The sequence below is a fragment of the Streptomyces sp. NPDC000151 genome, from assembly GCF_040301705.1.
In the GTDB taxonomy this organism is placed as follows: domain Bacteria; phylum Actinomycetota; class Actinomycetes; order Streptomycetales; family Streptomycetaceae; genus Streptomyces.
In genome coordinates, this window is record NZ_JBEPFC010000057.1 from 1 (window position 1) to 41,299 (window position 41,299).

The 41,299-nt window shown below is 72.7% G+C and carries 34 protein-coding genes; 10 read left to right on the top strand and 24 right to left on the bottom strand.

Annotated features, from left to right (window positions below):
* A partial coding sequence (locus ABT381_RS17845) for a PAS domain-containing protein (RefSeq protein WP_502965710.1) occupies positions 1-1,152 on the bottom strand: 1,152 nt, incomplete at its 3' end.
* A 392-nt stretch (positions 1,153-1,544) separates the two neighbouring features.
* Entirely contained in the window at positions 1,545-2,222 is a 678-nt protein-coding gene (gene pdxH, locus ABT381_RS17850; protein WP_351594675.1) for a pyridoxamine 5'-phosphate oxidase, read from the bottom strand.
* 409 nt (positions 2,223-2,631) lie between these two features.
* Here pdxH and ABT381_RS17855 point away from each other — a divergent pair, with 409 nt between their 5' ends.
* Positions 2,632-3,735, top strand: coding sequence for a citrate synthase 2 (locus tag ABT381_RS17855; protein ID WP_351594677.1), 1,104 nt, complete (start codon positions 2,632-2,634; stop codon positions 3,733-3,735).
* Positions 3,736-3,747: 12 nt separating this feature from the next.
* Here ABT381_RS17855 and ABT381_RS17860 read toward each other — a convergent pair whose 3' ends face one another.
* The 11 genes from ABT381_RS17860 to ABT381_RS17910 form a co-directional block, all read right to left on the bottom strand.
* Positions 3,748-4,350 carry a TetR/AcrR family transcriptional regulator gene (locus tag ABT381_RS17860; protein ID WP_351594680.1) on the bottom strand — a complete coding sequence of 201 codons (603 nt, stop codon included), beginning with the start codon at positions 4,348-4,350 and terminating at the stop codon, positions 3,748-3,750.
* The gene (locus tag ABT381_RS17865) at positions 4,338-5,090 is read right to left on the bottom strand and encodes an enoyl-CoA hydratase family protein (RefSeq protein WP_351594682.1); all 753 of its coding nucleotides are present in this window, start codon (positions 5,088-5,090) and stop codon (positions 4,338-4,340) included. Before ABT381_RS17865 ends, ABT381_RS17860 begins: the two co-directional genes overlap by 13 nt.
* Positions 5,087-6,664, bottom strand: coding sequence for an AMP-binding protein (locus ABT381_RS17870; protein WP_351594760.1), 1,578 nt, complete (start codon positions 6,662-6,664; stop codon positions 5,087-5,089). Before ABT381_RS17870 ends, ABT381_RS17865 begins: the two co-directional genes overlap by 4 nt.
* Before the next feature lie 82 nt (positions 6,665-6,746).
* Positions 6,747-7,925 carry an acyl-CoA dehydrogenase family protein gene (locus tag ABT381_RS17875; protein ID WP_351594763.1) on the bottom strand — a complete coding sequence of 393 codons (1,179 nt, stop codon included), beginning with the start codon at positions 7,923-7,925 and terminating at the stop codon, positions 6,747-6,749.
* 39 nt (positions 7,926-7,964) lie between these two features.
* Positions 7,965-9,806 carry an ATP-binding protein gene (locus tag ABT381_RS17880; protein WP_351594685.1) on the bottom strand — a complete coding sequence of 614 codons (1,842 nt, stop codon included), beginning with the start codon at positions 9,804-9,806 and terminating at the stop codon, positions 7,965-7,967.
* A gap of 8 nt (positions 9,807-9,814) precedes the next feature.
* Complete coding sequence (locus tag ABT381_RS17885) at positions 9,815-11,413, bottom strand: acyl-CoA carboxylase subunit beta (RefSeq protein ID WP_351594688.1); 1,599 nt, start codon at positions 11,411-11,413, stop codon at positions 9,815-9,817.
* Positions 11,410-13,122, bottom strand: a complete 1,713-nt coding sequence (locus ABT381_RS17890; protein ID WP_351594691.1) for an acyclic terpene utilization AtuA family protein — start codon at positions 13,120-13,122, stop codon at positions 11,410-11,412. The genes ABT381_RS17885 and ABT381_RS17890 overlap by 4 nt, the downstream gene beginning before the upstream one ends.
* Positions 13,119-13,931, bottom strand: a complete 813-nt coding sequence (locus ABT381_RS17895) for a TIGR03084 family metal-binding protein (protein ID WP_351594694.1) — start codon at positions 13,929-13,931, stop codon at positions 13,119-13,121. Before ABT381_RS17895 ends, ABT381_RS17890 begins: the two co-directional genes overlap by 4 nt.
* 167 nt (positions 13,932-14,098) lie before the next feature.
* Complete coding sequence (locus ABT381_RS17900; RefSeq protein WP_351594697.1) at positions 14,099-15,271, bottom strand: phage baseplate protein; 1,173 nt, start codon at positions 15,269-15,271, stop codon at positions 14,099-14,101.
* 224 nt (positions 15,272-15,495) lie between these two features.
* Positions 15,496-16,521 carry an EamA family transporter gene (locus tag ABT381_RS17905; protein ID WP_467754463.1) on the bottom strand — a complete coding sequence of 342 codons (1,026 nt, stop codon included), beginning with the start codon at positions 16,519-16,521 and terminating at the stop codon, positions 15,496-15,498.
* An 85-nt stretch (positions 16,522-16,606) separates the two neighbouring features.
* Positions 16,607-19,483 carry an FAD-binding and (Fe-S)-binding domain-containing protein gene (locus ABT381_RS17910; RefSeq protein WP_351594699.1) on the bottom strand — a complete coding sequence of 959 codons (2,877 nt, stop codon included), beginning with the start codon at positions 19,481-19,483 and terminating at the stop codon, positions 16,607-16,609.
* A gap of 146 nt (positions 19,484-19,629) precedes the next feature.
* On the opposite strand from ABT381_RS17910, the gene serC reads away from it, so the two are divergent.
* Positions 19,630-20,748 (top strand): phosphoserine transaminase, encoded by a 1,119-nt coding sequence (gene serC, locus ABT381_RS17915; RefSeq protein WP_351594702.1) that lies wholly within the window; start codon positions 19,630-19,632, stop codon positions 20,746-20,748.
* Between the two features lie 107 nt (positions 20,749-20,855).
* Here serC and ABT381_RS17920 read toward each other — a convergent pair whose 3' ends face one another.
* A complete protein-coding gene (locus ABT381_RS17920; RefSeq protein WP_351594705.1) occupies positions 20,856-21,689 on the bottom strand; it encodes an ABC transporter permease in 834 nt (277 codons plus the stop codon).
* On the bottom strand, positions 21,686-22,654 hold the full coding sequence (locus ABT381_RS17925; protein ID WP_351594708.1) for an ATP-binding cassette domain-containing protein: 969 nt from the start codon (positions 22,652-22,654) through the stop codon (positions 21,686-21,688). Before ABT381_RS17925 ends, ABT381_RS17920 begins: the two co-directional genes overlap by 4 nt.
* A gap of 137 nt (positions 22,655-22,791) precedes the next feature.
* On the opposite strand from ABT381_RS17925, the gene ABT381_RS17930 reads away from it, so the two are divergent.
* On the top strand, positions 22,792-23,553 hold the full coding sequence (locus tag ABT381_RS17930; protein ID WP_351594711.1) for a TetR/AcrR family transcriptional regulator: 762 nt from the start codon (positions 22,792-22,794) through the stop codon (positions 23,551-23,553).
* A gap of 63 nt (positions 23,554-23,616) precedes the next feature.
* Here ABT381_RS17930 and ABT381_RS17935 read toward each other — a convergent pair whose 3' ends face one another.
* Complete coding sequence (locus ABT381_RS17935) at positions 23,617-24,666, bottom strand: hypothetical protein (RefSeq protein ID WP_351594714.1); 1,050 nt, start codon at positions 24,664-24,666, stop codon at positions 23,617-23,619.
* 75 nt (positions 24,667-24,741) lie between these two features.
* Here ABT381_RS17935 and ABT381_RS17940 point away from each other — a divergent pair, with 75 nt between their 5' ends.
* The gene (locus tag ABT381_RS17940) at positions 24,742-25,428 is read left to right on the top strand and encodes a GDSL-type esterase/lipase family protein (protein ID WP_351594717.1); all 687 of its coding nucleotides are present in this window, start codon (positions 24,742-24,744) and stop codon (positions 25,426-25,428) included.
* 5 nt (positions 25,429-25,433) lie between these two features.
* Here ABT381_RS17940 and ABT381_RS17945 read toward each other — a convergent pair whose 3' ends face one another.
* The gene (locus tag ABT381_RS17945; protein WP_351594720.1) at positions 25,434-25,895 is read right to left on the bottom strand and encodes a VOC family protein; all 462 of its coding nucleotides are present in this window, start codon (positions 25,893-25,895) and stop codon (positions 25,434-25,436) included.
* Positions 25,896-25,929: 34 nt separating this feature from the next.
* The gene (locus ABT381_RS17950; protein WP_351594723.1) at positions 25,930-26,343 is read right to left on the bottom strand and encodes a hypothetical protein; all 414 of its coding nucleotides are present in this window, start codon (positions 26,341-26,343) and stop codon (positions 25,930-25,932) included.
* Between the two features lie 120 nt (positions 26,344-26,463).
* Between ABT381_RS17950 and ABT381_RS17955 the strand changes: the two genes are divergently transcribed.
* The 3 genes from ABT381_RS17955 to ABT381_RS17965 are packed head-to-tail and all read left to right on the top strand — an operon-like array spanning position 26,464 to position 28,423.
* Complete coding sequence (locus tag ABT381_RS17955) at positions 26,464-27,240, top strand: helix-turn-helix domain-containing protein (protein WP_351594726.1); 777 nt, start codon at positions 26,464-26,466, stop codon at positions 27,238-27,240.
* Positions 27,237-27,443, top strand: coding sequence for a DUF397 domain-containing protein (locus tag ABT381_RS17960; protein WP_351594729.1), 207 nt, complete (start codon positions 27,237-27,239; stop codon positions 27,441-27,443). Before ABT381_RS17955 ends, ABT381_RS17960 begins: the two co-directional genes overlap by 4 nt.
* On the top strand, positions 27,425-28,423 hold the full coding sequence (locus ABT381_RS17965; protein WP_351594732.1) for an aldo/keto reductase: 999 nt from the start codon (positions 27,425-27,427) through the stop codon (positions 28,421-28,423). Before ABT381_RS17960 ends, ABT381_RS17965 begins: the two co-directional genes overlap by 19 nt.
* A 181-nt stretch (positions 28,424-28,604) precedes the next feature.
* Here ABT381_RS17965 and thpR read toward each other — a convergent pair whose 3' ends face one another.
* From thpR to ABT381_RS17980, 3 genes are all read right to left on the bottom strand, one after another.
* Positions 28,605-29,177, bottom strand: coding sequence for an RNA 2',3'-cyclic phosphodiesterase (gene thpR, locus ABT381_RS17970; protein ID WP_351594735.1), 573 nt, complete (start codon positions 29,175-29,177; stop codon positions 28,605-28,607).
* Between the two features lie 114 nt (positions 29,178-29,291).
* A complete protein-coding gene (locus tag ABT381_RS17975) occupies positions 29,292-30,833 on the bottom strand; it encodes an MFS transporter (RefSeq protein WP_351594738.1) in 1,542 nt (513 codons plus the stop codon).
* A gap of 135 nt (positions 30,834-30,968) precedes the next feature.
* A complete protein-coding gene (locus tag ABT381_RS17980) occupies positions 30,969-31,406 on the bottom strand; it encodes a MarR family winged helix-turn-helix transcriptional regulator (protein ID WP_351594741.1) in 438 nt (145 codons plus the stop codon).
* Positions 31,407-31,548: 142 nt separating this feature from the next.
* Between ABT381_RS17980 and ABT381_RS17985 the strand changes: the two genes are divergently transcribed.
* A complete protein-coding gene (locus ABT381_RS17985; protein WP_351594744.1) occupies positions 31,549-31,737 on the top strand; it encodes a ribbon-helix-helix protein, CopG family in 189 nt (62 codons plus the stop codon).
* A 27-nt stretch (positions 31,738-31,764) separates the two neighbouring features.
* On the opposite strand, the gene ABT381_RS17990 is transcribed toward ABT381_RS17985, so the two are convergent.
* Positions 31,765-33,237: an NCS2 family permease gene (locus tag ABT381_RS17990; RefSeq protein WP_351594747.1), complete on the bottom strand. Its 1,473-nt coding sequence runs from the start codon at positions 33,235-33,237 to the stop codon at positions 31,765-31,767.
* A gap of 253 nt (positions 33,238-33,490) precedes the next feature.
* On the opposite strand from ABT381_RS17990, the gene ABT381_RS17995 reads away from it, so the two are divergent.
* Entirely contained in the window at positions 33,491-33,772 is a 282-nt protein-coding gene (locus ABT381_RS17995) for a DUF2530 domain-containing protein (protein WP_351594750.1), read from the top strand.
* A 41-nt stretch (positions 33,773-33,813) separates the two neighbouring features.
* Positions 33,814-36,225, top strand: coding sequence for an HAD-IC family P-type ATPase (locus tag ABT381_RS18000; RefSeq protein ID WP_351594753.1), 2,412 nt, complete (start codon positions 33,814-33,816; stop codon positions 36,223-36,225).
* A 25-nt stretch (positions 36,226-36,250) separates the two neighbouring features.
* On the opposite strand, the gene ABT381_RS18005 is transcribed toward ABT381_RS18000, so the two are convergent.
* Positions 36,251-39,508: a sacsin N-terminal ATP-binding-like domain-containing protein gene (locus tag ABT381_RS18005; protein ID WP_467754464.1), complete on the bottom strand. Its 3,258-nt coding sequence runs from the start codon at positions 39,506-39,508 to the stop codon at positions 36,251-36,253.
* A gap of 236 nt (positions 39,509-39,744) precedes the next feature.
* Positions 39,745-40,791, bottom strand: coding sequence for a DUF3027 domain-containing protein (locus ABT381_RS18010; protein WP_351594756.1), 1,047 nt, complete (start codon positions 40,789-40,791; stop codon positions 39,745-39,747).
* Positions 40,792-41,299 lie beyond the last annotated feature (508 nt).

Sequence of the window (41,299 nt, forward strand, 5' to 3'; positions counted from 1 at the left end):
CGAGGCGAGGGCGCGGATCAGCCGGGGCGCGGGCTCGGCCGCGTCGTCGGGCGGTGCCGCCAGGTCCGCGTCCTCGATGGGCGTGGTCGCGTCCATGTCGGACAGCGGCGGGCCGGCGGGCGACGGGGTGGCGGCCAGGTCGACCAGGCCGTGGTCGGCGAAGCCGGCCAGCGCGAAGTCGAGGTGGACGGCGGCCGACTCCATGGGGTCCTCGCACTCGGCCGCCGCGCGGCCCGCGCGGTGCAGCTGGTTGGCGCGGAAACGCTGCAGCGAACTGTCCTGTTCGGTGCGCTTGATGTCGGTGATGTCCTGGAAGAGCCAGCCGACGCCGAGGGGGACGGGCTCCTCGGCGAGCGGGGACGCCAGCCGCAGGAAGCCGCTGCGCCAGCACCGGCGCGGCTCCTCGGCCTCCTCGGAGCGGAGCGTCACCCACAGCTCGGTGGCGGTCGGGGGCGCGCCCTCCGCCAGTACGTGCTGGAGCGCGGCCTCCAGCTCCTCGACACCCTGCGCGAGGAGGTCCCCCAGCGGGCGCCCGAGGACCTGCGTGCGCCCCAGGCCGAGGGCGCGCGCGGCGTGGGCGTTGACCACGGCGGGGCGCAGGTCGGCGTCGACGAGCACCACGCCCCAGGACGCGTCGTCGAAGAGGGCTTCGCTGAGCGCGATGGAGCGTTCGAGGTCGATCTGGGTGTGGACCTCGCTGAAGGCGCAGTACACGCCGGCGGGCGCGCCGTCGGCGCCGGTGACGGCGGAGGACTGGGTCCGTACGAGGACCCGGCCGCCGTCCTTGGTGAGCAGCGCGAACTCGTGTACCTGGCGGCCCGGGGAGGTCATCGCGGCCATCAGGGCCGCGTGCACCTCGTCGGCGTCCTCGGCGCGCACCGCCCAGCCGGCCAGGCCGTCGCGGCCGACCGCCTCGTCGGCGGTCCAGCCGAGGATGCGCTCGGCCTCGCGGTTCCAGTGGGTGACGGTGCCGTCGGCGTCGAGGGCGCAGAGGGCGGCGTCCATGCCGTCCAGGAGGGCCGCGAGCAGGCCGGAGTCCTCGCTGTCGGGCGGAGGCGGCGGGTCCGTGTCCGCTCCCTGGTCGTGGCTCTGGTCCGGGCGGCCCGGTTCCCCGGGCAGCGCGGCATTGAAGTGGCGGGACGAAGCAGTCACTGGCACCCCCTGCTGGACGCGGCTGCACGTGCTGCACGTCGGATCATTCAACTGGAACGTGACACAGCCCACACCCCATTCCGGAAAATCGGTGCCCGCCGGAAATTCGGTTGTGGGGAGCCGGAGCGGTTCCTAGTGTGTGGTGCACACGAGAAGGGAGGTGGTTCCGGAGTGATTTCCTACCGGACGCGTGAGGTGGCTGCGGGCTAGCGGCCCGTCGCTTCACTCAGTGCAGCGCCGGACCAGCGCACGAGAGCTGTGCGCAGCCGGCCAATCCCCAGCAGTCACCCGACCCGCGGTGCCGCCGGTTCGTCCGACCGGCCCCCGACGCCTCACGGCGCCGGGGAGATGGCCCGCGGGTCGTCTGCGTTCCCGGCTCGCGCGGGGCCCCGTCAGGGCGCCAGCCGCTCCACCGTCCAGCCCGTCTCCGTACTCACGTACCGCAGGCGGTCGTGCAGGCGGTTCTCGCGCCCCTGCCAGAACTCCACGGACTCGACGGCGACCCGGTAGCCGCCCCAGTGCGGCGGCGCCGGCACCTGCTCGCCCTCGGGGTAGCGGGCCGTGAGGTCGGCGTAGGCCCGCTCCAGCTCCTCGCGGGAGCCGACCACCGAGGACTGCTCGCTGGCCCAGGCGCCCAGCTGCGAGCCGTGCGGGCGGGTGCGGAAGTACGCGGCGGTCTCGTCGCGGCCGATGCGTTCGGCGGTGCCGCCGACGATCACCTGGCGGGCGAGCGGGTGCCAGGGGAAGAGCAGGGAGACCGCCGGGTTCCCGGCGAGGTCGCGGCCCTTCCTGCTGGTGTAGTTGGTGAAGAAGACGAAGCCGCGGTCGTCGAACGCCTTGAGCAGGACGGTGCGGGAGCTGGGCCGCCCGGCCGCGTCCGCCGTGGAGACGACCATGGCGTTGGGTTCGTGTATGCCGCTCGCGGCCGCTTCTTTGAACCAGCGCGCGAACTGTTCGTACGGAGTGCCGGCGAGGTCTTCCTCGGCGAGGCCGTGCGCGCGGTACTGGGCGCGCATCGAGGCGGGGTCGGGGTGGGCTGCGGATGCGGCGTCGGCAGAGTGCACGGGCATATCTTGCAGCATCGGCCGGGTCGCGCGGGCGGTCGGCGGGCTGCTCATGAGCCACTTGTGGCCTGGCAGTCTGCCCGTCTTCGGTGGCGGGTAACCCTCCCGTCAGGAAATCGCACAGTGTGCCGGATGTCACGCTTCCCCGCACGTGCGGAACCCACCAAAATCATCTGCTGGGACGCTGTGGACTCCGGACATCCGGAGATATGGTGTCCGCCCCGAAACGCCGGAACGAATCGGTGACGTGCCGTCACCGCCCGCGGTCCGACACGGAATGCGGGGACCGCCGGGCGAGCGCGAGCAGTCCAGGCAAGGAGCACCGACGACCGCATCACACGTGACCGCACGGCCCCGACCGAACGGCAGCGTGGCCACGAGCCGCCGCGCCGTCCCTAGCTTGAGGAGCAGCCTGATGTCCGACTTCGTACCCGGGCTCGAAGGAGTCGTCGCGTTCGAGACGGAGATCGCCGAACCGGATAAGGAAGGCGGCTCGCTGCGCTACCGCGGCGTCGACATCGAAGACCTGGTCGGCCAGGTGTCGTTCGGGAACGTGTGGGGCCTGCTGGTCGACGGGGCGTTCAACCCCGGCCTGCCGCCGGCCGAGCCGTTCCCGATCCCGGTGCACTCCGGCGACATCCGCGTCGACGTGCAGTCCGCGCTGGCGATGCTCGCCCCGGTATGGGGCCTGAAACCGCTGCTGGACATCGACGAGGCCGAGGCGCGCGACAATCTCGCGCGCGCCGCCGTCATGGCCCTGTCCTACGTCGCCCAGTCGGCGCGCGGCCAGGGCCTGCCGATGGTCCCGCAGAAGGAGATCGACAAGGCGGACACGATCGTCGAGCGGTTCATGAAGCGCTGGCGCGGCGAGCCCGACCCCAAGCACGTGAAGGCCGTCGACGCGTACTGGACGTCGGCCGCCGAGCACGGCATGAACGCCTCGACTTTCACCGCCCGCGTCATCGCCTCCACGGGTGCCGACGTGGCCGCCGCGCTCTCGGGCGCCGTGGGCGCGATGTCAGGCCCGCTGCACGGCGGCGCGCCGTCCCGCGTGCTGGGCATGATCGAGGAGATCGAGCGCACCGGTGACGCGACCGCATACGTGAAGCAGGCGCTGGACCGCGGCGAGCGGCTGATGGGCTTCGGGCACCGGGTCTACCGCGCGGAGGACCCGCGCGCCCGCGTGCTGCGCCGGACGGCCAAGGAGCTGGGCGCGCCGCGCTACGAGGTCGCCGAGGCGCTGGAGAAGGCGGCGCTGGAGGAGCTGCACAACCGCCGGCCCGACCGGATCCTCGCGACCAACGTGGAGTTCTGGGCGGCGATCACGCTGGACTTCGCCGAGGTCCCGGCGCACATGTTCACGTCGATGTTCACCTGTGCCCGTACGGCCGGGTGGAGCGCGCACATCCTGGAGCAGAAGCGGACCGGCCGGCTGGTGCGCCCCTCCGCCAAGTACGTGGGCCCGGCGGCCCGCAGCCCGCGCGACATCACCGGTTACGAGGACATCTCGGCCCGCTGACGGCCGGCGCCCTCAGTGGCCCAGTGCCCCGTCCAGGAGGCGGGACCACTGGGCCACTACGCGTGCGCGGCGGGGGGTGTCGTCGCTGAGGAGGGTGGCCAGCCCCAGGCCGCGCGCCATGTCGAGGAGGCCCTGGATGGTCTCCCGTACGCCCGGGACCGATTCGTCCGCGGCCAGGAGTTCGACCGCGATGCGGTGGGACTCGCGGCCCACCCGCGCCTCCAGTTCGGTGACGCGCTCGTGGAGCTGGTCCTCGTGGGAGGCAGCCACCCAGAGGTGCAGGGCGGCGCGGAAGAGGGGGCCCGTGTAGAGATCGACGATGGCCGCGACGACGGAGGTGCGGTCGGCCCTGTGGTCCGGGAAGAGGGTGCGGAGGGCCTGGGAGCGTTCCTCGGCCACGTATTCGACCGCCGCCGTGAAGAGGTCCTCGCGGGTGGGGAAGTGGTGCTGCGCCGCGCCCCGGGAGACGCCGGCGCGTTCGGCCACGACGGAGACCGTGGAGCCCGCCCAGCCGTGTTCGGCCAGGCAGGAGACGGCGGCCTCGAGGAGCTTGCGGCGGGTGGCGCGGCTGCGCTCCTGCTGGGGTTCTCGGCGTGCTGAGGTCATCGTGACCATGATGGCTCCCGGCGTTCGAGGAAGGCCGTCATGCCCTCCCGTGCTTCGTCCGAGGAGAATAGGCGGGCCGATCGGCGGGCCAGGGCGGCGGTGTCGCGGTCGAAGGCGCGGAGCGTTTCGGCCGTGGTGAGTTCCTTGGATTCGGCCAGTCCCTGGGGGGACGCCTTGCGGAGCCCGGCGAGGAGGGGAACGAGCGCCTCGTCCACGTCCTCCGCGGCCAGGGTGATCAGGCCCGTACGGGCCGCCTCCGCGGCGTGGAAACGTTCGCCGGTGAGGTAGTAGCGGGCGGCGGCCCGGGAGTCCATGCGGGGCAGTACCGGCATGGAGATCACCGCGGGGGCGAGGCCCAGCCGCGCCTCGGTGAAGGCGAAGGTCGCGGCGGGCCCTGCCACGGAGATGTCGCAGGCGGCGAGCAGGCCGAGGCCGCCGGCCCGGACGTGCCCGGTGACCCGGGCGACGACGGGCACCGGCAGCTCGACGATCGCGCGGAGCAGCCGGGCCAGCTCCAGCGGGCCGTCCTCTGCCGAGCCCGACGCCGCCTCGGAGAGGTCGGCCCCGGCACAGAAGGTGGTGCCGGTGTGGGTGAGGACCACGGCGCGGGTGCCGGGGTCCTCGGCGGCGCCGGCGAGTGCCTGGTGGAGCTCGGCGACCAGGGCGGTGGAGAGGGCGTTGCGGTTGCCTGGCGAGTCGAGGGTGAGGCTGGTGATGCCGCGCTCGTGAGAGCGGTGAACGAGCGTCATGCGGTCCTCCTTTCCCCGGCGCGGAGTTCGCGCCGCAGGATCTTGCCGGTGGCGGCGCGCGGCACGGCGTCCGTGAACTCCACCCGCCGGATCTTCTTGTAGGGGGCCACCCGCGCCGCGACGTAGGCGATGATCTCCCGTTCGGTGAGCAGGGCCCCCGGCTGCCGTACGACGTACGCCTTGGGGATCTCGTTGCCGTCGGCGTCGGTCACGCCGATGACGGCCGCGTCGGCGATGTCCTCGTGCTGGAGGAGCAGCGCCTCCAGGTCGGCGGGGGCGACCTGGTAACCCTTGTACTTGATCAGCTCCTTGACCCGGTCGACGACGTGCAGCCAGCCGTCCGCGTCGCAGTAACCGATGTCGCCGGTGTGCAGCCAGCCGGCCGCGTCGATCATCGCGTCGGTGGCCTCGGGGCGGCCCAGGTAGCCCTTCATGACCTGCGGGCCGCGGATGAGGATCTCGCCGGTGGCGCCCGGGCCGAGGTCGGCGTCCTCCTCCAGCGCGCGGATGCGCATCTCGGTACCGGGCAGCAGCTTGCCGACCGTGCCGGGCGGCACGTCGCGGGCGTCCCGCGGCACGACGTGGGTGCCGGGCGAGAGTTCGGTCATGCCGTACGCCTGGAGGAGCGGCGGCAGTTTCAGACGGGCGGCGCACGCGGCCGCCAGGTCGGCGTCCAGCGGCGCCGCCGCGCTGAGCACGTACTCCAGCGAGGAGAGGTCTCGGTCCGCGACGGCCGGGTGCTTGGCGAGCGCCAGGACGATGGGCGGGGCGACATAGACCGCGTTGACGCGGTGGGTCTCGATGGCGGTCAGGAAGGTGCCGAGGTCGAAGCGGGGCAGGACGACGACGGTGGCGCCCTGCCGCAGCGGCGCGTTCATCAGCGCGGTCATGCCGTAGATGTGGAAAAAGGGCAGGACAGCGAGGATGCGGTCGCCGGGGCCGCCGCTGAGGACGCCGTCGAGCTGGACGAGGTTGGTGGCGATGTTGCGGTGGGTGAGCATTACGCCCTTGGGCGCGCCGGTGGTGCCGGAGGAGTACGGCAGGCAGGCCACGTCCTCGGCCGGGTCGATGGTGACCTGCGGCTCGGGCGCCTGCGTGGCCAGCAGGTCGGCGAGGGACCGGTGTCCTTCGGCCCCGTCGCAGACGAAGATCTCCGTCACGCCGCCGCACTTCTCGGCCGCGGTACGGGCGGTGGCCAGCAGCACGGAGACCGTCACCAGCCAGCGGGCGCCGGAGTCGCGCAGCTGCTTCGCCACCTCCTCCGCGGTGGCGAGCGGATGGACGGGCGTGACGACGGCGCCGCAGCGGGAGGCGGCGTAGCAGACGACCGGGTACGCGAGGGAGTTCGGGCTGTGCAGGGCCAGCACGTCGCCCTTGCGCACGCCCGCGTCGGCGAGGGCCGCGGCGAGCCGGCGGGTGCGGGCGTCGAGCTCGGCGTAGCTGAGGGTGGCGCCGCTCAGGCCGTCGACCAGGGCCGGCCGGTCGGCGTGCGCGACGGCCGAGTGGCCCAGTACGGCTTCGTGGATGGGCAGGTCGAGCGGTGCGACGTCGGGGTACTCGCTGCGGAACACCATGGACTCACGGCCCTTCGCTCGATGGTCGGTCGGCTGCCGGCTGCGGCGTGGGGGGCGGACGATGTCCCGCAGCATGACGGCATCAGTACGACTTGGGGAGCCCCAGGGACTGGTGGGACACGAAGTTGAGGATCATCTCGCGGCTGACCGGGGCGATTCTGGCCACCCGGGCCGCGGTGATCATCGAGGCGAGTCCGTACTCCGTGGTGAGGCCGTTGCCGCCGAGCGTGTGCACGGCCTGGTCGACGGTCTTCACCGCGGCCTCCCCCGCCGCGTACTTCGCCATGTTGGCGGCCTCGCCCGCGCCCATGTCGTCGCCGATGTCGTAGAGATGGGCGGCCTTGTGCATCATCAGCCGGGCCAGCTCGATGTCGATGTGGCACTGGGCGAGCGGGTGGGCGATGGCCTGGTGGGCACCGACCGGCACCTTCCACACCTGGCGTTCGCGGGCGTACTCCACGGCCCGCTCCAGCGCGTAACGGGCCATGCCGAGGGCGAAGGCGGCGGTCATGACGCGCTCGGGGTTGAGCCCGGCGAAGAGCTGGAGGAGCCCGGCGTCCTCGTCGCCGACCAGCGCGTCGGCCGGCAGCCGTACATCGTCCAGCACCAGCTCGAACTGCTTCTCGGGCGCGGCCAGTTCCATGGGGATCGAACTGCGGGAGAAGCCGGGAGTGTCACGGGGGACGATGAAGAGGCAGGGCTTGAGCTTGCCGGTCCTCACGCCTCTATCAGACACAGCCTCCGTACGGCCGACGATCAGCGTGGCCTCGGCGATGTCGACGCCGGAGACGAAGACCTTGCGGCCGTTGAGTATCCAGCCGCCGGTCTCCGCGTCGCGGCGCGCGGTGGTGGTGATGCGGTGCGAGTTGGACCCGGCGTCGGGCTCGGTGATGCCGAACGCCATCTTGCGCGAGCCGTCGGCGAGGCCGGGCAGCCACTGCCGCTTCTGCTCGTCGGTACCGAAGCGGGCGATGACGGTGCCGCAGATGGCGGGCGAGACGACGAGCATCAGGAGGGGGCAGCCGGCCGCGCCCAGCTCCTCCAGGACGATGGCGAGTTCGGTGATGCCGCCGCCCCCGCCGCCGTACTCCTCCGGCAGGTTGACGCCGAGGTAACCGAGCTTGGCGGCCTCCGCCCAGAGGTCGTCGGTGTGCTTGCCGTCGGCGACGACGCGGGTGAAGTACTCGCGGCCGTAGCGCTTGCCGAGGGCGGCGACGGCTGCGCGCAGGGCCTGGTGTTCTTCGGTTTCGATCACGGAGATCCTCCAGAAATCAAGCCTGTCCGGCGATTGAGGACAACATCAGTTGGTGACTACGGCGAGCAGGGCGCCGACCTCGACCTGTCGGCCTGCCTCGGCGTGCAGCGCCGACAACGTGCCGGTGACCGGCGCGGTGATCTTGTGTTCCATCTTCATCGCCTCCAGCCAGAGGATCGGCTGGCCGGCCTCGACGGCGGCCCCCTCGGCGAGCCCGTCCGCCACGCGGACGACCGTGCCGGGCATGGGCGCGAGGAGAGATCCCGGCGCCTGCTGGGCCGTGGGGTCGGGGAAGCGGGGCAGGGCGGTGAGGGTGGTGGCGCCGACGTACACCCGGTCGCCGTGCGCGGTGACCTCGTACGTACGCCGTACGCCGTCGGCCTCCAGCACGACCCGGTCGGGGCCCGCGTGCACGACCAGTACACCGTCGGCGGCCAGGCCGTCCCTGGTGTGCCGGTACCGAACCTCGTGTTCGGTACCGTCCGGCTCGGTGCGGTAACGCTTGACCTGCGGCTGCGACGGCACGTTGCGCCAGCCGCCGAAGCGCGAGCGGCCGTGCGCGTCGGCGAGGGCCGCGGCCAGCGGGGCGTACGGGTCGGGGGCCGCGGCCGTGAGGCCTGGCAGGTGCCGGTCGTAGAAGCCGGTGTCCATTCGCCCCGCCACGAACTCCTCGTGGCGCAGCGAGCGCACCAGCAGCTCGCGGTTGGTGACCGGGCCGTGGGCGCGGGCCCGCTCCAGCGCGCCCGCCAGCTTGCGGACGGCGGCGGCGCGGGTGGGCGCCCAGGCGACGGCCTTGGCGAGCATCGGGTCGTAGTGGATGCCGATGGTGTCGCCGTCGGTATACCCGGAGTCCAGGCGTACGCCCGGTACGGAGAGGCCGTGCAGGGTGCCGGTCTGCGGGGCCCAGCCGCGTGCCGGGTCCTCGGCGTAGAGGCGGGCCTCGACGGCGTGGCCGCGCGGCTCCGGGGGCGCGGCGGGCAGCGCCTCGCCCTCGGCGACGCTCAGCTGCAGCGCGACCAGGTCGATGCCGAAGATCTCCTCGGTGACGGGGTGTTCGACCTGGAGGCGGGTGTTCATCTCCAGGAAGTGCGCGGTGCCGTCGACGACGAGGAATTCGACGGTGCCGGCGCCGCGGTACTCGGTCGCGCGGGCGGCCCGTACGGCCATCTCGTACAGCGTCGCCGTCAGTTCGGGCGTGAGGCCGGGGGCCGGGGCCTCCTCGACGACCTTCTGGTGGCGGCGCTGGAGTGAGCAGTCGCGGGTGCCCAGCGGCCAGACCGTGCCGTGCGCGTCGGCGAGGATCTGCACCTCGACGTGGCGGCCGCCCTCGACGTACGGCTCGACGAAGACCTCGCCGTCGCCGAAGGCACTCAGCGCCTCGGCCCGCGCGGCCTCCAACTCCCCTTTCAGCTCGTCCAGTTCGCGTACGACCCGCATGCCGCGGCCGCCGCCGCCCGCCGCCGCCTTCACCAGTACCGGCAGATCGTCCTCGGTGACCTCGGTGAGCGGGGCGATGCCCATGAGCTCCTTGGCCCGGGTCTTGGACGCCATCGCCGCGATGGCGGCGGGCGGCGGCCCGACCCAGGTCAGTCCGGCATCGGTGACGGCCGCCGCGAACTCCGGGTTCTCGGACAGGAAGCCGTAGCCGGGGTGGACCGCGTCGGCTCCGGCGTCCAGGGCGGCCTTCACGATGAGGTCGCCGCGCAGGTACGTGTCGGCGGGTGCGGCGCCGGGAAGGGCGACGGCGGCGTCGGCGCTGCGGGTGTGCAACGCGTCCGCGTCCGGGTCCGAGTGCACGGCGACCGTGGATATGCCCAGGTCACGGCAGGTACGGAAGATGCGGCAGGCGATCTCGCCGCGGTTGGCGACAAGGAGGGTGTGGATCACTGCTTTCCTCACATCCGGAAGACGCCGAAACCACCTCGCGCGCCCTCCACGGGCGCCGAGTGGATCGCGGACAGGCACAGGCCGAGGACGGTGCGGGTGTCGCGCGGATCGATGACGCCGTCGTCGTAGAGCCGCCCGGACAGGAACATCGGCAGCGACTCGGACTCGATCTGCTGCTCGACCATCGCGCGCAGCCCGGCGTCGGCCTCGTCGTCGTACGGCTGCCCCTTGGCGGCGGCGGAGGCGCGCGCCACGATCGACAGCACGCCCGCGAGCTGCTGCGGCCCCATGACGGCCGACTTGGCAGAAGGCCAGGCGAAGAGGAAGCGCGGATCGTAGGCGCGACCGCACATGCCGTAGTGCCCGGCCCCGTACGAGGCTCCCATCAGCACGGACAGATGCGGTACGCGCGAGTTCGACACCGCGTTGATCATCATCGCGCCGTGCTTGATGATGCCGCCCTGCTCGTACTCCTTGCCGACCATGTAGCCGGTGGTGTTGTGCAGGAAGAGCAGCGGGATGTCGCGCTGGTTCGCCAACTGGATGAACTGGGCGGCCTTCTGCGACTCCGCGCTGAAGAGGACACCCTGCGCGTTGGCGAGGATGCCGACCGGGTAGCCGTGCAGCCGCGCCCACCCGGTGGTCAGGCTGGGCCCGTACAGCGGCTTGAACTCGTCGAAGTCCGAGCCGTCCACGAGGCGGGCGATGACCTCGCGCGGGTCGAAGGGGATCTTGAGGTCGCCGGGGACGATGCCCAGCAGCTCGTCCTCGTCGTACTTGGGGGGCTCCGCGAACGCCGGATCGGCGTGTGCCTTGCGCCAGTTGAGGCGGGCGACCACCCGGCGGGCCTGGCGCAGCGCGTCCGGCTCGTCCACCGCGAAGTAGTCCGCGAGGCCCGAGGTCCGGGCGTGCATCTCGGCGCCGCCGAGCGACTCGTCGTCGCTCTCCTCGCCGGTGGCCATCTTCACCAGCGGCGGCCCGCCGAGGAAGACCTTGGCCCGCTCCTTGACCATGATCACGTGGTCGGACATGCCGGGGACGTACGCGCCGCCGGCCGTCGAATTCCCGAAGACGACGGCGACGGTGGGAATCCCGGCAGCGGAGAGCCGGGTGAGGTCCTTGAAGAGCGCCCCGCCCGGGATGAAGATCTCCTTCTGGCTGGGCAGGTCCGCGCCCCCGGACTCCACCAGTGACACGACCGGCAGCCGGTTGGCGTACGCGATCTCGTTCGCGCGCAGCGCCTTCTTCAGCGTCCAGGGGTTGGAGGCGCCGCCGCGTACGGTCGGGTCGTTGGCGGTGATCAGGCACTCCACGCCTTCGATCACGCCGATCCCGGTGACCAGCGAGGCGCCCACCTGGTAGTCGCTGCCCCACGCGGCGAGCGGCGACAGCTCCAGGAAGGGGGTGTCGGGGTCGAGCAGCAGCTCGACGCGTTCGCGGGCGAGCAGCTTGCCGCGCTTGCGGTGCCGGTCGACGTACTTCTCGCCGCCCCCGGCGACCGCCCTGTCCTGCTCGGCGGTCAGCTCGTCCAGCTTGGCGAGCAGCGCCGCGCGGTTCTCCGCGTACTCGGGGCTCGCGGTGTCCAGCCCTGTGCCGAGCACGGTCACAGCAGTACCTCCGGTATGTCCAGGTGGCGGGCGCGCAGCCACTCGCCCACGGCCTTGGCCTGCGGGTCGAAGCGGGCCTGCGAGGCCACGCCCGCGCCCAGCAGTCCGTCGATCACGAAGTTCAGCGCCCGCAGGTTCGGCAGCACGTGCCGCTCGACGGGCAGCCCGGCGGCCTCCGGGAGGAGCGCGCGGAGCCGGTCGGTGGTCAGCTCGTGTGCCAGCCACCGCCACGCCTCCTCCGTGCGCGCCCACACCCCGACGTTGGCCGCGCCGCCCTTGTCGCCGCTGCGGGCCCCGGCGACGAGGCCGAGCGGGGCGCGGCGGGTGGGGCCGTCGTGGTGCAGCGGCTCGGGGAGCGGCGGATCGGGTGCCCGCTCCAATTCCCTTGTCAGCGACGGCGGTTCGATGGTTACGCGGCGGCCGTCCGACAGTACGGCCGCGTGTGCCACCTCGTCCGCCGGTACGTACGCGGCCTCGAAGACGCCGTACGGTGCGCCCTTGCCGGGCGGGGCCGTGACGTGGAAGCCCGGGTAGCTGCCGAGGGCCAGCTCGACCGCGGCGCCGCTGATGACCCGGCCGACCGTGTCCTGGTCCGGGTCCCGGACGACCAGCCGCAGCAGCGCGCTGGCCTCCTCCTCGGCCGCCGCGTCCTCGTGGTCGGTGCGGGCGAGGCGCCAGTCCACCTCGGCGGGCCGGCGCCCGGCCGCCGCGAAGGCCGCCTCCATCTGCTCGCGTACGAGCTGGGCCTTGAGGTCCACGTCCAGCCCGGTGAGCACGAACGTGACCTCGTTGCGCCAGCCGCCGAGCCGGGTCAGACCGGTCTTGAGGGTGGACGGCGGCGCCTCGCCGCGCACGCCGTCCAGGCGCACCCGGTCGGGGCCGTCCTCCGTGAGCCGGGCGGTGTCCAGCCGGGCGGTCACGTCGGGCCCGGCGTACCGCGCGCCCGTCGTCTCGTACAGCAGCTGGGCGGTGACCGTGCCGAGGGTGACGGCGCCGCCGGTGCCCGGGTGCTTGGTGATCACCGAGGAGCCGTCTTCGGCGATCTCGGCGAGCGGGAAGCCGGGGCGGTGCACGTCGAGGGCGCCGAAGAAGGAGTAGTTGCCGCCGGTGGCCTGGGTGCCGCACTCCAGGACGTGCCCGGCGAGCACCGCGCCCGCCAGCCGGTCGAAGTCGTCGGGCCGCCACCCGAAGTGCGCGGCCGCCGCCCCGCTGACCAGCGCGGCGTCGGTGACCCTGCCGGTGACGACCACCTCGGCGCCGGAACGCAGGCACTCCGCGATGCCGCCACCGCCGAGGTAGGCGTTGGCGGTCAGCGTGCCCGCGGGCCAGCCCGGGCGGGCGAGCAAGTCGTCGCCCTCGACGTGGGCGACGCGGACGGGTACGCCGACCTTGTCCGCCAACTCCCGTACCGCGTCGGCGAGTCCGGCCGGGTTCAGGCCGCCCGCGTTGGTGACGATCCGTACGCCGCGCTCGGCGGCCAGCCCGAGGCCGGTCTCCAGCTGCCGCAGGAAGGTCTTCGCGTAGCCGCGCCCCGGGTCCTTCAGGCGGTCTCGGCCCAGGATGAGCATGGTGAGTTCGGCGAGGTAGTCGCCGGTGAGGATGTCGAGGGGGCCGCCGGTGAGCATCTCCTCCAGCGCGTCGAAGCGGTCGCCGTAGAAGCCGGAGGCGTTGCCTATGCGCAGGGGTGCGGTGGGTGCCGGGTGGGTCACGCCTGGGGCTCCTTCGGGGCGGCGGTCCGGGGCTCGCGGCCCGGCCCCGGGGGTCCGGCGAACGCCTGGGCGATGCCCAGCCACCGTCCGGCCTCCGCGCCCTCGGCCCGTACGTCCACGTCGTCGCGGTGCGCCCGCTGCGTGACCAGCAGGCAGAAGCCGAGCGCGTCACCGGTCACCCGCTGCGCCGCGTCCTCGGGGCCGTACGTCCACACCCCGCCCTCCGGGCCCGGCGCCCGCAGCTCGACGCGGAACTCCTCCTCCGGGGGCGTGAGTCCGTGCGCCAGGTAGGCGAAATTCCGTGCCCGTACGCCGATGTGGGCGACGTGCCGCAGCCGGGCGGTCGGCTCCCGTACGGCGCCCAGCGCGTCGGCGACGTCCTGGCCGTGCGCCCAGGTCTCCATCAGCCGCGCGGTCGCCATCGAGGTGATGCTCATCGGCGGGCCGAACCAGGGCAGCCGGCCGCCGGTGTACGCGGCGAGCGCGTCGTGCAGCGCGTCGCGGCCCGCCCGCCAGTGGGCCAGCAGTTCGGCGGGTGGCCGGCGGGCCCCTTCCTCTGCGCCCTCGTCGACGAAGGTGTCCGGAGAGGCGAGCGCCGCCTCGGCGGCGCGCCGGAAGCCGTCCGGGTCGGTGGCCGCAAGCAGCGCCTGCTGATCGGTCCAGGCCAGATGGGCTATCTGGTGGGCGATCGTCCAGCCGGCGGCCGGGGTCGGCGTCGCCCAGCGGTCCGCGGCGAGCGGCCCCACGAGGGCGTCCAGCGCCTGGCCCTCCGCGCGCAGGTCGGCGAGCACCGGGCTCGGGTCGGACACGCTGCACTCCCCTCGTCCACCCCTGTACGCGTGCGTGCAGGGGGAGTTGGTGTGTGGGTGGTGATGCGTGTCAGAGCGTGGCAGCGCGCCGGGAATCAATCAAGCATGCGTGCATGATTTTTTTGAGCAGCGAGCACACCGGCCGCCCCGGCGGGGCCCGCGGTGGCTCAGCCGCCGTGTGCGTACAGCGAGAAGCGGCGGCGGTTGACCTTGCCCGAGGTGAAGCCCGCGACCAGCCGTTCGCCGCCGCGGTGCAGCACGGCCAGGCCCTCCGGCTCGCGCGGGCTCAGCTTCAGCCCCGCCTTCGTACGTACCTCCTGCACGATCGCGCCGCTGCGCAGGTCGATGCAGGTCAGGCGGGCGTTGCCGGGTCCGGACGGCGGATTGCCGGGGCCGAACGGGCTGCCGGTGAGCTGGTACGCGTAGTTCCCCGACAGCGCCAGCCCCTGGTGGAAGACGCCCTTGCGCAGGAGCGGCTGCGGGACGTCGGCGAGCGGCTTCGCGGTGCCCGCGCCGAAGTCGTCCAGGTCGTAGAGCGCGTAACGGTAGACGCCGCTCGCGCGGCGGTAGCGGAGCAGCAGGCGGCGGGTGGTCATGTCGACCGCCGGCTGGTTCTTCGTGGTGCCCGGCTTCGGCCGGTACGTGAGCAGCGCGCGGTCGCCGGCCCGCAGCACCCTGTTCGGGGTGTAGGGGAAGCGGGCGATGCCGCGGCCGTAGCCGGAGGCGGGGTTGACGTCCCACTCCGTCCAGAGCAGCGGCCCCTTGCCGGGCCGGTGCTGCACGCCGAGGGAGCCGCCGTGCCCGAAGCCGGTGAGGAACATCCGGTCCTTCAGCTTCCCGGACATGGTGAGGCGGTTCAGGCACAGGTCGCCGCGGGTGACCCGCTGCGCGTGGCTGTACGTCCGCGCCTCGCCCTTGAGGCGGACGCCGCCCTGGATGACCTGGAGGGCGTAGATGTACCCGGCCGCCTCGTCGAACGCGAAGGACTGCAGGACGGAGAAGTGCGTGAGCCGCTTCTTCACCAGCAGCGCCTCGGCCGGCCCGGTCAGGTCGATCCAGTCGCCCGGGGCCCGCGCGGGGAAGGCGGGGACGGGCTTCACGGTGGGCACGTCGGCCACCGGCTTCTTGGTGGGCACGTCGGCCGCCGGATTGTTGACGGGCACGTCGGCCACCGGCTTCTTGGTGACCAGGTCGGCCGCCGGATTCTCACCGGGCAGTGGCGCGCCGTGCGGGACGTCCGGGCCCGGGTCCGCCGCGGCCCGGCCGGTGAGCAGCACCGGGCCGCCGAGGACCGCGGCGCCTCCGAACCTGAGCAGTTCCCTGCGCCCGATCCCCGTCATACCGCGTCGCCCCTCCGTCGTCGTCCGTGCTCGTACTCGTACGCGTCGTGGAGCATGGCTGTCCCGGACCGTTTCTGTCCGGACATGTCCATATCCGCGGCTCGTGAGAACGTTCATGACCGGCGAGGGCCGGGTGCCACACGTGCCCGGGAGCGGCTTCATCCATCCGCCCCCGGTTCCTCACACCAACGGCCCCAAGGACCGGGGTCCGGGGCGGGCGGGAGTCAGTGGCCGGAGCCCGCCGAGCGGACCGCGCCGACGCTCGCGAGGACGACCATGGCGATGGCGGCGATCTCCGCCCAGCCGAGCGCCTGGTGCAGGACCAGGAAGCCCGCCGTCGCCGCCGCGGCCGGCTCCAGGCTCATCATCACGGCGAACCCGGACGCCGGGAGCCTGCGCAGGGCCAGCAGCTCCAGGGTGTACGGCAGCACCGAGGACATCAGCGCGACGGCCGCGCCGAGGCCGATCGTCACGGGGTCGATCAGCGCCGAACCGGCGGACGCGACGCCCAGCGGCAGGCTGAGGACGGCCGCGACGGTCATCGCCAGCGCCAGCCCGTCCGCCTGCGGGAAGCGCTGTCCCGCGCGTGCGGAGAGCAGGATGTACGCGGCCCACAGCGCACCGGCGGCCAGGGCGAAGCCGGCGCCGGCCGCGTTCAGCCCGTCGAAGCCCTCGCGGCCCAGCAGTACGACACCGCCCAGCGCGAGCGCCGCCCACACCAGGCTCAGCGCGCGCCGCGAGGTCACGATCGACAGCACCAGCGGGCCGAGGAACTCCAGGGTGACCGCCGCGCCCAGCGGGATGCGGTCGATCGCCTGGTAGAAGAGCGAGTTCATGCCGGCCAGCGCGATGCCGAAGCCGACGACGGTGGCCCAGTCGCCGCGCGAGTAGCCGCGCAGCTTCGGGCGGCAGGCCACGAGCAGCACCAGCGCCGCGACGACCAGCCGCAGCGTGACCACGCCGAGCGCACCGGCCCGCGGGAAGAGCAGTACCGCAACCGACGAGCCGAACTGCAGCGAGATGATGCCGCCGATGACCAGCCCGACGGAGGTCATGCGCGCGCGGGAGCCGCCGGCCCGGCCCGCCCGCTCGGCCCGCCGCACCTCCTCCGACGCCGGTACCGCGACCGGCACCGCGCCCGCGTCGGACGGCGCGAGCTGCGGGGACTCGGCGGCGGCCGGGGCGCCGGAGGACGAGCTGGAGCGAGAGCCGGCCTGCTGCGGGCCGGACTGGGGAGACGAGTGGTTCACGCATCCCAAGCTAAGGCCCATGCCGCGATGGATGAAATGCGCTATGGCTGGTTTCGGTACTGACAGGCCTTTCCGGTCGCGGCCGTCACAGGTGCTCGGCCAGCACCTCCGCCAGGTGGCGCCCGGGCCGCGCGCCCAGCTGCGCCAGCTGCGTACGGCAGGAGAAGCCGTCGGCGATGATCTCCGCGTCCGGGGCCGCGTCCCGAACGGCCGGCAGCAGCTGCTCCTCCGCGCACGCCACCGACACGTCGTAATGGCCGCGCTCGAAGCCGAAATTGCCCGCGAGGCCGCAGCAGCCGCCGCTCAGCTCGCCGGTCAGCCCCGCGCGCTCGCGCAGCCGCCGCTCGGCCGCGTCACCGAGCACGGCGTGCTGGTGGCAGTGCGTCTGCCCGGCCACCGGGCGGTCGACGCGCGGCGGCCGCCAGTCCGGCGCGTACTCCTCCAGGTACTGCGCGAAGGTGCGGACCGAGCGGGCCAGCTCGGCGGCGCGCGGATCGTCCGGCAGCAGTTCGGGCAGGTCGGTGCGGAGGGTGGCGGCGCAGCTCGGCTCCAGGACGACGACCGGTGAGCCCAGCGTCGGCTCGACGCGGTCCAGGGTGCGCCGCATGACCTTGCGTGCCTGGTCGAGCTGGCCGGTGGAGACATAGGTCAGGCCGCAGCAGACGGCCTTGCCAGGTCGGCCGCCCGGGAGCAGAACCTCCTTGCCGGCCGCCTCCAAAACCTTGACGGCGGCCTGCCCGGCGGACGGGGCGAGGTGGTTGGTGAAGGTGTCCGGCCAGAGGAAGGCGACCCGGTCGCTGGAGAAGAGGTGCGTACCGTCGCCGAGGCGCGCCCGGGAGCGGCGGGCCAGCCAGCGCGTGAACGGCTCCGGCGCGATCTCGGGGATCGTGCGCTCCGGCGCGATGCCGCCGGCCCGCTTGGCCAGCGACGCGAGCGGTCCCACCCGGGCCGCGGCATTGATCACCGGCGCCAGCCGGGAGATCGCGGCGGCCCGCAGCCACAGCGGCAGCCGCCCCATGGCGTAGTGCGCGGCGGGCCGCAGCCGCCCTTCGTAGTGGTGGTGCAGGAACTCGGCCTTGTACGTCGCCATGTCCACGCCCACCGGGCAGTCGCTGCGACACCCCTTGCAGGACAGGCACAGGTCGAGCGCGTCGCGTACTTCGGTGGAGCGCCAGCCGTCCGTGACCACCTCGCCCGCCAGCATCTCGTGCAGCAACCGGGCGCGGCCGCGCGTGGAGTGCTGCTCCTCGCCGGTCGCGCGGAAGGAGGGGCACATCACGCCCGCGCCGGAGACGGAGGTGTTACGGCACTTGGCGACGCCGACGCAGCGCCGCACGGCAGCGGAGAAGTCACCCTTGTCGTGCGGATACCCGAACTCCACATCGACCGGCTTCCTCGGCAGCACGGCGAAGCGCAGATTCTCGTCCATGCGGTGCGGGCGGACGAGCATGCCGGGGTTGAGCCCGCCCGCCGGGTCCCACACATCCTTGAAACGCCCGAAGAGGCCGACGAGTTCCGGCCCGTACATCTTCGGCAGCAGTTCGGCGCGCGCCTGCCCGTCGCCGTGCTCGCCGGACAGCGACCCGCCGTGCGCGACGACCAGGTCCCCCAGGTCGTACGAGAAGTCCCGGAAGCGGCGGATACCCGCCTCGCTCAGCAGGTCGAAGTCGATGCGTACGTGAATGCAGCCGTCCCCGAAGTGGCCGTACGGGGTGCCGCGCAGGCCGTGCTGCCCGAGCAGCCCCCGGAAGTCGCGCAGATAGCCGCCGAGCCGCGCCGGGGGCACCGCGCAGTCCTCCCACCCCGGCCACGCCTCGCTCCCGTCCGGCATCCGGGTCGCCGTCCCCGACGCGTCCTCGCGGACCCGCCACAGGGCGCGCTGCCCCGCCGGGTCGGACACGAGCAGATGGTCCGTGGCGCCCGCGGCCGCCGCCCGGCACAGCTCCTCGGCACGCGCCCGCGCCTCCTCCGGGGAGCCGCCGCCCAGCTCCACGAAGAGCCACGCGCCGCCCTTCGGCAGCCCGCTCGCGTCGGGCACCAGGTCGGAGGCCATGCCCTCCACGGTCAGCGGCCCGTACGGCAGCAGGGTGTGCGCGGCCTCTGCGGCGGCGCTCTCGTCCGGGTACCCCAGTACGGCGAGGACCCGGGCTGCCGGCGCCTCGACCAGCTTCACCGTCGCCTCGGTCAGCACGCCGAGGGTGCCCTCGCTCCCGGTGAGCGTCCGGGCGAGATCGACGCCGTTCTCCGGCAGCAGCGCGTCCAGCGCGTACCCGGAGATCCGGCGCGGCAGCTCGGGAAAGCCGGTGCGCAGCAGCGCGAGGTCCCCGTCGACCAGGGCGCGCACGCCGTCCGCGAGGGCGCCCGGCACGCCGTCGAGCCCCTGACCGGCGCGGACCCGCTCGCCCCCGTACGTCAGCACGTCCAGCGCGTGCACGTTGTCCGCCGTCGTCCCCCAGGCCACCGAGTGCGAGCCGCAGGAGTTGTTGCCGATCATGCCGCCGATCGTGCAGCGGCTGTGCGTGGAGGGGTCGGGGCCGAAGGTCAGGCCGTGCGCGGCGGCCGCGGTGCGCAGCTCGTCGCAGATCACGCCGGGCTGGACCACGGCCGTCCGCGCCTCCGGGTCCAGCGACACGATCCGCCGCATGTGGCGGGTGAAGTCCAGCACCACGCCCGTGCCGGTGGCCTGCCCCGCGATGGACGTGCCGCCGCCGCGCGGCACCACCGGCACGCCGTGCTCCCGGCAGACCCGCAGCGCGGCCGCGACGTCCGCGTCGTCCCGGGGCGCGACGACCGCCCGCGGCACCCGCCGGTAGTTCGACGCGTCCATGGTCACCAGCGCCCGGTCGGCGGCGGTGACCGACACCTCGCCCCGCACGGCCGCCCTCAGGGCCCGCGCCAGCTCCGCCTCCGCCGTCCCGTCCGCCGTCCCCGCCTCTGCATCCTTCTGCGCACGCTCAGCCATGCCCCCAGCCTGCCCCGCCGAGCGCCGGTAGATGACCTCCGAAGCGCGTCCATCCCGAACACAGAACCGCGTCCATCCCGGACACATGCGTCTCAACGACTGGACTCCGGTCAGATCCGGGCGGCCCGACGGATTAGGCTTCGTCCGTGGCTGAGATCCAGATTCCCGCTGACATCAAGCCCGCCGACGGACGTTTCGGCGCTGGCCCCTCCAAGGTGCGTACGGAGGCGCTCGACGCCCTGGCCGCCACCGGCACGTCCCTGCTCGGCACCTCCCACCGCCAGGCCCCGGTGAAGAACCTGGTCGGCAAGGTGCGCGAGGGCGTTCGCGACCTCTTCCAGCTCCCCGAGGGCTACGAGGTCATCCTGGGCAACGGCGGCTCGACCGCCTTCTGGGACATCGCGACGCACGGCCTGATCGAGCGCAAGTCCCAGCACCTCTCCTTCGGCGAGTTCTCCTCGAAGTTCGCCAAGGCCGCGAAGCTGGCGCCGTGGCTCGACGAGCCCACCGTCATCTCCGCCGACCCCGGCACGCACCCGGAGCCGCAGGCCGAGGCAGGCGTGGACGTCTACGCCTTCACGCACAACGAGACCTCCACCGGTGTCGCGGCCCCGATCAAGCGGGTCGCGGGCGCCGACGAGGGCTCCCTCGTCCTGGTCGACGCCACCTCCGGCGCCGGCGGCCTCCCGGTCGACATCTCCGAGACGGACGTCTACTACTTCGCCCCGCAGAAGTCCTTCGCCTCCGACGGCGGCCTGTGGATCGGCGTCTTCTCCCCCGCGGCCCTGGAGCGCGCCCGCGCGGTCCACGCCTCCGGCCGCCACGTCCCCGAGTTCTTCTCGCTCCCCACGGCGATCGACAACAGCCTGAAGAACCAGACGTACAACACCCCGGCCCTCTCCACCCTCTTCCTGCTCGGCGAGCAGCTGGACTGGATCAACGGCCAGGGCGGCCTGGACTGGGCGGTCGGACGCACCGCGGCCTCCTCGCGCACGCTGTACGGCTGGGCCGAGGACTCCAAGTACGCCACCCCGTTCGTCACCGACCCGGCGAAGCGCTCGCAGGTCATCGGCACGATCGACTTCAACGAGGACGTGGACGCGGCGGCCGTGGCCAAGGTCCTGCGCGCCAACGGCATCGTCGACACCGACCCGTACCGCAAGCTCGGCCGCAACCAGCTGCGCGTCGCGATGTTCCCGGCGATCGACCCGTCCGACGTCGAGTCCCTCACCGCCTGCATCGACTACGTGATCGACAAGCTGTAAGCGGGTCGGCGACACGACTCAACGGACGGGCCCCGGCGACGCGATCGCCGGGGCCCGTCCGTCGCTGCGCCGGCCCCCGGATCATGGCAGTGGGGCGCGGCGGGCGCTCACCGGCTCAACCGCTGGAAGCGGCGCACCGCCAGCGGCAGGAAGACGACGGTGAGGACCACCGGCCAGAGTCCGGCCATCAGCAGGGCGTGCTGCTCCACCCAGGAATCGCCGCTGCCCACCGGCGTACCGAACAGCTCCCGAGTGGCCGCGGCCGTCGACGAGATCGGGTTCCACGCCGCCACGAAACCCAGCCAGTCCGGCATCAGCCGGGGCGCGACGAAGACGCTGGAGATCATGGTCAGCGGGAAGGCGACCGCGAACAAGCCGCCCGCCGCCTCCGGGTTGGGTACCAGCAGACCGAGCCACACCCCCAGCCAGATCAGCGCGCACCGCAGCCACAGCAGCAGTGCGAAGGCCCCGATGAAGGCAAGGCCGCCGTCGGGCCGCCAGCCCATGGCGAACGCGGTGAGCATCAGGATCGTCAGCTCGGCGCAGGCGACGACGAGGTCGGTGACACCACGCCCGGCGACGACCGCGGACGGTGCCATCGGCATGGAGCGGAACCGGTCGATGACGCCCTTGGTGGAGTCGTGGACCACCGTCGCCGCCGTGTTGATGAACCCGAAGGCCATCGTCATCACGAACATCCCCGGCATCAGGAAGTCCTGGTAGTCCCCACCGCCGGGCACCCTCATGGCGCTGCCGAAGACATATCCGTACAGCAGCACGGACAGGATCGGGAAACCCAGTTGCCAGGCGATGCCGACCGGCTGGCGCTGGTAGTGGGTGAGGCCGCGGCGTACGACGTTCCAGCAGTCGGCGAGGGCCCAACGGATGCGGGAGACCTGGCCGTCGGGCTCGTGCCCGGTCCGCAGCTCGACGGTGCTCATGCGGCCGCCTCCTCGGTCTCGGTGCGGTGACCGGTCAGGCGCAGGAACACATCGTCCAGGCTCGGCCTGCGCAGCCCGATGTCCTCGACCGGTACGCCTTCGTCCTGGAGGGTGCGCGCCACGTCGGTGAGGGCGGCCACGCGGTCGGTGACCGGTGCGTGCACGCGCAGCTCGGTACCGTCCGTCTCCGGTTCGCCGTCCGCGACCCGGGCGACCACCTTCACCGCCCGCGGGATGTCGCCCCGCTCGGCGACCACGACCTCGATGCGGTCGCCGCCGATCCGGTCCTTCAGCCCGTCCGGGGTGTCGTCGGCGATGGCCCGGCCCTGGTCGATGACGGTGATGTGCGAGGCGAGCCGGTCGGCCTCCTCCAAGTACTGGGTGGTGAGCAGCACGGTGGTGCCACCGGCCACCAGCGCCCGCACGGAGTCCCAGACCTCGCCGCGGCTGCGGGGGTCGAGGCCGGTCGTCGGCTCGTCGAGGAACAGCACGGCCGGAGCGAGGATCATGGACGCGGCGAGGTCCAGCCGTCGCCGCATGCCACCGCTGTACTGTCCGACCCCCTTGTCGGCGGCGTCCGTCAGGCCGAACTGTGCCAGCAGCTCCGCCGCGCGCCGCCGGGCCCGGCGGCCGCCCAGGTGGAAGAGGCGGCCGAACATCTCCAGGTTCTGCCGGCCGGTCAGCACCTCGTCCACGGCCGCGTACTGCCCGGTCAGCCCGATGCGCCCGCGCACCGCACGCGGCTGCCGCGCCACATCCAGGCCCGCCACCCGCGCCCGGCCGCCGTCCAGTCGCACGAGCGTGGACAAGATGCGCACGGCGGTGGTCTTGCCCGCGCCATTGGGGCCGAGGAGGCCGTGGACGGTGCCGCGCCGGACGGCGAGGTCGAGGCCGTCGAGCGCGCGCTTGCCGCCGTACTTCTTGGACAGGCCCTCCGCGAGGACGGCCGCTTCCGCTGTTGTCACAGGCTCCCCTCCGTACTCCACGAAACGGGCACGCCGCCCGGCGAACCGAGTGCGGCGCACCCTCTTCCGCGTACACCGTACTCTATTTCGCGTACGGCGTACCCAGTTTTTCTTCGACGGCCTACGATGGCGGCACCATGACCACGACAGAACACAGCGGCAGCGGTGATGTCTCGCGCAGCATGGAGCTGCTCTGGGGAACCGGCGAGCGCCGCAGCCGCGGCCCGAAGCCCGGCCTCACCCTCGACGCGATCGTGACCGCCGCGGTGGCCGTCGCCGACACCGACGGGCTCGCCGCCCTCTCCATGCGCCGGGTCGCCTCCGAACTGGGCGTCGGCGCGATGTCCCTGTACCGCTACATCCCCGGCAAGGCCGAACTGCTCGACCTGATGCTCGACAAGGTCGTGGAATTCGACGCGCCCTCGCACCCCGCCCCGGAAGCGGGCTGGCGCGCCGCCCTGACGGCCGTTGCGCACGGCAGCCGACGGCTCTACCACCAACACCCCTGGCTGCTCCAGGTCGACCAGGCCCGCCCGCTCCTCGGCCCGAACGCCTTGGACGGCCTGGAGTACGCGCTGGAAGGCCTGGCCGGCACCCGGCTGAGCGGCCGCGAGAAGATCCACGTCCTGGTCGCCCTCGACGGCTTCGTCACCGGCGTCACCCGCGTCGAGGTGAATTCCGCCCAGGCCGAGAAGCGCAGCGGCGTCAGCGACGCGGACTTCTGGAAGGCGCAGGAGCCCCTGCTCAACCGAGCGATGAACAGCGGGCGCTACCCCCAGCTGGCAACGCTTCCGGCGGACGCGTTCGACGACGCCGGTGGCGACATCTTCGAGCTGGGACTCGACCGGCTACTGGACGGGTTCACGTCGTTCATCGAAGGCCCGGCCACCCCGGAGTGACCAGGAGGCACGCCGCGCCCGCTGAGGCAGGCACTGCCTCAGCCGCGGCGGCCCGGCGGTCGGTCAGTCGCGGCGGCCGCGCCTGCGGAGGGCGAGGACGGCCGCCACGGCGAGGCCGATGACGACGACGCCGGTGACGACCGGGCTGCCCTTCTCCGAGGAGTCGGAGGAGTCGGAGGAATCACCGGAGCCGTCCGTACCGTTCGAACTTCCCGAGCCGTTCTTGTCACCGCCGCCCGGAGTGCCGGAGTGGTCGTCGCCGGGCGCCTTCTCCGGGAGCTGCTCGCCGCTCAGCCCGACCGGCCGCACCTCGCTGTTCGCCCCCTCCGAGCCGAACATCAGCGACCGCCCGTCCGCCGTGAACGTGACCGACTCGCCCTGCCCCTGTATCGGTACGCCGACCGCGCCGAGCTCCGTCGGACGGCCGTTGTGCCAGCGGTACATCCGCCCCCCGAAGTACCCGCGCAGCATCAGCCGGGTGCCGTCCGGCGAGAAGGCGCCGTCGGTCACCCACAGATCGACGCCCGCGACGCGCCGGAAGACGTTCGGGCCGGACGTGCTCAGCCGGGCCGGGCCCGCGTAGAGCGCGCCGTCCCCGTCCTCCTTCTTGTCGGCGATGTAGACCCGGCCGGTCTTCGGATCGACCATCATCGCCTCGGCGTTCCGCGCCCCGTCCGCGTACTTCACGTCGTACTGGGTCGCCGTCACGGTCTGGTCGCGCAGCTGCTTCGGCTCGGGGAACCGATAAATCCACACGTGGTCCCAGGACCCGTCCAGGTTGTCCCCGATGTCGCCGACGTACAGGTCGCCGTCGGGCCCGATCGAGATCGCCTCCACGTCCCGCGGATCGCCGACCCCCCGCATCGTGACAGTGGCGACCGTCCGCCCGGTCGCGGAGTCCACGGCATAGACATACGGCCCGTCATCACTGTCGTTGTGCGTCCAGTAGATGCCCGGGTGGGCGCGGCTGGCGGCCAGCCCGCTGGACTCGGTGATCCGCTGATCCTTGATCGTGAACGGTTCCGGCTCGGCGGCGGGCGCGGCCACGGCAGTGGCGGCCGACGCGACCAGCAGGACCCCCGCGGCACCGGCCGCACACAGAAGCGAACGCATGCCCCAAGCCTCCCATCCCCGGCGAGTGTCCAGCGTCACCTACCGGCACGCCCGGCGATCGGCGAAGATGGCCGAATGCGGATCATGTTTGTCGGCGACTCGATGACGGTCGGGAGCGCCGGCGATTACACCTGGCGTTACCGCATGTGGCAGCACCTCAACCGCACGTACGGCGGCCCGTACCGCATCGTCGGCCCGCGTGACGCGCTGTACGACATCCCCAAGGCCGAGCCCGTCTCGTACGACTACGGCGACCCCGACTTTCCCGAGCGCGCCCGCCGCCATCTCGCCGGATGGGGCGAGGGCTGGCTGCACATGGCCCCGCTCATCGGCGAGGCCGTCCGCGCGCACAAGGCCGACACGCTCCTCGTCTCGCTCGGCCTCATAGACCTCGGCTTCTACACGGACGCGGACCAGACCGCCGAGAACGCCCGCCGCTTCCTCGCCGAGGCGCGGGCCGCGCGGCCGCGCGTACGGGCCGTACTCCTGCCTGTCATCCCCAACATCCGGGCGGCCGGGGACCCCGACTTCGCCGCGCAGTGCGACCGCTTCAACGAACTACTGGCCAAGGCCGTCGCCGACCTCTCCACCCCGATGTCGCCGCTGCTCCTCGCGTCGCCCCCGGAGGACTACTCCCTGGACCGCGACACGTACGACGGCACGCACCCCTCCCCCTCCGGCGAACACCTGCTGGCCGCGGCCTTCGCCGACGCGATGCACCAGGCGTGGGACGTGGGCGCCCCGTACGAACCGGCGTCCTGAGCCGCCTACCCCCGGAGCAGTTCGTTGCCCCGCCGGGCGACCTCCTCCGGCGAAAGGTCCTCGACCTGCGTCAGGAAGACCCAGACGTGCCCGAAGGGGTCCTTCAGCATGACGGTCCGGTCGCCGTAGAACATGTCGGTGGGCGGCTGGAGCGACTCCGCGCCGGCCGCCACGGCCCGGCGGTACAGCGCGTCGACGTCCTCGACGTACACGTGCAGCCCCACCGTCGTACCGCCCGCCTTCCGCGGGTCGAGAAATGCGCCGCCGTCCCCGTCGCCGACCATGAGGACCGAATCGTCGATCCGGATCTCGGCGTGCAGGATCCGTCCGTCGGGCCGGGCGATGCGCATGACCTCCTCGGCTCCGAACGCGGTCGCGTAGAAGGCCATTGCCTCGGCGGCGCCGTCGATCATGATGTGCGGGACGGCGGCGTAGCGGTAACGGCCGGGAATGCGGATGCTGGTCATGACGGCGACGCTACGACCTCAACTCCGCTTGAGGTCAAGACGCGCCCACCCGCGCGACCATCTCGTGCAGCAACCCCGCCTCCACGAAGGGCGCTTCGGCGCACGGCAGCGAGCGCCACTCCAGTGGCCAGGTGTTCCCGTACAACGCCGGCACCCCCACGAATGCGGCCTCCCGGCCGCCCCTCCCGAGATCGCGCGCCCCGGGCGGCCAGACGTATGCGGCGGCGCTCTTCGGCGGCAGCAGGAAGTACGAATACCGGCCCCCGGTCGCGGTCCGCACGATCGGCCCGGCCCGGAAATCCGTGAACTGCATGATCTCGAAGGCGACTTGCTCGCCGGTGAAGTCGGCGATCCGGATGGCGTCGAAGTGGACGCCGACGTGACGAAGCGCGTGCCCGGTGGCGGGCAGCCAGTCAGGTACGAGATCGGGTGAGATTCGTCGGTTCATGCGTCAGACGATTGCGCTCGCGAGTTCACTGTGACCAGTGCCACACGGGAGTGGTGAAGTGCAGTGAATCAAGGGGAGGGTGCTGTGCACAGCAGTGGAAACGGCTCCGCTAATAGGCGGATGTTCGGAGCGATGCTGCGCTTTTTCCGCGAGCAGGCGGGGCTGACGCAGGAGGCATTGGGCAGACGGGTGGGGTTCTCCAAGTCCCAAGTCGCCATGGTGGAACGGGGAGACCGGCCTCCGAAGGGGGACTTCGCCCCACTGGCGGACGACGCGGTGGGCGCCCGAGGCGCGCTTCTGGTGGCCGCTGAGCAACTGCACGTCAGTCATTTGCCGACGTGGACCGAGGAATACGCGGAGGTGGAGGCCGAAGCTGTCGCCCTGCACACGTACCAGAATCACGTCATCCCGGGACAGCTCCAGACCGGCGCCTACGCGCACGCGGTCTTCAACTGCCACTGCCCTCCGCTCAACGATGACGAAGTCAACGCACGGGTCGCCACGCGGCTGGACCGCCAGAAGCTGATCCGCCGAGAACCGGCGCCGGTCATCAGTTTCGTACTGGAGCAGATCGCCATCACCCGTCCCTTGGGAGGTCCGTCCGTGCTCAAGGAGGCGCTGCACCACATCCTGGACATCGCCCGCCTCCGCAACGTCGAGATCCAGGTGATGCCGCCCACTCGGCAGACGCACGCGGGACTGAACGGCCCGATGATCCTCTTGGAGACGGCCAAGCGGCGGCAGCTCGCCTACGTCGAAGGACAGAGCGGAGGCTTTTTCGTAGACGAACAGCCCGACCTGGGCGATCTGTTCGCACGGTATGGCATTCTGCGAGCTCAGGCTCTCAGCCCCGAAGACTCCGCGGAACTCATCGAACAGGTGGCACGAGGACTATGAACTGGTTCAAGAGCAGCTACAGCGGCGACCAGGGCGAGTGCATCGAAGTCGCAGTCGCCCCCTCCGCCATCCACGTCCGGGACTCCAAAGACATAGCGCGTCCCTCCCTCACCGCCTCCCCCGACTCCTGGGCCGCGTTCATTCACTTGATTCGAGTGGACTCCAAGGCGTTGGCTGAGGGGTCATGGAGTACACGCAGCTAGGACGTACCGGGCTCAAGGTCAGTCGACTCGTTCTCGGGACGATGAACTTCGGGCCGCAGACCGACGAGGGCGACAGTCACACGATCATGGACGCCGCGCTGGGCGCGGGCGTCAACTTCTTCGACACCGCCAACGTCTACGGGTGGGGCGAGAACAAGGGCCGTACGGAAGAGATCGTCGGGTCCTGGTTCGCCAAAGGCGGGGGCCGGCGTGACAAGGTCGTGCTGGCGACCAAGGTCTACGGGAACATGGCGCCGGACGGCGACACCGTGTGGCCCAACCACGACAAGCTGTCCGCCGTGAACATCCGGCGGGCCGTGGACGCCAGCCTCAAGCGGCTGGGGACCGAGTACATCGATCTGTACCAGTTCCATCATGTGGACCGCGCGACGCCTTGGGATGAGATCTGGCAGGCGATCGACGTGCTCGTGCAGCAGGGGAAGATCCTGTACGCGGGATCGTCCAACCATGCCGGGTGGCACATCGCGCAGGCCAACGAGACCGCCGCGCGGCGCGGTTCGTACGGGCTGGTCAGCGAGCAGTGTCTGTACAACCTCGCCGAGCGGCGGGCCGAGATGGAGGTCATTCCGGCAGCCGAGGGCTACGGGCTCGGGGTGATCCCGTGGTCGCCGCTGCACGGCGGGCTGCTGGGCGGCGCCATTCGGAAGGAGAGGGAGGGCGGCGCGGCGCGTTCGACCTCGGGACGGGCCGCCGACACGCTCGCCGATCCGGCCGCGCGGGCGCAGATCCAGGCGTACGAGGACGTCGTGGCCAAGTACGGGCTGGAGCCGGGCGAGGTCGCGCTGGCGTGGCTGCTCACCCGGCCCGGCGTGACGGGGCCGATCGTCGGGCCGCGTACGACGGACCAGCTCGCGTCGGCGCTCCGCGCCGTTGAGCTGACGCTGCCGGACGAGCTGCTGCGGTCGCTGGAGGAGATCTTCCCGGGGCCGGGGCCGTCTCCCGAGGCGTTCGCCTGGTAGGCCGCCCCGCACATGTCGTACGGCGACGGCGCGGCCGTCACTGAAGGGCGGCCGCCACGATGACGACGATCAGCAGCACAGCGAGCAGGCCGGACATGATCCGGTTACGGGTCTTGGGATCCACCCTTTGAGCGTAACCGGACGGCGGGGCGAGCCCGCAGGCAGTACCGCCCGGCCCCGCTCAGTGGCCCAGCGGCCACGTCGCCACCGTCTCGTACCGGGGCTGTTCGCCGGGGACGCCGGAGGCGGGGAGGTTGCTGCGGACCAGGGCCAGCTCGGCCACCTGCCACTCCGCGCTCTCGTACGCGGCGAGCGCGTCGACGAAGGGGGCGAGGTCCACCCGGGCCTCGCCGCCCCGGTGGCGCGCCAGCGTCAGGTGCGGGGTGTAGCGGCGGTGCTCGCCCACGTCTACGCCGGCCCGGCGCGCCGCCGCCCCCGCGGAGTCCGCGAGGTGCCGCATCGGCTCGCGGCCGCCGGCCGCGCCCGCCCACAGCACCTTGTGGTCGAACCGGCCGCTGCCGCTGATGCGCAGTGGGAACGGGGGGTGGCGGTGGGCCGCACGGGCCAGCCGGGTGTGCAGCTCGGGGAGCAGGTCCTCGGCGACCTCGCCGTAGAAGGCGAGCGTGAAGTGCCAGCCGTCGCGGCCGGTCCACCGGAGGCGCTCCGCGCCGGGCAGCCGGTGCAGGGCGGCCGTCTCTGCGGCCAGCCCGTCGATTGCCGCCTGGGGCGGGAGGACCGCCGCGAAGAGTCTCATGCGGTTATTTTCGCGTGTGCGGCGCCGCTGGGGCCGTTCGCGCAGTTCCCCGCGCCCCTTCAGGGGCGCGGGGAACTGCGCGAGCAACCACGACGAGTCCGCAGCCGGCGACGCTCACACCGCGGCAGCGACCCGTTCCCGGGACGCGCCTTCGCGCGGTACGAACGCGAGGTGCTGGTGACCCCGGCGGAGGTCGATCTTCAGACGCAGACCCCCGGCGCGGGCCAGGAACAGGCCCACCCCCACCGCCGCAAGCGCGGAAATCGCGCCGCCCGACAGGAAGCCGATGCGGGCGCCGTACGCGTCCGTGATCCAGCCGACCAGCGGGGCGCCCAGCGGGGTGCCGCCCATGAAGACCATCATGAACAGGCTCATCACGCGGCCGCGCATCGCGGGGTCGGTCGCCAGCTGGACGCTGGAGTTCGCGGTGACGTTGATCGTCAGGCCGCACATCCCGATCGGGACCAGGAGCACCGCGTACAGCCAGAACGTCGGGGCGAGCGAGGCCGCGATCTCCAGGACGCCGAACGCGAGGGCCGCGCCGACCAGCAGCCGGAGGCGGGACGTGCCGCGCCGGGCCGCGAGCAGCGCGCCGGCCAGCGAACCGGCCGCCATCAACGTGTTGAGCAGGCCGTACGTGCCGGCGCCCGAGTGGTAGACCTTGTCGACGAAGGCGGTCAGCCAGATCGGGAAGTTGAAGCCGAAGGTGCCGATGAAGCCGACCAGGACGATGGGCCAGATCAGGTCGGGGCGCCCCGCGACGTAACGCAGGCCCTCGCGGAGCTGGCCCTTGCCGCGCGGCACGACCTTGCCCTGGTGCAGCTCGGAGGAGCGCATCATGAGCAGGCCGACGATCGGCGCGATGAAGGACAGGCCGTTGAGCATGAAGGCCCAGCCGCTGCCGACGGCGGTGATCAGCACGCCGGCGACGGCGGGGCCGACCAGCCGCGCCGACTGGAAGTTCGCGGAGTTCAGGCTGACGGCGTTGCGGATGTCGTCGGGGCCGACCATCTCGGAGACGAACGACTGCCGCGCCGGGTTGTCGACGACCGTGACCAGGCCGAGCAGGAAGGCGACGAGGTAGACGTGCCAGACCTGCACCTGTCCGGTCAGCGTCAGCACCGCGAGGGCGAGTCCCGTGAGGCCCATCGCGGCCTGGGTGAGCAGGAGCAGCTTGCGCTTGGGCAGCCGGTCGGCGATGACACCGCCGTACAGCCCGAAGAGCAGCATGGGCAGGAACTGCAGGGCCGTCGTGATGCCGACGGCGGCGGAGGAGCCGGTGAGGCTCAGTACCAGCCAGTCCTGGGCGATGCGCTGCATCCAGGTGCCGGTGTTGGAGACGACCTGGCCGGTGGCGAAGAGACGGTAGTTGCGGATACGCAGCGAGCTGAAGGTGCCCTTGGTGCGCTGGCCACTCTTGGCGCCCTTGATGCGCTGGGCACTCTCGGCGTCCTTGGTGCGCTGGGCACTCTCGGCGTCCTTGGTGCGCTGGGCACTCTCGGTGCCCTCGCGCGGCTTGGCGGCAGCGGCAGCGGGCGCCGCAGCAGCAGGCGCGGCGGCAGGCGCCTGGGGCGCGGGGGCGGCGTGGGTCGCGCCGGTCGCGTGGTCGTCGTGATCAGGTGCGGGGGCGGAGTCTGCTCCGGATCCCGTACTCAAAGTGGGTTCGCCTCCTCGGCGGTCGGTGGCTGTGCTTCGGTGGCTTCGGCATCGGTGGTCCCGCTCCCCGGGTCGGCGGCTCGCCGCGCGCGGTACGTACGCGCTTCAGCGGTACGTACGCGCTTCACGTACGCGCTACAAGTGCGCGAGCTTTTCCAGTACGGGCGCGGCGGCCCGGAGCGTGGCCCACTCGTCCTCGTCCAGGCCGGAGGCCAGCTCGGCCAGCCAGACGTTGCGCCGGCGGCGGCTCTCGTCGAGCATCGCCTCCGCCTGCTCGGTCTGCGTGACGACCTTCTGGCGCCGGTCGTCGGGGTGCGGCTCCAGTCGGACCAGTCCCTTGGCTTCGAGCATCGCCACGATGCGGGTCATCGACGGCGGCTGGACGTGCTCCTTGCGGGCCAGCTCACCAGGGGTGGCGGTGCCGCAGCGCGCGAGGGTGCCCAGCACCGACATCTCGGTGGGGCTGAGCGATTCATCGACCCGCTGGTGCTTGATCCGGCGGGAGAGGCGCATGACGGCGGACCGCAGCGCGTTCACGGCGGCAGCGTCGTCACCGAGGGACAGTTCCGGCATGTTTGTTAGCGTAACTCATTACTCTCGCTAAAGAAAGTCGAGAGTTTCCGGTCTTCCTGCATCAGCCACTCATCACCCATACGGGTGAGCTGTTTCCGGAAAGTGACGCGCCGGGGCCACTCCTGCGAGGACCGTTGACCGCATGGGATCGAGAGTGCTCAGCCTGCGCGTCGACGGTGAGCTGCTGGAGCGCATCGGACAGCACGCGGCCAAACGCGGCATGAGCGTCCAGGATTACGTGATCCGGACGCTCATGCGCGAGGACTTCGACGAACGCTTCGCGACGTCGGTCGAGGAGACGGAGCGGTTCTACGCCGCGCCGCCGATATAGCGGGAGGCCCGCTTTGTGCTCGTACCGCTACTTCAGACCCAGTGCCTGCTCGATCGGGTTGAGCAGGAAGTACACCAGGAAGCAGAGGCCGACGACGTCCAGCAGCCAGGGGATCTCCTTGAAGCGGCCGGTCGCGGACCGCAGCAGGATGAAGGCGAGGACGCCGATGCCGATGCCGTTGGTGATGCTGTAGGTGAAGGGCATCGAGACGATCGTCAGGAACGCCGGGATGCCGACGGTGGCGTCACTCCAGTCGATCTCGCGGACGTTCGACGCCATGATCAGGAAGCCGACGACGACCAGGGCCGGGGTGGCGGCCTGCGACGGGACGACCGTGGCGAGCGGGTTGAAGACCAGCGTGAGCAGGAAGAGCCCGCCGGTGACCACGTTCGCCAGGCCCGTACGGGCGCCCTCGCCGACACCCGCCGTGGATTCAACAAAGCAGGTGTTGGCCGAGCAGGAGCCGAGGCCGCCGCCCGCGACGCCGATGCCGTCCATCATCAGGATGCGGCCCATGCGCGGCAGCTGGCCGTTCTTGTCGGCCAGCCCGCTCTCCTCGCCGACGCCGATGATCGTGCCCATCGCGTCGAAGAAGCCGGAGAGCAGCACGGTGAAGACGAAGAGGCAGCCGGTCAGCAGGCCGACCTTCTGGAAGCCGCCGAAGAGGCTGATCTGACCGACCAGGGAGAAGTCCGGCGTGCCGACGACCGCGTCCGGGATCTTCGGGACGGCCAGGCCCCAGGCGCTGTCCGGAAGGCCCGCGACGGTGTTGATGATGATCGCGACGACGGTCATGGCGACGATTCCGATGAGGATCGCGCCCTTGGTCTTCCGCACGGTCAGGATGAACATCAGCGCCAGGCCGAGCACGAAGACCAGCACCGGCCAGCCCTGCAGCTGGCCACCGGTGCCGAGGCCGAGCGGCACGGTGGTGTGCGCCGAGTCCGGGTTGCGCGAGACGAAGCCGGAGTCGACCAGGCCGATCATGGTGATGAACAGGCCGATGCCGATCGCGATCGCGCGCCGCAGCCCGTTGGGGATGGCGTCCATGACGCGCTGCCGCAGGCCGGAGGCGACCAGGATCATCAGCACGATGCCGGCCCAGACGACCATGCCCATCGCGTCCGGCCAGGTCATCTTGGGCGCGAGCTGGAGCGAGACCAGCGCGTTGATGCCCAGTCCGGCGGCGAGCGCGATCGGGACGTTGCCGATGAGGCCCATCAGGACGGTGGTCAGGCCCGCCATCAGGGCGGTGGCAGTGACCAGCTGGGCGTTGTCCAGGTGGTGCCCGTGCATGTCCTGGCCGCCGGCCAGGATGATCGGGTTCAGGATCACGATGTAGGCCATCGCGAAGAAGGTGGCCAGTCCGCCGCGTACCTCACGGGAGACCGTGGAGCGGCGTGCGGAGATCTGGAAGAACCGGTCGAGACCGTTCTTGGGCTCGGGCGTGGCGCCGGCCGGGGAATCGGCGTCGGCCTGAGTGGTGGCCGGGGTGGGCATCGGTGAGACCTCAGTTGTACGGGCCTGTGACGGGCCTGGGAGGCGCGGCAGCCCGGGAGCCGGGCCACGCAACGATCGGATCAGGTTTGTTCTATCAGACGACAGAAACCGGTCAGATCCGGAAAGGTTCAGTATGAAACAACAAATGCATGATCGCTATCTCCGCGCGTAGACCTTTGGGGCGACTGGGGTGCGAGGGGTCCGCGGAGGTGCCTGGAGAAGCCGGGCGGTCGGTCGCCGTAAGCTTGCCCGTATGTGGAAGAAGTCCGAACTGCGCGAGGCGCCCGCGCCCCTGGAGGGGCCCGTCGTCGCCACCATCACCGGCGGCACCGTCATCTGGTTCGTCCTCTTCCTGGCGCAGCTCCCCTTCTACGACTGGTTCGCCGACCACAAGAACACGTGGTGGGTATGGACCTGCCTGGCCGGCGGCCTCCTCGGGCTGCTCGGCATCTGGTACGTCCGCAAGCGCGACGCGGCCATCAAGCGGGACGCGGCGGAGCGGCGCACCGCCGCCGCGACCACACCGGACGCCTGATCAGCGGGTGATCCGGGCACGCTGCCCGTAGCGTCGGACGCATGACGGAACGGGCGCAGCCCCCACAGCCCCCACAGTCCGCCGACCGGTACTCCGCGCTGGCGCCCGCGCGCGCCCACGGCGGGCTGACCGCCGCCGAGGTCGCGGAACGGGTGGCCCGCGGCGAGGTCAACGACGTTCCGGTACGGTCCTCGCGCTCCGCCGCCGAGATCGTCCGCGCGAACGTCCTCACCCGCTTCAACGCCATCATCGGCGTCCTCTTCGCGGTCATCCTGGTCATCGGCCCGATCCAGGACGGCCTCTTCGGCTTCGTCATCGTCGCCAACACCGGCATCGGCATCATCCAGGAGCTGCGCGCCAAACGGACGCTGGACCGGCTCGCCGTCGTCGGCGAGTCCCGGCCGACCGTACGCCGCGACGGCACGGCCGCCGAGGTCCCCTCCTCCGAGGTCGTCCTCGGCGACCTCATCGAGCTGGGGCCCGGCGACAAGGTGATCGTCGACGGCGAGGTGGCCGAGGCGGACGGGCTGGAGATCGATGAGTCGCTGCTGACCGGCGAGGCCGACCCGGTACTGAAACGGCCCGGCGACCCGGTGCTCTCCGGCAGCTTCGTGGTCGCGGGCGGCGGCGCCTTCACCGCCACGAAGGTCGGCCGCGCGGCCTACGCTGCGCAGCTCGCCGAGGAAGCCTCCCGCTTCACGCTCGTCGACTCCGAGCTGCGCAGCGGCATCAGCATGATCCTGAAGTACGTCACGTGGATGATGGTCCCGACGGCGATCGGACTCGTCCTCAGTCACCTCTTCACGCTGAACATGGGCGGTGACGACGCGGTCCGGCGGATGGTCGCCGGGATCGTCCCGATGATCCCCGAGGGCCTGGTGCTGCTCACCTCGGTCGCCTTCGCCATCGGCGTCATCCGGCTCGGCCGCCGGCAGTGCCTGGTCCAGGAGCTGCCCGCGATCGAGGGCCTGGCCCGCGTGGACGTGGTCTGCCTGGACAAGACCGGGACGCTCACCGAGGGCGGCATGGACGTCAGCGAGCTGCGGCCGCTGCACGGCGCCGACGAGGAGTACGTACGGCAGGTGCTCGGCGCGCTCGGCGAGTGCGACCCGCGGCCGAACGCCTCGCTGCAGGCGGTCATCGACGCGTACCCGGCGGACGACGCCTGGCGCTGCACGGAGTCGCTGCCGTTCTCCTCGGCCCGCAAGTACAGCGGCGCGTCCCTCAACGGGCCCGACGGCGAGAGCACGAACTGGCTGCTCGGCGCCCCCGACGTGCTGCTCCCCGAGGGCGACGGCACGCTCGCCGAGACCGACGACCTCAACTCCCGGGGTCTGCGCGTCCTGCTGCTGGCCCGTGCGGAACGCGAGCCGGCCGACCCCGCCGTGACCGAGCACCTCACCCCCACCGCGCTGGTCGTCCTGGCCCAGCGGCTCCGCGCGGACGCCCCCGAGACCCTGCGGTACTTCGCCGAGCAGCGGGTCCGCACGAAGGTGCTCTCCGGGGACAACGCGGTTTCGGTGGGTGCGGTCGCCGCCGAACTCGGCCTGCCGGGGGCGGAGAGCCCCGTGGACGCCCGCCGGCTGCCCGACGGGCCGGATGCGCTGGCCGGGGCGCTGGAGGACGGTACGGTCTTCGGCCGGGTCACCCCGCGGCAGAAGCGCGGCATGGTCACGGCCCTCCAGTCGCGCGGCCACCACGTCGCGATGACCGGCGACGGCGTGAACGACGTGCTGGCACTGAAGGACGCCGACATCGGCGTCGCGATGGGGTCCGGGAGCGAAGCGACTCGGGCTGTCGCCCAGATCGTGCTGTTGGACAACAGCTTCGCTGCCCTCCCGGCGGTCGTCGCCGAGGGCCGCCGGGTCATCGGCAACATCACCCGCGTCGCGACGCTCTTCCTCACCAAGACGGTGTACTCCGTCCTGCTCGCGCTGCTCGTCGCCTGCTGGCAGATCCCGTACCCGTACCTGCCGCGCCACCTGACGCTGCTCTCCACGCTGACGATCGGCGTACCGGCCTTCTTCCTGGCCCTGGCGCCCAACAAGGAACGGGCGCGCCCGCACTTCGTACGGCGCGTCATGCGGTACGCGATCCCCTCCGGGCTGATCACGGGCGCCGCGGCGTTCACGATGTACCTGCTGGCCCGGAGCCACTACTCCGGGCCGGACGCGCTGCGGTCCGAGACCAGCGTGGCGACCCTGACGCTCTTCCTCACCGCGCTCTGGGTCCTGGCGATCATCGCCCGGCCGTACACCTGGTGGCGGATCGGCCTGGTCCTGGCGATGGGCGCGGGCTTCCTCGTGGTCCTCGCGGTCCCCTGGCTCCAGTCGTTCTTCCAGCTCAGGCTGGTCGGTACGACGATGCCGTGGGCGGCCGTGGCGATGGCGGCGGCCGCCGCCGCGGCACTGGAGATCACCTGGCGGTGGCTGGGCCGCCGGACGCCGGGCTGAGAGCCTGTGACACAGGCTCTGACGGTCAGTCGAACCAGCGGGCCCGCGCCAGCTCCTCCGTGCGCGTCGGGTCCTCCAGCAGCGCCGCCACCTCGAAGCGGCGCGGCCACTGGCCGGTGGCCCAGGCCAGCCCGGCCGCCACGCCCTCGAACGTCGCCGCGTGCACCGTGCCGTCGGCGGCGCGCCGCCAGTCCAGCTCGGCGTCCCCGGTGTCGGTGGTCACCAGCAGTTCGTCGTGCTCGACGTACGTGCCGGGCGTGTCCGGGCCGAGCAGCGCGCGTACCGCGTCCGGCACCTCGCGCACGGTGCCCTCGGTGCGTACTTCTGCGGGGAACTCCTCGCTCAGCCGCCGTACCTGGAGCAGCTCGGCCAGCGCCGCGGCCTGCGCAGGGCGCACCGGCAGCAGCGGCCGGTCCCCGGCGAGCGGCAGCAGGTCGGGCGCGTCCGCGATGACCGCGTCGGCCGCGTCCACCACCCGTACCGCGTCCCCCACCACGGCCCGCAGCTCGTCGGGCAGCGTGACCTGTTCGGGGTCCAGCCCGGCCAGCTCGCCGTACAGCGCGTGCAGCTGAGCGGCGCTCACCTCGGCGTCCTCGTCGGCCAGCCGGGCGAGCAGCTCGGCGGCGCCGCCCGGCTCGTCCAGCAGCGCCGCGACCGAGGTCCGCACGCCCAGCGCGCGCAGCACCTGCGCGTCCACGTCGCCGGCGTCCGCCGCCTCGTACAGGCCCGCGAGCAGCGGGTCGCCGCCCGCAGCCCGCAGCCCGGCGGGCCGCCGGCCGTCGAGCACGGGCTGCCCGCGCAGCCACCACGCGGCGTACGGACGCACGGTCTCCGTCGTGCCGTCCGGGAGCAGTACGCGCACCGGAGCGGTCAGCGCGTCCCGCAGTGGCGGGCGCGACAGCATGGCCAGCACCTGCGGCCAGGCGTCGTCGTCGACCAGGTCCAGGTCCCGTACGGCGACGATCTCGGTGGCGACCGGCGGCACGGGTGTCTCGGGCAGGCCGTCGAGGACGTCCTCGCACCACACGTCCACCGCGTCCAGCAGGCCGACGTCGTCCGGCTCGGCGAAGTCGCCGTCCCGGGGCTCCAGCTCGTCCGGGTCCAGCACCACGTCCTGGGCGCGGACGAGCGCGAAGTCCGCGAGCACGCCGACGGCGGTGAGCGGCTGCTCGCCCCAGCGCGCGGCCAGCTCCTCGTCCACGCGGGCCAGTTCGCCGGACCGGATGACCCGCTCGAACGCGCTGTCCGGATAGACCAGCTCCCCGGCCGGGGCCGGCTCGCCGTCCTCGTCGGGCAGCGCGAGCGCGCCCAGCCACGGCTCGTCGCCCGGCGCGAGACCGGCGTCCCGGACCAGTCCGAGCACGGCCTCGGCCAGCTCCTCGCCGCTGAGGGCGCCGCCGGGACCGTCCGCCGTCTCCTCGTCGAAGACGTCGTACTCGTCCTCGGCCGCCTCCAGGGAGTGCGCGACGGCCGCCCGCACCTGAGGGGTCTTCAGTACCGCGCGGGGCGTGGCGGGCACCGCGCCCAGCTTCTCCAGCAGCGGGTGCACCGCGTCCGGGTGCGCGACCTTCAGGCCGAGGCGGGCCAGCGTCCGGTGCCGGGCCTCCGTGTCCGGCCGGTCCTCGCGGACCGGCAGCAGCACCTGGCGGGGCCCGATCGTCGTGCGGCCGTCCGCGAGGGGTACGGGCAGGCCGCTGAGGCGGTCCGGGTCGGTCCCGGCCAGCGACTCGTACAGCCGCCGCCACCAGGACGGCGTGCGCTCCACCCCGGCCAGCCGGTCGATGATCTCGCCCAGCGGCACCCGGGCCACGCCCAGCGCGCGCAGCTCGGGCCGCCGCTCCAGGCCCGCGGGCAGCAGGCTGGGGAAGAGCTCGGCCAGTACGGCGACGGTCTCGGCGCCCGCGCCCTCGGCCAGCTCGGCCTCGACGGGGCGCAGCACGTGCGGGCCCTCGGGCTCGGTGCCCAACGGCTCGTCGGCCTCGGGCCACGTGCCGAGCGCGCGGTCGGCCTCGCGGCGCAGCGCGGCGCCCGTACCGGCGCTGGGCAGGAACGGCACCCGGGGCAGCCGCTCCAGGACCAGGCGGCGCAGCTCGCCGTCCAGGCCGCCCTTGCCCAGCGGCCCCGGCACCAGGTCGATGGTGCCGACGGAGACCGGCTCCCAGTCGCGCAGGAGGGTGGCGTAGGTGTCGGCGGCGCGCTCGGCGAGGAAGTCGGCGAGCGGGCCCGGCGCGACGTGGCGGCGGGTCGGTTCCAGCGGGAGTGAGGCGATGAGCAGCGCGGGCAGGCCGAGCGGCTCGTCCGTGGGGGTCGGCGCGTGCACGACGGGCGCGGTGGCCGGACGTACCGGCTCGCCCTCGGCGTCCACCGGCACCGCCCAGGTCACCGACCAGGCGGGCCGCAGCCGCTCCTCGACGGGGCGGTCGGCCAGCAGCGCGGGCTCCAGCGGGCCGCCGTCGGTGGCCACCCGCCAGCGCGCCGTGCCGCGGGCGCTGTCCTCGACGACGACGTACGGGCCGTCCTCGCCGCGCCGCAGCTCCCGTACGCCCTCCGGGGTATCGATCACCACCTCGGCCAGCCCGGGCAGGGTCAGCAGCAGCGCGTCGTCGACGGCGGTCAGCAGACGGCGCGTCAGATCCTCGGCGGCGCCGTCCCGCAGCGGCAGCACCACCGCGGTGTCGTACCCCTCCGGTGCGCTGCCCTCGGCGGGCAGCGGCAGCCGCAGCAGCGGCACGTGGCCGTCCCGGCGCCGCAGCTCGTTGCCCAGTCCTGGACTGTGGGCCGCGACGTCCATGGCCAGCGTCCGCGCCTCGGTCAGCGACCAGCGCACGCCGCCGGTCCGTCCGATCACCGCCGGTTCGTCGCTCACCGCCAGTACGGCCGCGAAGCCGACGCCGAAGCGGCCGACCGCGCCGCTCGACGCGTCGCTGTCCCGCTTGGCGGAGGCGCGCAGGGTGGCGAGCGATTCGACGCCCGTGGCGTCCAGCGGCGCACCGGTGTTGGACGCCACGAGCACGGCGTGCTCGCCGTCCTCGCCGGGATGGAGGGTCAGCCGCAGCCGCCCGGGGACGCCGGCGCGGGCCGCCGCGTCCGCCGCGTTCTGCGCCAGTTCGACCACGAGCCGGTCGCGGTAGCCGCCGAGCGCGAGGTCCTCCTCGGCGTTGGCGTCCTCCCGGAACCTGGCCGGGGAGCCGGCCCAGGCGTCCAGCACACCCCGCCGCAACCGCGCGGCTCCGAAGGGGTCCGCACCATCGACGGGATTCCGGACGGTCGCCCTACGGCTCACGACTGCTCCCTCGCACACAGCTTCCCGCCCCGCGGCGGCTTCACGTGTCATTCTTCCGCCTCGGGTGCCCCGGGTACGGCCGGGGTACGACACGCCACGTCGGCGTGGCACGAACGGGGCCGGAATCCGGCGCCCCGGTGTGCGTCAGGAGTGTGCGGGCCCCGGCTGTGCGGGGGCCCCGGCTGTGTGCGGGCCCCGGCGGGCTCAGCTGTGGCCGAGCAGCTCCTCGGCCGGTATCAGCTGTGGCCGAGCTCCTCGGCCGGCTCGCCCTCGGAGACCGAGCCGCTCGTGCGGTCCGGGCGCAGCGGCATCGGCTCGACGACCGTCTCGTCGATGACCGGCGGCGCCGGGCGCGGCGGCTTGGGCATCACGGCGGCCTCGGAGTGCCCGCCGCAGCCGTACGCCAGCGACACGACGCGGCCGTCCGCCGGGGAGAACTCATTCGCGCAGACGCCGAACGCCTGCCGCAGCGAGCCGGCGAGCGGTACGAAGAAGCCGCAGCTCATGCAGGCGGCGGGCGCGGCCTGCGCCATCGGGGTCTTGGCGCCGTACGCCTCCTCCCAGCGGTCGGCTGCGGTGTGCAGGCCGTACCGGGAGAGCACCCGGGCGCGGCCCAGGCCCAGCTCCTCGGCGACCGCGGCGATGCTGCCGCGGGCCGGCGCCGTCGCCTGCTGTGCGGGGGTGCCGGCGATGACGTCCGCGTCCTCGGCCTCGGCCAGCTCGGCGAGCGGGCCCCTGGCTGCTTCTGCGGCCTCGGCGGCCTGCGTGGCGTCCTCGGCCCCGGGGGCCCGTGCGAGCCGCGCCGCGTCCGCCAGGTCCACCGCTGTCGGGCCCGCCGCCTCGGCGTCCGGCGAGCCGGGCGCGACCGGCGACACGCCCACGCCGCCGTTGTCGCCGAAGGTCTCGTCGGCGGCGAACCCGGGCTCCAGCCGCAGGTCGTCCGCCTCCGTGGGCAGCAGGTCGCCCGGGCCCATGTCGCCGGGGCGCAGCCGCTCGCTCCAGGGCACCCACTCCGGGGCCAGCAGCGCGTCGGGCCCGGGCAGCAGCACCGACTCGTCGAGCGTGACGACCTTGGCCCGGGAGGCGCGGGCGACCGTGACGGCCCAGCGCCAGCCGCGGTAGCCCGGCTCCTTGCATTCGAACAAATGGGTGACGACTCGGTCCCCGTCGGCCACGGCGTCGACGTGCTCACCGACCATGCCCGGCAGGGCGGCCTCCTCGGCCGCCGCACGGGCGAGTTCGACGGCCTCGGCGCAGAGGCGGTCGGGCGTACGGCTTCGCATCGCAGCACTCACAAGAATCGATTCTCTCTTCCACGCCGTCTCACGAGCGCGCCGGCCGGAGCCGTCCTGAACCTGTTCGGACGACCGACGGGCCGGGGCGGGCGGAGCGGACCTGGGGACCGCGTCGACGTCCGCGCCCGATCAGCCCTCCAAAAGCAGCGCACCTCTACGAACCATTCTGCGGGATCGTGGCAAGGCGCGCGGCCAAGAGCGACCGCCGGTGGCGCGCTACACACGCTACCCCTTCAATCGTGTACGACCCCCCGGCGGGAGCGGCAAATGTCACCGGCAGCCGCCACTGGCCCCTCCGCCGGGCCCTCAGAACCCGGGCAGGAACCCGTGGAAACTCATGGAAACTGCCATCAGTTGGGCGAGTTGAGGCAGCGTTTGGGGCAGTATGACGACGTGGCCGCCGTCAGGGCATCGACCAAGGGCAGGGGCGGCCCGGCCCGTGGCGCGGGCCGGGCCGCGGGGCGCGCGGGCCGAGATCGGAAGAGCGGCGGGGAGG

Bases quoted from the DNA above. Each gene is read 5' to 3' on its own strand.
- pdxH (WP_351594675.1), bottom strand. From the start codon at position 2,222: ATGCCCGTGCACTCTGCCGACGCCGCATCCGCAGCCCACCCCGACCCC.
- ABT381_RS17855 (WP_351594677.1), top strand. From the start codon at position 2,632: ATGTCCGACTTCGTACCCGGGCTCGAAGGAGTCGTCGCGTTCGAGACG.
- ABT381_RS17860 (WP_351594680.1), bottom strand. From the start codon at position 4,350: ATGGTCACGATGACCTCAGCACGCCGAGAACCCCAGCAGGAGCGCAGC.
- ABT381_RS17865 (WP_351594682.1), bottom strand. From the start codon at position 5,090: ATGACGCTCGTTCACCGCTCTCACGAGCGCGGCATCACCAGCCTCACC.
- ABT381_RS17870 (WP_351594760.1), bottom strand. From the start codon at position 6,664: ATGGTGTTCCGCAGCGAGTACCCCGACGTCGCACCGCTCGACCTGCCC.
- ABT381_RS17900 (WP_351594697.1), bottom strand. From the start codon at position 15,271: ATGACGGGGATCGGGCGCAGGGAACTGCTCAGGTTCGGAGGCGCCGCG.
- ABT381_RS17910 (WP_351594699.1), bottom strand. From the start codon at position 19,483: ATGGCTGAGCGTGCGCAGAAGGATGCAGAGGCGGGGACGGCGGACGGG.
- ABT381_RS17920 (WP_351594705.1), bottom strand. From the start codon at position 21,689: ATGAGCACCGTCGAGCTGCGGACCGGGCACGAGCCCGACGGCCAGGTC.
- ABT381_RS17930 (WP_351594711.1), top strand. From the start codon at position 22,792: ATGACCACGACAGAACACAGCGGCAGCGGTGATGTCTCGCGCAGCATG.
- ABT381_RS17935 (WP_351594714.1), bottom strand. From the start codon at position 24,666: ATGCGTTCGCTTCTGTGTGCGGCCGGTGCCGCGGGGGTCCTGCTGGTC.
- ABT381_RS17940 (WP_351594717.1), top strand. From the start codon at position 24,742: ATGCGGATCATGTTTGTCGGCGACTCGATGACGGTCGGGAGCGCCGGC.
- ABT381_RS17945 (WP_351594720.1), bottom strand. From the start codon at position 25,895: ATGACCAGCATCCGCATTCCCGGCCGTTACCGCTACGCCGCCGTCCCG.
- ABT381_RS17950 (WP_351594723.1), bottom strand. From the start codon at position 26,343: ATGAACCGACGAATCTCACCCGATCTCGTACCTGACTGGCTGCCCGCC.
- ABT381_RS17955 (WP_351594726.1), top strand. From the start codon at position 26,464: ATGTTCGGAGCGATGCTGCGCTTTTTCCGCGAGCAGGCGGGGCTGACG.
- ABT381_RS17960 (WP_351594729.1), top strand. From the start codon at position 27,237: ATGAACTGGTTCAAGAGCAGCTACAGCGGCGACCAGGGCGAGTGCATC.
- ABT381_RS17965 (WP_351594732.1), top strand. From the start codon at position 27,425: ATGGAGTACACGCAGCTAGGACGTACCGGGCTCAAGGTCAGTCGACTC.
- thpR (WP_351594735.1), bottom strand. From the start codon at position 29,177: ATGAGACTCTTCGCGGCGGTCCTCCCGCCCCAGGCGGCAATCGACGGG.
- ABT381_RS17980 (WP_351594741.1), bottom strand. From the start codon at position 31,406: ATGCCGGAACTGTCCCTCGGTGACGACGCTGCCGCCGTGAACGCGCTG.
- ABT381_RS17985 (WP_351594744.1), top strand. From the start codon at position 31,549: ATGGGATCGAGAGTGCTCAGCCTGCGCGTCGACGGTGAGCTGCTGGAG.
- ABT381_RS17990 (WP_351594747.1), bottom strand. From the start codon at position 33,237: ATGCCCACCCCGGCCACCACTCAGGCCGACGCCGATTCCCCGGCCGGC.
- ABT381_RS17995 (WP_351594750.1), top strand. From the start codon at position 33,491: ATGTGGAAGAAGTCCGAACTGCGCGAGGCGCCCGCGCCCCTGGAGGGG.
- ABT381_RS18000 (WP_351594753.1), top strand. From the start codon at position 33,814: ATGACGGAACGGGCGCAGCCCCCACAGCCCCCACAGTCCGCCGACCGG.
- ABT381_RS18010 (WP_351594756.1), bottom strand. From the start codon at position 40,791: ATGCGAAGCCGTACGCCCGACCGCCTCTGCGCCGAGGCCGTCGAACTC.